The 57,671-nt window shown below is 33.8% G+C and carries 50 protein-coding genes and 3 pseudogenes (2 of these 53 running past the window's edge); 29 read left to right on the forward strand and 24 right to left on the reverse strand.

Annotated features, from left to right (window positions below; translation table 11 throughout):
• From AC00Y6_RS05560 to AC00Y6_RS05580, 5 genes are all read right to left on the reverse strand, one after another.
• On the reverse strand, positions 1 to 105 hold the 5' portion of the coding sequence (locus AC00Y6_RS05560; RefSeq protein WP_474489626.1) for a hypothetical protein. 573 nt of this gene lie to the left of the window's left edge; only the first 105 of its 678 coding nucleotides appear in the window; the start codon lies at positions 103 to 105; the stop codon falls past the left edge of the window.
• Between the two features lies 1 nt (position 106).
• Complete coding sequence (locus AC00Y6_RS05565; RefSeq protein ID WP_474489627.1) at positions 107 to 4,852, reverse strand: fibronectin type III domain-containing protein; 4,746 nt, start codon at positions 4,850 to 4,852, stop codon at positions 107 to 109.
• 13 nt (positions 4,853 to 4,865) lie between these two features.
• Entirely contained in the window at positions 4,866 to 8,099 is a 3,234-nt protein-coding gene (locus AC00Y6_RS05570) for a T9SS type A sorting domain-containing protein (RefSeq protein ID WP_474489628.1), read from the reverse strand.
• 11 nt (positions 8,100 to 8,110) lie between these two features.
• Complete coding sequence (locus AC00Y6_RS05575; RefSeq protein ID WP_474489629.1) at positions 8,111 to 10,168, reverse strand: fibronectin type III; 2,058 nt, start codon at positions 10,166 to 10,168, stop codon at positions 8,111 to 8,113.
• Between the two features lie 103 nt (positions 10,169 to 10,271).
• On the reverse strand, positions 10,272 to 10,721 hold the full coding sequence (locus AC00Y6_RS05580) for a lipocalin-like domain-containing protein (RefSeq protein ID WP_474489630.1): 450 nt from the start codon (positions 10,719 to 10,721) through the stop codon (positions 10,272 to 10,274).
• A gap of 1,228 nt (positions 10,722 to 11,949) precedes the next feature.
• On the opposite strand from AC00Y6_RS05580, the gene AC00Y6_RS05585 reads away from it, so the two are divergent.
• The 8 genes and pseudogenes from AC00Y6_RS05585 to AC00Y6_RS05620 form a co-directional block, all read left to right on the forward strand.
• Positions 11,950 to 13,188, forward strand: a complete 1,239-nt coding sequence (locus tag AC00Y6_RS05585; RefSeq protein WP_474489631.1) for a hypothetical protein — start codon at positions 11,950 to 11,952, stop codon at positions 13,186 to 13,188.
• A gap of 4 nt (positions 13,189 to 13,192) precedes the next feature.
• Positions 13,193 to 13,552 carry a hypothetical protein gene (locus AC00Y6_RS05590; RefSeq protein WP_474489632.1) on the forward strand — a complete coding sequence of 120 codons (360 nt, stop codon included), beginning with the start codon at positions 13,193 to 13,195 and terminating at the stop codon, positions 13,550 to 13,552.
• The gene (locus AC00Y6_RS05595; RefSeq protein ID WP_474489633.1) at positions 13,542 to 15,032 is read left to right on the forward strand and encodes a relaxase/mobilization nuclease domain-containing protein; all 1,491 of its coding nucleotides are present in this window, start codon (positions 13,542 to 13,544) and stop codon (positions 15,030 to 15,032) included. Before AC00Y6_RS05590 ends, AC00Y6_RS05595 begins: the two co-directional genes overlap by 11 nt.
• A 58-nt stretch (positions 15,033 to 15,090) precedes the next feature.
• Positions 15,091 to 15,741 (forward strand): ParA family protein, encoded by a 651-nt coding sequence (locus AC00Y6_RS05600; protein ID WP_474489634.1) that lies wholly within the window; start codon positions 15,091 to 15,093, stop codon positions 15,739 to 15,741.
• 46 nt (positions 15,742 to 15,787) lie between these two features.
• A complete protein-coding gene (locus tag AC00Y6_RS05605; RefSeq protein WP_474489635.1) occupies positions 15,788 to 16,321 on the forward strand; it encodes a hypothetical protein in 534 nt (177 codons plus the stop codon).
• A gap of 122 nt (positions 16,322 to 16,443) precedes the next feature.
• Positions 16,444 to 16,764 (forward strand): DUF4134 domain-containing protein, encoded by a 321-nt coding sequence (locus AC00Y6_RS05610; protein WP_474489636.1) that lies wholly within the window; start codon positions 16,444 to 16,446, stop codon positions 16,762 to 16,764.
• Between the two features lies 1 nt (position 16,765).
• Entirely contained in the window at positions 16,766 to 17,080 is a 315-nt protein-coding gene (locus AC00Y6_RS05615; RefSeq protein ID WP_474489637.1) for a DUF4133 domain-containing protein, read from the forward strand.
• Positions 17,052 to 18,860: pseudogene (locus tag AC00Y6_RS05620) on the forward strand (VirB4 family type IV secretion system protein); the annotation flags it as partial. The gene AC00Y6_RS05615 and the pseudogene AC00Y6_RS05620, both read left to right, overlap by 29 nt.
• Positions 18,861 to 18,912: 52 nt before the next feature.
• Here AC00Y6_RS05620 and AC00Y6_RS05625 read toward each other — a convergent pair.
• The 16 genes from AC00Y6_RS05625 to AC00Y6_RS05700 all read right to left on the reverse strand — a co-directional run bounded on the left by AC00Y6_RS05625 (position 18,913) and on the right by AC00Y6_RS05700 (position 30,039).
• A complete protein-coding gene (locus tag AC00Y6_RS05625) occupies positions 18,913 to 19,158 on the reverse strand; it encodes a hypothetical protein (RefSeq protein WP_474489638.1) in 246 nt (81 codons plus the stop codon).
• A gap of 305 nt (positions 19,159 to 19,463) precedes the next feature.
• Positions 19,464 to 20,096, reverse strand: coding sequence for a hypothetical protein (locus AC00Y6_RS05630; protein ID WP_474489639.1), 633 nt, complete (start codon positions 20,094 to 20,096; stop codon positions 19,464 to 19,466).
• 2 nt (positions 20,097 to 20,098) lie between these two features.
• Positions 20,099 to 20,875, reverse strand: coding sequence for a hypothetical protein (locus AC00Y6_RS05635; protein ID WP_474489640.1), 777 nt, complete (start codon positions 20,873 to 20,875; stop codon positions 20,099 to 20,101).
• Between the two features lie 2 nt (positions 20,876 to 20,877).
• Positions 20,878 to 21,876, reverse strand: coding sequence for a hypothetical protein (locus AC00Y6_RS05640; protein ID WP_474489641.1), 999 nt, complete (start codon positions 21,874 to 21,876; stop codon positions 20,878 to 20,880).
• A 9-nt stretch (positions 21,877 to 21,885) separates the two neighbouring features.
• A complete protein-coding gene (locus AC00Y6_RS05645; RefSeq protein ID WP_474489642.1) occupies positions 21,886 to 23,556 on the reverse strand; it encodes a tape measure protein in 1,671 nt (556 codons plus the stop codon).
• 107 nt (positions 23,557 to 23,663) lie between these two features.
• Positions 23,664 to 23,939 carry a hypothetical protein gene (locus AC00Y6_RS05650; protein WP_474489643.1) on the reverse strand — a complete coding sequence of 92 codons (276 nt, stop codon included), beginning with the start codon at positions 23,937 to 23,939 and terminating at the stop codon, positions 23,664 to 23,666.
• A gap of 142 nt (positions 23,940 to 24,081) precedes the next feature.
• Positions 24,082 to 24,297 (reverse strand): hypothetical protein, encoded by a 216-nt coding sequence (locus AC00Y6_RS05655; RefSeq protein WP_474489644.1) that lies wholly within the window; start codon positions 24,295 to 24,297, stop codon positions 24,082 to 24,084.
• A 19-nt stretch (positions 24,298 to 24,316) separates the two neighbouring features.
• Entirely contained in the window at positions 24,317 to 24,583 is a 267-nt protein-coding gene (locus AC00Y6_RS05660; RefSeq protein ID WP_474489645.1) for a hypothetical protein, read from the reverse strand.
• Positions 24,584 to 24,928 carry a hypothetical protein gene (locus AC00Y6_RS05665; RefSeq protein ID WP_474489646.1) on the reverse strand — a complete coding sequence of 115 codons (345 nt, stop codon included), beginning with the start codon at positions 24,926 to 24,928 and terminating at the stop codon, positions 24,584 to 24,586.
• 17 nt (positions 24,929 to 24,945) lie between these two features.
• On the reverse strand, positions 24,946 to 25,371 hold the full coding sequence (locus tag AC00Y6_RS05670) for a hypothetical protein (RefSeq protein WP_474489647.1): 426 nt from the start codon (positions 25,369 to 25,371) through the stop codon (positions 24,946 to 24,948).
• Complete coding sequence (locus AC00Y6_RS05675; RefSeq protein WP_474489648.1) at positions 25,346 to 25,672, reverse strand: hypothetical protein; 327 nt, start codon at positions 25,670 to 25,672, stop codon at positions 25,346 to 25,348. Before AC00Y6_RS05675 ends, AC00Y6_RS05670 begins: the two co-directional genes overlap by 26 nt.
• An 18-nt stretch (positions 25,673 to 25,690) precedes the next feature.
• A complete protein-coding gene (locus tag AC00Y6_RS05680) occupies positions 25,691 to 25,987 on the reverse strand; it encodes a hypothetical protein (RefSeq protein ID WP_474489649.1) in 297 nt (98 codons plus the stop codon).
• 1 nt (position 25,988) lies between these two features.
• A complete protein-coding gene (locus AC00Y6_RS05685) occupies positions 25,989 to 26,345 on the reverse strand; it encodes a hypothetical protein (RefSeq protein ID WP_474489650.1) in 357 nt (118 codons plus the stop codon).
• Entirely contained in the window at positions 26,342 to 26,989 is a 648-nt protein-coding gene (locus AC00Y6_RS05690) for a hypothetical protein (protein ID WP_474489651.1), read from the reverse strand. The genes AC00Y6_RS05685 and AC00Y6_RS05690 overlap by 4 nt, the downstream gene beginning before the upstream one ends.
• Before the next feature lie 2 nt (positions 26,990 to 26,991).
• On the reverse strand, positions 26,992 to 27,927 hold the full coding sequence (locus tag AC00Y6_RS05695; RefSeq protein ID WP_474489652.1) for an AAA family ATPase: 936 nt from the start codon (positions 27,925 to 27,927) through the stop codon (positions 26,992 to 26,994).
• Positions 27,928 to 27,972: 45 nt separating this feature from the next.
• A complete protein-coding gene (locus AC00Y6_RS05700) occupies positions 27,973 to 30,039 on the reverse strand; it encodes a hypothetical protein (RefSeq protein ID WP_474489653.1) in 2,067 nt (688 codons plus the stop codon).
• A gap of 105 nt (positions 30,040 to 30,144) precedes the next feature.
• On the opposite strand from AC00Y6_RS05700, the gene AC00Y6_RS05705 reads away from it, so the two are divergent.
• Complete coding sequence (locus tag AC00Y6_RS05705; protein ID WP_474489654.1) at positions 30,145 to 30,492, forward strand: hypothetical protein; 348 nt, start codon at positions 30,145 to 30,147, stop codon at positions 30,490 to 30,492.
• A gap of 36 nt (positions 30,493 to 30,528) precedes the next feature.
• Here the strand turns inward: AC00Y6_RS05705 and AC00Y6_RS05710 are convergent, their stop codons facing one another.
• Together AC00Y6_RS05710 and AC00Y6_RS05715 are read right to left on the reverse strand one after the other, a co-directional pair.
• Positions 30,529 to 30,828: a hypothetical protein gene (locus tag AC00Y6_RS05710; protein ID WP_474489655.1), complete on the reverse strand. Its 300-nt coding sequence runs from the start codon at positions 30,826 to 30,828 to the stop codon at positions 30,529 to 30,531.
• A 194-nt stretch (positions 30,829 to 31,022) separates the two neighbouring features.
• Entirely contained in the window at positions 31,023 to 31,259 is a 237-nt protein-coding gene (locus tag AC00Y6_RS05715; protein WP_474489656.1) for a hypothetical protein, read from the reverse strand.
• A gap of 77 nt (positions 31,260 to 31,336) precedes the next feature.
• Between AC00Y6_RS05715 and AC00Y6_RS05720 the strand changes: the two genes are divergently transcribed.
• From AC00Y6_RS05720 to AC00Y6_RS05800, 17 genes and pseudogenes are all read left to right on the forward strand, one after another.
• On the forward strand, positions 31,337 to 31,909 hold the full coding sequence (locus tag AC00Y6_RS05720) for a helix-turn-helix domain-containing protein (RefSeq protein WP_474489657.1): 573 nt from the start codon (positions 31,337 to 31,339) through the stop codon (positions 31,907 to 31,909).
• A 607-nt stretch (positions 31,910 to 32,516) separates the two neighbouring features.
• A pseudogene (locus AC00Y6_RS05725) lies at positions 32,517 to 33,779 on the forward strand (TraG family conjugative transposon ATPase); the annotation flags it as partial.
• Positions 33,766 to 34,419, forward strand: coding sequence for a hypothetical protein (locus tag AC00Y6_RS05730; protein ID WP_474489658.1), 654 nt, complete (start codon positions 33,766 to 33,768; stop codon positions 34,417 to 34,419). The pseudogene AC00Y6_RS05725 and the gene AC00Y6_RS05730, both read left to right, overlap by 14 nt.
• A gap of 11 nt (positions 34,420 to 34,430) precedes the next feature.
• A complete protein-coding gene (locus AC00Y6_RS05735) occupies positions 34,431 to 35,114 on the forward strand; it encodes a hypothetical protein (RefSeq protein WP_474489659.1) in 684 nt (227 codons plus the stop codon).
• 2 nt (positions 35,115 to 35,116) lie between these two features.
• Positions 35,117 to 35,782 (forward strand): hypothetical protein, encoded by a 666-nt coding sequence (locus AC00Y6_RS05740; RefSeq protein WP_474489660.1) that lies wholly within the window; start codon positions 35,117 to 35,119, stop codon positions 35,780 to 35,782.
• A gap of 1 nt (position 35,783) precedes the next feature.
• Positions 35,784 to 36,614 (forward strand): hypothetical protein, encoded by an 831-nt coding sequence (locus tag AC00Y6_RS05745; RefSeq protein ID WP_474489661.1) that lies wholly within the window; start codon positions 35,784 to 35,786, stop codon positions 36,612 to 36,614.
• Positions 36,615 to 36,616: 2 nt separating this feature from the next.
• Entirely contained in the window at positions 36,617 to 37,864 is a 1,248-nt protein-coding gene (locus AC00Y6_RS05750; protein WP_474489662.1) for a TraJ family protein, read from the forward strand.
• Between the two features lie 67 nt (positions 37,865 to 37,931).
• Entirely contained in the window at positions 37,932 to 38,546 is a 615-nt protein-coding gene (traK, locus tag AC00Y6_RS05755; protein WP_474489663.1) for a conjugative transposon protein TraK, read from the forward strand.
• A 1-nt stretch (position 38,547) separates the two neighbouring features.
• Positions 38,548 to 38,901 (forward strand): hypothetical protein, encoded by a 354-nt coding sequence (locus AC00Y6_RS05760; protein WP_474489664.1) that lies wholly within the window; start codon positions 38,548 to 38,550, stop codon positions 38,899 to 38,901.
• On the forward strand, positions 38,897 to 40,096 hold the full coding sequence (gene traM / locus AC00Y6_RS05765) for a conjugative transposon protein TraM (protein ID WP_474489675.1): 1,200 nt from the start codon (positions 38,897 to 38,899) through the stop codon (positions 40,094 to 40,096). The genes AC00Y6_RS05760 and traM overlap by 5 nt, the downstream gene beginning before the upstream one ends.
• Positions 40,097 to 40,098: 2 nt before the next feature.
• Positions 40,099 to 40,980 (forward strand): DUF4138 domain-containing protein, encoded by an 882-nt coding sequence (locus AC00Y6_RS05770; protein ID WP_474489665.1) that lies wholly within the window; start codon positions 40,099 to 40,101, stop codon positions 40,978 to 40,980.
• A gap of 34 nt (positions 40,981 to 41,014) precedes the next feature.
• Positions 41,015 to 43,003 (forward strand): type IV secretory system conjugative DNA transfer family protein, encoded by a 1,989-nt coding sequence (locus AC00Y6_RS05775; protein ID WP_474489666.1) that lies wholly within the window; start codon positions 41,015 to 41,017, stop codon positions 43,001 to 43,003.
• 4 nt (positions 43,004 to 43,007) lie between these two features.
• Positions 43,008 to 43,898: a M23 family metallopeptidase gene (locus AC00Y6_RS05780; protein WP_474489667.1), complete on the forward strand. Its 891-nt coding sequence runs from the start codon at positions 43,008 to 43,010 to the stop codon at positions 43,896 to 43,898.
• On the forward strand, positions 43,888 to 44,604 hold the full coding sequence (locus tag AC00Y6_RS05785; protein ID WP_474489668.1) for a hypothetical protein: 717 nt from the start codon (positions 43,888 to 43,890) through the stop codon (positions 44,602 to 44,604). The genes AC00Y6_RS05780 and AC00Y6_RS05785 overlap by 11 nt, the downstream gene beginning before the upstream one ends.
• Before the next feature lie 58 nt (positions 44,605 to 44,662).
• Positions 44,663 to 45,415, forward strand: coding sequence for a hypothetical protein (locus AC00Y6_RS05790; RefSeq protein ID WP_474489669.1), 753 nt, complete (start codon positions 44,663 to 44,665; stop codon positions 45,413 to 45,415).
• Positions 45,416 to 45,483: 68 nt separating this feature from the next.
• Complete coding sequence (locus AC00Y6_RS05795) at positions 45,484 to 46,164, forward strand: hypothetical protein (RefSeq protein WP_474489670.1); 681 nt, start codon at positions 45,484 to 45,486, stop codon at positions 46,162 to 46,164.
• A 13-nt stretch (positions 46,165 to 46,177) separates the two neighbouring features.
• Complete coding sequence (locus AC00Y6_RS05800) at positions 46,178 to 51,331, forward strand: Eco57I restriction-modification methylase domain-containing protein (protein ID WP_474489671.1); 5,154 nt, start codon at positions 46,178 to 46,180, stop codon at positions 51,329 to 51,331.
• 14 nt (positions 51,332 to 51,345) lie between these two features.
• On the opposite strand, the gene AC00Y6_RS05805 is transcribed toward AC00Y6_RS05800, so the two are convergent.
• The gene (locus AC00Y6_RS05805; RefSeq protein ID WP_474489676.1) at positions 51,346 to 52,290 is read right to left on the reverse strand and encodes a Wadjet anti-phage system protein JetD domain-containing protein; all 945 of its coding nucleotides are present in this window, start codon (positions 52,288 to 52,290) and stop codon (positions 51,346 to 51,348) included.
• A gap of 364 nt (positions 52,291 to 52,654) precedes the next feature.
• Between AC00Y6_RS05805 and AC00Y6_RS05810 the strand changes: the two are divergent.
• The 3 genes and pseudogenes from AC00Y6_RS05810 to AC00Y6_RS05820 all read left to right on the forward strand — a co-directional run.
• Positions 52,655 to 53,492 (forward strand): annotated as a pseudogene (locus AC00Y6_RS05810) (IS982 family transposase).
• A 160-nt stretch (positions 53,493 to 53,652) separates the two neighbouring features.
• Entirely contained in the window at positions 53,653 to 57,210 is a 3,558-nt protein-coding gene (locus tag AC00Y6_RS05815; RefSeq protein WP_474489672.1) for a hypothetical protein, read from the forward strand.
• Positions 57,188 to 57,671, forward strand: partial view of a hypothetical protein gene (locus AC00Y6_RS05820; protein ID WP_474489673.1) — the 5' portion only. Its footprint extends 191 nt past the window's final position; 484 of the gene's 675 nt are visible here — the first part of the coding sequence; it begins with the start codon at positions 57,188 to 57,190; its stop codon lies beyond the right edge, outside the window. Before AC00Y6_RS05815 ends, AC00Y6_RS05820 begins: the two co-directional genes overlap by 23 nt.

Consider the following 57,671-nt stretch of genomic DNA (forward strand, 5'->3'; position numbering starts at 1 on the left):
CACATATGAAGGATCTGGACCTGATTTAAATAGTATATAGCCTTGTGGTAATAAAATTTCATTTAATTTTTTAAATACAAATTCCTTTTTATCTGATTTTTTCATATTAGTTTATTTTCGTTATTTTTTCTACTGTAACTTTTGTAATATCATCGGTTCCACCATCTGCTATTTTAAAAATCTTCTCTTTCGATACATTTAATAAATTATCAGTCTCTTTTAATCCTGGTACTGTATATTTAATCTTCATTTGCGTTTGTCCATTAATAATCGCTCCAAAACCTTCTTTTTGTCTTTTTGTAAACGCTGTGGTTTGGCTTAGTTTGTTTTCGATGATGATAACATCTTCTATTTTTCCTAAAGCATTTCTTTTTATTAAAACAGCATCTGCCCTCATAAAACCACCAGAAGTTTCCAACGGTACCTCGGTAAGAACATCATATTGTGCTAATACATTTTCTTCTATATCTTCTAGTTTATCAGCTAATTTTTTTAATAGCTCACCCTTATTTTTTAGAGAATTTACAATGTTCTCACTTAATCTGTTCCCTGTTTTTATTCTCTCTAACCATTCTGGCAATTTTTTCTGCTTTTCTGCGTCTGGTAATTTACTAATAGTATTACGATACTCGTCTAATAATTCAGGTAAATCGTCTAATTGTGCTAAATCAGCATCTGTAAAGTTCTTTAAATCGTCTAGAAGCTTTTTCTTCGTAACATCATCTAGTTTTGAAAAAACATCTTTGATATTTTCTAACTGTAGATCATCCAATTTTTTCGTAAATAAAACTGCTAATTCGTCTAAACTTTTTACAGATCTCTTAATAGCATCTTCTAGTTTATCAGCAATCTCCGGTAAGTCTTTTAAGAAAGCGGCACCCGACATTGCTGTTATAATGGTATTACCAATCCCTCGTGTTCCTAAGTGGTTACGTTCGCCTAAATCAGGACTACTCACCGACTTTTTCCATTCATCTAAAGTATTTCCTGACAGAACGGTAACTGCCACCTCTCCAAGTATTGGGAAAAACTTTTGAGGATCTTCTCCTATTTGGGTTTTAATTTCCTTAAACTGAGTTTTAATACCAGTACGCACTTCTTCATCTACAGCAACGTCATACACCAACGCTCCTAAGCTGGTAATATCGGTTACTTTCTGGGCAATCACCTCAAAACTTCCTGTTACAAGTCCTGGTGCTTTTATAGTGGCTGTTGAAGAATCTGAATAAGTAGGTTTTTCTATTTGTCCTGTTTTTAACAGAGAAGTTGTAAGACCAATTCCTTCAGAGATAATTTTTACAAGTTTACCTTTAATTTCAATCTTTTTACCATCGGCAAATTCTTCATTGCTTGCAAAATTGACTGATTTAGCATAATCTGTGGCATTATTATCAACCAAAAACTTATTGGTTTGAGTTTTTATATGTTGTCCTAAATCTTTTAATTTTACCTCTTTTCCTTTTAGTATTTCTATATTGCTTCTAAAGCCAATAGCACTAATCTGTATGATACCATTCCCATTAACAGTATATCTAACTTTTGAGTCTATATTTTTATCATCCCAGTTCCCATTTTCTATTTGCTCATTGGTTAATGGCTTGTCTATCTCTATTAATTTTGAGTTTTTATCAAGCGTAAAATATCTGTTCTTCTTTAAGTTATTATCATAATGATGTAATTCAAATCCTTGATTGCTTCTGCTGTTTTCTTTAATAGCTTTCAAATTATTGAATATTTCTCTATATTTTTCATTTGACAGCCCCAATGTATCGTCAGAATTGTCAGAAGATCCTAGACCGCATTGTTTAAATTCATTGTATATCTGATTTAGCCTTGCATTTTCGTTACCATAAGCGCAAGATTCACCAACAAGAAAAGAATCAATTGTTCGGTCACATAAAATCCATTTACCTTCTTTCTTATAAATCAAGAAATGGCTACTTTCTTTAATATCACTTCTTCCTGTTATTCTAGCTACATCATCATTTGTCTTTAATAACTCTACTTTTATATCCGATTTTTCAATTTTTCCATACTGTCTAGTATTTATTAATCCATCAAATCTACATTGTGTACTGTATATAAATTCGGAAATCTTATTGTCTAATAAATATTTTACAAAATCAACTTTTGTAATAAGCTCTCCATCACTTTGGCTCTGGAATGCATACAATTTAAACCCTGGATCATTAATCTGTTGCCAATCTGTAAAGAGAAGTTCTATACCCTTAGCATAATCCATTAAGCCTTGGGTATTGCCTTTGCTAAGTCCTTTGTTTTTGTATTGTTTAAAAGGATGCTCTAATCTAAATGCACCATGCCCCAATTCGTGGGCAATGGCTAAAGATGTCGCCGTTACCTTTGTCTTCTCGTCAGGTTTTTCATTAGCTTCATAATTAAATACAAAACCAAACTGGTTGTTCAGTCTCATAAAACCACCTTGTCCGTTGCTTGCTTCTTTGTCGGTTACAAATAAGTAATAAGCTTCCTCAATGGTTCTATCTGGTGCTTTTGTAAATGCATCAATGATGGCATTTTGTGCTGTGCTGTAAGTAGAAAGATCGCCAAACTTGTCCTCGGTTGGTAATTGTCCGTTCGCATTTAAATAATTATTAATATCAAACGATGGTTCTACTTCAATATCAACATCAATCGCCAGTTGTTTATAAATGGCTTTTATCTCATTAATCTTATCAGAAACATTAACCGTAGAAGAGGTTGGTACTAATTTTAGTTTCACCGTCTTCGGGGAAACATGTACCAAATTAAAGACTCCCGCTATTTTGTATTTCTCACCTTGTTTAATGGTTGCTTGTACTTCTTCCAATGCAAACTTCTGGGCACCTTTTAGCGTCAGAGTATAATCATCACTAGTTCCTATACGTTTAGCATCTATCTTTACACCGTTTTGGGTTTTGAAGAATAAACTGTCTGCTTTTACATTGCTATCCGTAATGTTTACTTTGGCTAAAATTTTATCTTCCTTACCGTTTGGTACAGCTTTAAACGGAACAAACGTTCCACTTACTTCTTTGTATTCTTTGGTAAGCGCTTTTTTGTAAGCTACCTGATCAAAGGCATATTGGGTTTCATTGTTTATTTTCTCAAACGTTACCTTAACGCCTTCGGCAGTAAGAGTGGTTACTTCACCGTTTTTATCTACACCATCTGTATTTTCAGGGCTTGGTTTTCCACCTGCCGCCTGCTCAAAAGGTCCAGTTACATTTCCGTTCGCATCTACATAATAACTTTTCCCATCACTGCCCGTAATCACGGTATCTTTACCGCCTGGGAACGTCTCGGTTTGTCCGTTTGGTCCTGTAACAGTAATTTCACCGTTATTTACTGTTATGGTATCAATTGGGAAATTTACCGTTTCAGATTGTTGGTTGACATCAAATAAATCATCTACATAATCTACATTACTCCAATCTGGATCGTAGGTAGTCTCTACCATTCCGTCAATGAGTTGATAATCGCTGTTGATACGAACATTATCGAAAATCACCCCAATTCGGGTATCAAACAGATAAGGTACTTGTATATAACCACTTCCAGAGAAAACGCCATTGGCTCCCGATATCTCCAATACTTTTACAGGGAAATCACCCGCCATAAAGGTTTCGTTCACTACCATCGCTCCCAAAGGCTGTTGGTTGGCTACTTCTATATTAGGAACAATACCACAGTTATAAGCGGTAGAATTTTCATCTTTATCTATACTAAAGGTTTGGATTCCTGAATACACATAGCTTTGCGCCGTACTGTATTGTGCAGGTTCGCAAGTAGCACCCACACGGAATTCATAAGTAAAGCCCGCTTCTAAATCTTGAAGAATCGTTTGAGTATTCACAGTATAGACCTCAAACCATTCCGCATTTTCAACGCCAGTTTTTCGATATTGTATGTGGTATTTCTGATGGCTGCTCTCGCCCTGCCACATCACCTTAACTCGCGATTGGCTTTGTTGCTCGCTGAGTAAATATTTCGGAGCCGAACAGTTACTGGTATAGGTAAAGCTATAAATCTGGCTATAGCCATTGTTTTTGAAAACACTGTTTTCTGCCAACCCATTGGTAGAAATTGCTTTTACTCGCCATGCGTATCGTTTACCAGGAATAAGCGTTGGCTTATTGATATCATACAATAATGTTGTGGTTCTGATACCTTCTTCTTTATACAATAGCGGACTTACTTCAAAAGCAAAAGCGGGGTCCAAATTAGGATTCAGAATTTCCTTTAACTCAAAATCATACGAAACATTGGTCGCATTAAGGTGTCTTGGTGTCCATGAAAAAATGATATTCGGAAAATCACTGCTCGGAATTTGTTCATAATTGGATGGCAGATTAAGCTGTGGTGGATCGTTCAGCACCAGATAAATCGTAGCACAACTGTTTTGTGATAGCCACTTCTTCGTTACCAAATCATACACCTGAAAACAGATGGTATACACTCCATCGGGAAGTGCTTCACTGTATTGTGTCGTGCTTAAGCCCTGCAAATTCTGATAACGAAAATATCCTGCTAAATCGGCATTGGTTAAACTTAAAATTTCTCCACCATTGAGATAAATTGGTTGTATCCCCGATAATACCGCAGCACTTTGTGCTGTAATGCCATTTCCTTGAATCTTCAGATGCAGTTGTGCTGGACGGTTCTGTACCAACAAATCCGTAGTAATCAACTGCAAATTGATACGATTTGCCATCGCATTGGAGTAATCCGAAAGCTTACTGCTATAAGGACTCACCACCGTAGAAACCACCTGAACAGGGTACGTTTGGGCATTAGAAAACGGACTTAAAAAAGTCAATAACAGTAAAAAGAAGAATTGGATATATCGGGTCATAAGGATATTCGGTTTAGTAAATAATCAATTTTTTGGTTAATACTTGATACGGTGTTTCCAATACCAAAACATAAGTTCCGGAACTGATCTGGATGTTGTAATTAACATTATGAACTTTGGAAGAAGGAGAGCTTTTTTCCGGTTGTGCAATTTGCCCTGCCATGGTAAACAATCTTAATTTAATTGAGCTTTCATCCTCCAATTTCACGATTACATTAAAATTCCCGTTATTGGGATTCGGTGTAACGGTAAATTCTTTGATGAAGCCTGCATTTGTATTCACCGGATTGTATTGTCCTTTATTTTTTTCTACAATAATTTTCTTATCATACAACATAAAACAATCTCCCTGTGTTTGTTTAAGTTGGATATTATACGTGCCTTCTTGTGGAAAGCGTAAAGTCACATAATCTGTCCCTTCGTTCACAACAACTACATTCCTATCTTCTACAATCCATTCGGTAGTTTGTCCTTTCGGATCGCTTACATTAACTAAAACTACTTCTTCATTAGCATAGGCCTGCGTTGTTAATAGAAATTCAGCATCAATATCAACGTTTGAGCGGGTAATTGTAATTTCATCAGAAATCACGCATCCTTTCGGTGTAACCGCTGTTATGGTATATGTGCCGGCTTCAGCCAAAGTTACTTTCGCAGTAGAAGCTGTAAACCCATTGGTGGAAGACCATGTATATTTGGTTCCCGGTTCTGTTGGGATAGTTGCGTCCAAATCCAACGTCTGACCATTGCATAATGTTCGATCTTCTCTCAAATCAATAATAATTTCTTGAGGATTATCAATAGTATATGATTTCACATAAGAACATCCTTGTCCATCAGTAATGGTTACATTATATGTTCCTGTAGTGAGATTATGAATAGAACTAGTGGTGGCTCCAGTATTCCAAACATAAGAATAAGGTTTCGTTCCTCCTGTTACCAAGACTTCAATAGATGCATCCGATGCGTTATAACATAACAAAGGTGTAATATTCTCTGTAATATTAACGGTGTCGGGTTGGCTAACTACAACTGTACCTTGTGTAAGACAACCTCTTGCATCGGTAACGGTTACAAAATAGCTCATAGCAGGAAGTCCTGTAATTTCAGAAGTAGTTTCACCATTAGACCAAGAATAAGTGTATGGAGCGGTTCCTCCAGAAACAATCGCTTTAACTCGACCGTCACTTCCTGCACATGTAGCTGGATTGCTTTCAAAACTTATTTCCAACTTTGTCGGTTGTTGTAAATAGTAAGTAACGTCAGTAGCTTCAACCAGTACATTGTTTTGATAAATCCCAATGATAATACCGTTAGAATCTTCTACATTAACTGCATAATTTCCATCAGATAGCTGTGTAATTGTATCTGTTGTAGCAGATAAAATTTCCCAAACTCCGGCTGAATTTTGTTTCTTCCATGTATACTTATACGGTTGTCCTCCATTTTGACTTCCGGTAAAAGGCTTACCTCCAGAAGCGATTACTTTTAAGATTCCGTCTTGCGATTCATCCCATTGTCCATCCTGTGGATTGGCATCTGTCGCATCTCCAAAATCATTTCCATTATAACAAGAAATTGGTTTTATCAGCTCTATTATGGCTGTTAAAGGTTCTGGTTGTGTGAGTTCTATTTCGGATTCAATAATGGTACAGTTGTTATTATCCGTAGCATTTGAATAATTTTTATCACGAATGGTTAAATAATATTTTCCAGCAGGAATATTATCCAAAGTGATATAAAACGATCCTGAGGTAAATTGTGTTGTCGCAGAAACGATTTGTCCTTGTTCGTTTTTCCATTCGAACCAATACTTATTATTATCGGAAATTGTTCCGCCATCAATTTTAGCTACTAATTTTCCATTAGAGGAGCCATTATATGTTGGTTCCTGAATCAATGTATATTCAATTGATAATGGCTCTTGTGGTGCTGTAATCGTAGTGGATAATTCTTTTTCTGCTCCCAAAACAATTTCACCATCCTGATTAGTAGATTGAACTTTTGCAACACAACTATTCCCATCTCGAACTTTTAATGTATAAGTACCTTCTGTTAACCCATTTATAGTATGCATCAAAGAAGATGGATTGGAAAAAGGAATCCAATTCCCACCATTCAGTTGATATTCATATCCGTTTCCAGTTCCCCCAGAAGCAGTAATTTGTATTTGACCGTCAGTTCCTTGATAGCACCAGACATCAGTTTTTGTTATCGAGAAATTTACCGGAGGATTTTTTGCTACCGTAAAAATAATTGGATTGGCTGTTGTTTCTGAGTAAGTATCCACTCCATTATATTTCCCAATAATCTTTAATTGATAGTTACCAGCGGGTAAATCAGTAAGATTAAATGAATTGTCCGATTCTAACTGGGTAATGTTTACATAGTTAATCGGAATTCCAGTTTCTACATTTATTAAACCTATACTGATGTACTCATTGGCACTGTTATCTAAAGGACGATCAAAATACAAACGATACTGTCCATCATTAGAATCATAACAGGTTGTTTTTACAGAAGGACCGTGATTAATAATCTTCGGTGCAGATTTCAGGACTCGATACTGCACAATATTAGAGTAATTTCCACAAGCTGAAACTTGACGAATTTGGATGAATTGCCCAATATATGAATTTATATTACTACCCAGTATGTCCACAGCATTTACTTCTATTGAAGATTGCCCGTTATATTGAGGTAATGCTATGTAATTGACTCCATCTGTACTGTACTCCCAGTTATAATTATTAGTATCAAAACCTGCTTGCGATTTTATTGAAGTTTTTGTTGAAGTTGCCAAAAAATTATTTGAAGAATCGACATCTTCAATAATTAAAAGGGGGGAAACATTATAATTAAAACTTATTGTCATCCCATCATACTCTTTTTGAAATGAAGATTTTGGTAATGGACATTTACTTACATCAAAATTTAATACTTCCTCAATGTCAGAAGTATGTGAAAAATTTACAAAAACATCATACCATATCCGTACGGGTTTTTTATTGGTAGTTATTGTCCAACTTACATTGCTTTGAGTTGCATCATCATATAAGGGACTGTGATACATCTGGTTGTAAGTTCCATCAGCATAATAAACTCTTAATTCAATATGAGAGCTAGTTTGATTTTTAACATTTCTGGTAATTTTATAAGTGAGATTTTGTAAATCAATTTTATAATTTCCTTGTGCTGTTAGAAACAAGCTTAGTAATAGAAACCAAAATAATAGATTTTTTTTCATCGTGTGTTTTTTTAATAAGCTACATTTAACTTTTCCCCTTTCACTGGTTTTTGAGGATTTGTAGATGGTAATAAATAATATTCATATTCGGTATTCATTTTTAAATCCTTATCTGTAACGGAATTAAATTTACCATCTAATACTTTCCAAAGAGAAGGTTTCTGCCCCTTTGTATTTTTATAAATCTGAATTTCACTTACTTCATATTTTGAATCATAACTCCAGTATAATGTTGCTGTTTTTTTATTACGATCAATTACAGTTTCAATATTTTTTAAAATGCTTACCGGAGAGTTATTCATAGTAGTTACTGTTAGTACAGAAGATTCTTCACTAGACCATAATCCAGATATATCTTTTGCTTGTATAAGATACTCATAGGTTTTATCCGCTTCAGCTTTCTCATCAATATATTGTGTTTCTCCCTTGGAAAAGGAAGCTAAATCATTCCATCTTGTTTCACCTCTCAATCTTCGTTTCAAATAATGTTTTTCTATATCATCACTCGAGCTATTAATCCACATCAATGTATTTTTACCGTCTTTCGTGTCATAATCTTTAAATACAGGAGCTGTAGGTGGAATTCTATCCGGTTTTTCAATGACCAAGATATCTGAAAATTCTGAACGGTTATAGCGCATATCTTCTGCCAAGATTCTGTAATAAACCTTCTTATTAGAAACAGCAAAACTCACCTTATCTGTTGCATTGATATCCGAAATCACTTTATTAAATACATCGACAAACTCTTCATTTTCAGCATTAGCACGCAAAACACGATAGCCTGCTAAATCTTTCTCTGTATTAGGTTTCCATTTTAAAACAACTTGACCTAAACTATCTATTTTCCCCTCCAATCCTTTAGGTATTGATGGAGGAATAGAATCAATCGGCTGAACAAATACACTTTGAGAAAGCAATCTTTTATCCTGTAAACTTACAGCTGAAATTTTAAAGTAATTAGAAGCAGACAAACCTTTATAGCGATGCTTGCGTTTTGTTTTGTCTATTTCCTTAGCGACAACTTTGTAATCTGTCAAATCCTTTTCTGCGAAATGCAGTTCAAAACCTTTGATGTTTTTTTCTTCTTCTTTTGGAAACTCCCATTCCAACTCTACTTCATCAGGATTTGATATAGAATAATTGATGATTCTTGGAGCAACTAATACAGAAGCAATTCCTTTTGTCTTGGTAATTTCTGAATTGGGTCCCTTTTCACCAAATGAATTGATGCCATATATTCTAAAATAATAATCTTTATCATTTTGCTCAAGTTTATTTCCATAAAACATTTGTTTCGAATTCTTTTCAGCATTGGAATTAATATCCACAATAGGAGTAGCAGAAATCGGTAGAAAATTCTTTCCATCCTCAGAACGTTCTATCATATACGAAGTATATACATTTTTCAAACGTTCTATACCCCAGGAAAGCATAACTTGTCCATCGTCTGGAAGTGTGGTAAAGTCAGATACTTTCGGTAATTCTTCAAAATCTGAAAGACCAATCATATAGGCTCCAGTATTGATGTTTGGCATTTGTAAAGCTTCTACTTGATAAGCATATACTTCACCTTTTTTTACCTGCGTATCAACATATCCCCATCCGGCTTTTAGAGCACCTTCAAATGATAAATCGGCTGCAAATAAAGCAAATGAATGCCGTTGATTTAACTCTTCAGACATATTCACTATTCTAGCTACTCCCTTTTCACTTTCCTGACCAACCTCAAAAGATTCTCCATATAATGCTTGAGCTATAATAGCCGCATATTGATCCTTTTGAATAAAATCCATCCATTGTTCCAATGGTTCTGCTTTCAATGTTTTAATTTCTTTTCTAACAGGATTCTCTAATAGTTTCCCATCTTTCTTGATGAGCATTTTATACAAAACAAATCCATTTTTATTTGCATTTTGCCATTCAATGGAGGAATCAACCGCCCAACGTACTATTATTTTATCTTGTTGCGCACGAGCATTAACAAAAACCGAAGCATTTCCACTTTGAGCATGAACTATTGAAAAACAAAAAAGTAAAAAATAGAAATAGTAGAATTTCTTTTTCATAAAAAAGTTGACTTAGTGTTGGTAAAGAAAATTTCGCATAAACATATGCACAAAAAGCCGCATTGTATAATACGACTTTTAACCTATAGATTTCTTAACGGAATCACAGTTTTTTGAAGACAATTCTGTACTTTGCAATGGAACCCGAACCGCTAGAAGGCTGTTCTAATTCAAAAGTATCAGATGTCAATGTTTTAACTGTATACGTCTCGTTCTCTCCATCAATTTTTAAAGTGAAATTACTACCATCCAGTGACCAAGTCCCACCATCTATTTCAGGTTGACAATTAGTTGATGATGAGTTGTATGTATAATCTGTTTCTGCAAATGACTTATCAGATTTAAATTCATAGATATCTAATGGACAAGAACCATTATCTTCATTATAAGTTGATATAATGTTACCATTAACATCTAGAGTTACCTCCTGAGTAAAATTCCATTTACCAATTAAATTATCATTCTGTGAAGGAGTTTCATCATCATTGGAACATGAGAAAAAAGAAAGACATAACATAGCTGTGCCCAAAATAGGTAATAAAGATTTTTTCATTTTATAAATTTGTGTTTAATTTTACTGTTGCTAAATTAACATTTTTATTAAATTTAACAACTGATATTTGACATCTTTTTAATCAAAACACTAATTTTTAATGAAATAAAATAATTTACGATGTTAATTTTATGAAGATAATACAAAATAAACCATGACATCTAGCATAACAAATTACATATGCCAAATCTATTCATCCCAGTAAATTGTCAGCACGAAGTGGACACTATTGATTAAAAACTTATGGTGTGTTTTCATAAAAAAACCTTTAAATACGGCGTACATTTTAAACTATACTGACTTTTAAGTTATTGATATTTCAATTGAAATATGTTTTGTTGATAAATTATACAAAGTATTATCCATTTATTCTTACAAAATATTCAATTTCAGAAAATCATACTTCCAATTTTTATTGTACGCAAAATATAAGTTCGCATTCCGATTCTTGTTCACATTATTGCCAAAATAAAGTTATCTGGATAACAAAGATACAAGTTTTGAATAAATCTAAATAATACATGCACAACTAAACTCTAAGTAAACATAATAAGCCAGCATCAAATAAAGCCAATTTTCTCTATTACCTGCGTAATTCAGTCTGTGGTTTCCAACCTACGTGATTAAAAAAGGTGCACCTAATATTAATATAAATCATAACCATTTTGAATATTCTGTAAGTTTTTTGAAATCATCTTCCTTCCAAAACCTGCCCCAAATAAACTCATCTTTTTCAATAACGTGAGTAATTTAGTCACAGGTTATTTTCTAACCTGCGTAAGCTAGCATCACCTCAATTACGAACATGCATAAAAAAATTCACCACATTAAAACCATTTTCCTTATTTTTCCTTTCCAAAGCAAACTTATATCAAAAAAGTTCAAAACATACACAAAATAGCCTTTAGAAATGCCTTTTAAGACCTCTTAAAAATCAGAATAATTTTATAGCAAGATGTGTCTTTGTTCCCACAAATTTTTTCAAAATTTTAGAGAACAAAGACCCTCTTGCTTTTTTGCAAAAAGGGAAAAAACAGCGGAACTTGTTTTTTTGTTTTCACTGAAAATAAGGTTTAAGATTCTAAAATAATCCGATTTATTCTTTTTTAATCTTTTAAAATTTCAGAATAATCTAAAGGTTTAGTATTTAACCCAAGTTTCTTGAACACTATTGTTTTCCCCATTTTGATATTTCAATTTTGCAGTAGAAATTTTACTCAAAAAAAGAATGAAAACATTGATTTATTTTTTTCTACCGCTTATAACCATAGTTGTTCAGGGGCAGGTAGGAATCAACAACACCGAACCAAAAGCCACACTCGATGTAACGGTCAATCCTGCATTGCCATTAAAACCTGAAGGCATTATCGCTCCGAGATTAAAAGGCAGTGAGCTGAAAAGCAGAGATACCTTATATACAGACGATCAGAAAGGAGCTTTTGTGCATGTAATACAAGGATTGGCAATGACAGATACAACAGCGAAAACCGTTGAAGTAACCAAAGAGGGATACTATTATTTCGATGGTGAAAAATGGAAACCATTCGATTGGAACACATTAGAAACCGTAACTAACAGAGGAAATTATAGTTCTCGGTACATCACTTTTTCAGGAAGCACCGCCAACCCCACCAGAGACGGAGCATTAGGTATGAATTTACAGACCTATTCGATGTTTTTCGGAAATATGAATCCCATACATACTGGGGTATACAATCTTTCTTACGGATACGGAGCATTGCAGAATATTACCACTGCTACGGGAAATGTCGCTATGGGAAGCTATAGCCTGAACGGAGTAACCACCGGAGCATACAACACTTTTATAGGTCATTATTCGGGATACGATTATTCCGATACCGATAAAATTATTACCGGAAACGTAAACATAGGACTTGGAAATTCAATCTTTTCAAAGCTGACTTCCGGATATAAAAATATTGCCATTGGTCAGTCGGCTTTGCACAGTTTGAACACAGGGAGTTATAATACGATTATCGGGCAATCTTCAGGGCAATCCATTACTTCAGAGAGCAAAAACGTGATGCTAGGTGCTCAAACCGGAGTTTATGTCAAAGGTGAAAACAACGTGTTCATCGGAACAGGGGCAGGACACAGCAATACGGGAACTACCATAGAAACAGTAAATAATAGATTGGTCATACACAGCAATGCAAGTCTTGTTCCTTCCGAATCGATTGGAACAGAAAATACTGTTGATTTAAGTGCTTCTTGGACCAACGGACTGATTATCGGGGATTTCGTTCAGAGATGGTTGAAAATCAACGGGCGATTTATGGTCAATCCTTCTTATCTGACTTCTGATGTAACCTACACCAAAAATGTAATTGCAAAACCAGACGGTACATTCGGATTTGAGGATAAGTTTTCCATTCCAAAACCGCCGGAAAACGGGACTTATATTTTAAAAAGCATTGACGGAAATCTGCAATGGTCAAATCCATAATGACGTGAAGATTAAGGAGGAAGAGATAAAAATCAGAATCGAAAAAAGCAGAAAGGAAAACTGGAAAAAAATCTGCACCACCAAGAACATTTCCCTTACCAGTCTAATCATCAATTCGGTTGAAAACAGAATGATGGATGATGAGAGAAAAAAAGTAATAGCGTTCATTGAAAAACAAGACAACCTCTTTGCAAAGATTGAAAACAACATCAACCAAGTAGCAAAAATAGCAAACGGACAAAAATTTATCAGAGGGAAAGAATTAATCCATTTCGAAGAGCAACTGAAAACCGTCATTGAACTGAAAAAGCAACAGAATGAAATTTTCATAAAAATCTACTCTCTGATTGCTGATGATCGTTAAGATGTTAGGTTCTGCAAGCGCAAGCTTTCACGGGGTTCAATACAACGATAAGAAAGTGGAGAAAGGAACCGGAGAACTGATGCTGATGAAAAACTTCCCTTCCTTTATCAATGAAGAAAGTAGCCAAGAACAGGTTCGGAATTATTTTAAATCGGTTTCTAAAAGCGAAAAAGTAAAAAAGCCACAATTCCACGCTGTAATTTCCACAAAATTTCAAGAGTATTCCAAAGAAGAATTGACAAAAGTCGCGGAACATTTCATGCAGGAAATGGGCTATGAAAAACAACCTTTCATTGTGGTTTTTCATAACGATACGGAAAACAACCATGTTCACATCGTATCGACCAGAGTTAATAAATCAACCGGTAAGAAAATAAATGACAGTTATGAGAAACTGAAATCCCAAAAAGCTTTAGCCAACGTCATAGAAAAGCTCTACGGAATCAGTGAGGAAAAAAAATTAAACAATCTGCTAAACTTCAAGATAAGTTCGCTCCATCAATTAGAAACCCTGCTCAATAGGAATGGTTACAAACTCAGCAAAAACACAAGTGATGAAAACTCTTTTAACATTTTAAAAAACGGAGTTATTCAGCGAACTATATCAGGAAAGCAGATTGTTTTTGATAACATAAAAAGTGACAACAGAACCAAACAAATTAAAGCCATTGCGAGTAAATACAAAGAACTGTATTCCAATAAAGTTTTTAAAGTGGAAGACAGAAGAAATCGAAGATTCGACGAAGTGATAAACGAGTCAAAGCAAGAATCGATGCTTCCTACAGAAAAGCAAAATGAAGATTGGAAACCCAAAATTAAATTTGAAAGCGAACTACAGAAAAAGCTAAGAGATGTATTCGGGATTGATGTGATTTTTCACAGCAAAGAAGATCAAAATCCTTTCGGCTATACGGTAATCGACCACAAAACAGGGTGTGTTTACAAAGGAAGTGAGATCATGAAAATGAATGATTTATTTGAATTCACTTCCGAAAAATTGGATAAGAAACTTTTTGAAATCATAAAAGACTACAACATTCTCAACCAGGATTCAAAAAAGATACTGCTGGAATTTTTGAAAAGTAGATATCCCAAAGCAGAAATTAAAGATTTTATGCTTTTTGAGAACAAAGGAAAAAAAGATCTGGAAACCTACCGGAAAGTACAATTTGAAGTAAAGGATTTTATCAAACAAAATAAGGATAAAAATATTTCAATAACAAAAGCTGAAGATGGAAAAATATATGCGGTTCATACCCGATTCCATTACATCGGAGACCTTCGGTCATTAATCGGAGAAAAAGAATATCAAAAATTTCTAAATCCAATTCAAACCAATGAAAACCGATCTGAAAATGAAGAAAAAACCGAATTAAATAAAGCTGTAAACGAAATGCTATTTGAATTGATGAAGAGTTCAGGAACGGCAAAAGATCCTGCGGAAGACGAACTTAAAAAACGTAGAAAAAAGAGGAGATAAAGCTTGTAGTTGTTGGTTGAGCCGACAACTGACAACCATCAACCATCAACTAAAACCTATGATTATCACATTTGCAACCCAAAAAGGAGGAACCGGAAAAACGACATTAGCTATCGCTTTTGCGAACTACATCTCTTCCCTATCGGAAAGGAAAATCAATGTTTTCGATTTTGATTATCAAAAATCATTCTATCACAAATGGAAAGAAGACGAATTTTTGGACCTTCCTAAATTATACAACGTGGAGATCATTGGCGAAGAGGATGAACAACCTTTTGCAGATTTTGAAACACTCATTAATTTGAAAGAAAGTGATGAAATCAACCTCTTTGACTTGGCAGGAACATTAGATGCGAAATACAGCGATTTGTTGATTTATAGTGATGTTATCGTTATTCCGTTTGAATACTCCGATGTATCCGCAAAATCAACTTTAGTATTTGTTAATCTCTTAGGACTTTTAGAAAGTCAGTCAGAACGGATTTTTATCCGATCAAAATATGATAAAGGTTATAAATATCTGAATCAGGAAGGAATGGATATTGAAATCACCAAATATGGAAAACTGTTGAAGAATCCTGTTTTCAAAAGAAACTGCCTGCAAACCATCAACACCAGAAAACTGACGCTTGAACAGAAATATGCAGTGAAAAATCCATTTAATGAACTCTTAGAATATATCAATGAGATATTGGAAATCACATTATAAGCCCCGAAACAAAAACTAAAAAAAATTCACTAAAACCAAAATAGATATGTTAAAATACTCACTGATCCTATTAGGAGCTTACCTACTCTATTATATCGGAAATATCGTTTATGACCTTTTTCTGAAAAAAGAAAAGACGGTTCAGAACGATACAACAGAAGAATTTTCATTGGGCGAGTTTGCAGAAAGTAACAAAGATGAAGTACAGGAAATCGATATTGAAGATGTAGAAAATCTCAATACCCCAAAATCGTTCAGCAAAAGAGAACTCATCCCGACATCCCACGGAGATTCTGATGAAATACAGGACGTGGAATATTGGAGACAAAAATTTGAATCTGAACAAAACATGGATGATTTTGATAACAAAGAAGAATCAACTGAAAATACGCCTGAAAATGCAGAAGCTTCTCTTTCAAAAAATGAAGAAAAGAATCAGAACCAGCATCATGAGGAACCTATATCACCCATTCAGAAATTAAATACAAACAAATGGCATCAAATGCTCAATCTTGCGGAAACCAGTGTGCAGCTTATTGCCAATACAGACGGATTTAAAACGTATCAATCCATGATGTAACTCCGAAACACAAACAATACTTAACAATATTATTTACAACGATTTAAAATACCGTTGCGGGGAATTCTACGCCTAAAACTAAACATTCAATTCATTATTAACCTTCTAAAATTTCATTTTTTATGAATCAAAAATTCAAAAAACACATGATGATGAAAAAAGCCCTTACGGCTTTCGTCATGCTCTTAGCCGTTACTCCAGTTTTTGCACAAGGAGGTGCGACGGCAATTTCAAATGCAGCCAGTGATATTCGGGATTATTGGGATCCGATAAAACTAATCCTAAAAGCCGTTGGAGGATTGGTTGGTTTCATCGGTGGTCTTAGAGTATACAACAAATGGACGAATGGCGACCAGGATGTTAACAAGGAAATCCTAGGGTATGGAGGAGCAATGATCTTCCTCATTGTCGTTCCGGAATTTGTAACTGCATTCTTTGCCTAATATGGGATTCTATCTCTACAAGGGGCTTAAAAAACCCCTTGTATTCTTCGGACTCAAAGGAAAATACATTTTTTATGCAGTGGGAGTCATCGGAAGTGGTGTCATCGCAGCGCTTGTATTATCCAAATTCGGTCTATTAGGCTCTTTATTAGGACTTGCCGTAACCGGAGGTGGTATTTATTTAATCTTCAAAAGGCAGGACAAACATGGTCTGTATGATAAAACCAAAAATTTCGATCAGGTTTTAATCTTTCCAAAAAGAGTAAACAATAAAAGACTTTCAAAAAATGGCACTACAAAAAAAACAGGCATTTAATATTCCCTTTATCGGCTACGATTATGGAAAGGATTACGGTTGGGATTTTGACGTATTATTTGGGCAATATGGAAATCCAATTATAGGAATCAGAATAAAAAATGTTGTAGAGCAATATTCAGCAGATCCCGACAATTATCTGAATTTCCATACGGTTCTCAATCAGGTAGTATCCATTATTGGAGAAGGAAGAATTGTACAAAAACTCGATATTTTCAGCAAGAAAAAATATGCAGCAGAACCATCCAACCAATTTCTACAACAAAAATATTCAGAACATTTTGACGGAAGACTTTTTAAAACCATTGAAACGGTATTGCTGTTTACTGACATTGTGGATGACAAGCTAAAAAAGAAAAACAAGCATTATGGGTTCTCTGAAAAAAGCTATAAAGAGCTTCGGGACAAATGTCAAAAAGTATGGATGCTTTTAAAACAGGAAAATTGCGAACCTGAATTTTTATTCGAGAAAGATTTTGAATATTACATTTCCGGAGTTTTGTCCATGAAGTTTTCGGATGTACCATCATTTGATAATATTAAATCGACTAATGAATATCTCCAAATCGGAAACCGATTCGTTAAAAACATTTCTTACGTCGATGTAGAGAATATTGATCTTCCTTCTGAAATAGAACCCTATTCCCTATTGGGAGGAAATGGAGCCGCCGCAGAAACAGCCGTTGATAACTTTACCTTTATTAATGAACTGGAAGATTACGAAACGATTATCTATAATCAGGTCATTACCATTCCACCGCAGGCACAGCAGCAAAGGGAACTCGACAAAAAGAAAAAAAAGCATGAAGGCGCAGCCAACAATTCTCCTTCCAATGCAATTATAGCAGAAGAAATTGAAACCCTGCTTCATAACATAGCTGTTGACAGACAGTTGGTGGTTAATGCTCATTTTTCGCTACTATTTTCAACAAACACTCTGGAAAAAATGGAAGGGATACAGTCCCTGATTGAAAATAAGCTCTTCACAAAAGGAATCATTGTTTCAAAGAATGCTTATAACCAGCTGGAACTCTTTCGGGCAGCAATTCCGGGCAACGGAACCGAACTCAGGGAGTATGATTTATTTATGACGACAAGCGAAGCAGCCTTGTGTTTTTTTTTTAAAGAAAGTTACCCCGTGAACGAAGAATCTAATTTCTATCTGAGATTTACAGACCGACAAGGAATTCCATTAAAAGTAGATCCTTCAGATTTACCCATGAAAACAGGAAGAATCAACAACCGAAACAAGTTTGTTTTAGGTCCTTCAGGTTCGGGAAAATCATTCCTGATGAACAATATCATTGAGCAATATTTGACCTACAATTATGATGTCGTGATTGTTGACACAGGAGATTCTTATTCCGGAACGTGTAAATACAAAGGCGGAAGATACATTCAGTACACTGAAGAAAAACCGATTACCATGAATCCTTTCCTGATGGATAAAAAAGAATTCAATATTGAAAAAATAGAATTTTTAACCAATTTGATTTTTCTTATCTGGCAAGGTCCCGATGCTTCCATGTCATCAGCACAAAAATCCATATTGGACAATGTATTGATGTCTTACTATCACCAATACTTTAATTCGGGAACGCAGTGGTATGAAAATAAAAGCTCGGAAGAATTAATTCTGTATTTAGGTAAATATAACATTCATGAAGCAGACATTTATGCCGAATATGAGAATGAATCCAACGGAAAACGCACGTACTACGATATTCTGGGAATCACCTTTGATGCAAGTTCTGATGAAGTGAAAGATGCCGGAAGAAAGTATAATCGCCAAAACAAATAATCCTAAATCCTAAAACAAAAAATCAAAAATACTAAGAGAGCTTTTCTGTATAATCGGAAGGAAGCTCGGCGAAATGCATCAGTTTAAATAATTCAGAGTTTTTATACTCTCGTGCAGTTCCGTCTTTAACCAAAATAAAAAAAGGATAACCAATAATTAGTACTTTACCTTCAGACTGCGCAATATATACATCAAACCCATCCCATTGCTCCTGAAAATCAACTGAAGCAAATCCTTTTTCTTTTGCAAAATTTAAGGCAATATTTTTACTAGTCATTTTTTTTTAATAGTTTTTAAAGTTATTTTAAAACAGATTTAAACATTTGTTAGTTTTATTCCCACAATTAGCAAAAGGAGACTGTTATAAGTATTTAACAGTCTCTGTGAGGTATTGAATACATCTGTTTAGGAAGCTCAATCCTTGATCCTCTTTTGCAAATTTACTAATTTTCATTATTATGAAAACACCATTAAAATTCATATCTAAAGTGTTTTTTTAGCACCTTTTATTTTTAAAAAACATGAAAAAAGGAGATCAATATAATATTAATCTCCTTCCAAAACTAAAAATTAAAACTATGCCTACTCTAATGAATGAAGGTAATTATATTCAACATCTTGAATATTTCCATCATAACTCCAAATGAAATTTTCTTCTATAAACTTCATTTGACTTCTTTGATAAACTCCTTGCAATTTTTTCAATTCATCCCAAATTATCTGTAAAGAATCATGCGCATCTTTTTGGCGTTGTGTTTTCACAAAAATCGAATATCTATTTTCCAAATCTGCTTTAACATCACTTTCCAAGAAAACAACTAAGTCATTTTCGCCGATTCTATAATTTGCCGTATAAGAACCTAAATCACGTTCAGAATAATCTATTGTGTTAGGACTATTTCCTTTTAATTTTTGAATGTATTGTACTATCTCATTTAGGCTTTCAGACTCTGAGAGTAGTTCAAATACTTTCTCCTTACTAAGTTGAATTCCGGCGATAGTTGTAGGTCCTGTGATTAGTTTATTTACAAAATATTTCTTTGGATTACTAAACATTACACTCAAATCGTTTGTTCCAAATTGAAAATCTGGCTTTACATTTTTTACCATGTCTATGACTTTCTGGTAGTATTGAGTTCTGCCTTTGTAAATTGTTAATTTGTTTTCAACTTCTTGCAAGTTGGTTTTTACTTTTGTTTTTTGAAAATCTGCCATAATTATATTTTTAAGTTAGGGAATTTCGCTTTTCTTTTATCTTCGTAAATTTTAGGATATTTTTGTCTGACTGTCTCCAATTCATCAGAGCTATATAAATCATCCCAAGTCTTATTTTTATACTCGGAACCCTCTGTAAGGTCTTTTAATTGTTTTTCTAATTGAGAGGATTTGTAAGACATTGCCATTAAATTTTGAATCTTTGCAATAATTATTTCCTCATTACCATCAGTTAAATTCAATGCGTTCAATATTTTTGATTTGTCTAAAGTCTCAATATCTTTTTCAAGTAAATAACGCTCAATATCAATTAGATTAAGTTCACTATTTGATTTATCAAATAGATTTGCAAAAGCATTGTAGTTACCAGGAATATCAACCAACGAAATCTCACGAGGAAACCACTTTGTAACAGTTGGCTTTGTTTGCCCCTTCATTTTCAATTTGGGATCATTAGACGCTTCCAAAACGACAATTTTACCAACGGAAGCTGCATTTAAAAAACCGGATTCAATTTCATTAACTGTTTTTAATCCTCTGGGATGAGAAAGATTAATAACTGGTTTTGCGAAAACTTTATCTTTATCCAATCTAAAATCTTCCCATTTTACTAAAACCCCGGCATCTCTTGGAAATTCAGAAGTGCCATGATTAAAATATCCTATTGGATTTTTCTTAACTTCATCTAAATTTAATCCTTCAGTAAGACATCTATATTCATAGACGTTTACAGTATTATCTGTTATACAGAATTCTTTATTTATTTTTTTTGTATTCATAATTATTTGTTCATTAAAAATCCAAGCTGAACTGTCTGTCGTCCACCACTCATACCAAATTCGCCCTGAACGGATTGGATGAAATAGATTCCTGATTTTTCTTTGAAAATTCCTCCATTTATATTAGCGGTCATACCCTTTGTAGCGTATGGAATTAAAAAAAGTTCTATACTCCCTTCATAACCTTTATAATTCTCCTGGGTTTGAAGTCTATTAACTATTTCTTTCAAATAATTTGAAGGTATGTCAGATTTTATTTTTAATTGTTTCTGGTTACTGTACTTCTGTACATCGGATTTTGTTCTTTTGACTTCTCCTTTGTCATTTTTTTCTTTTACAACAATTTGTACATTCTTATCCAGGACACGTTGTTGGAAATCATCGTCTTTTATAGTATTCCAACCTAACTTTAGATTTATTTTGCCTTGAGGTTTTCCAAACATGGTTCCGACATACAACTCATCAAAATTGAAATAGACAGACAGTTGAATTTCTTTTTTTAAATATTCTAAAACTTGAATTCCAGTTGCATTTTTGAATCTTACATTTTTTAACGGGATTTCTGGAATAGATTCTGAAAGTTTTATATCAGTACCGGCTGTTAAGTCTTGTAATATTTTTTTTACCGTTACTACGGAATATGTTTTACTAAACATAGGTTCATACAATTGAAAAGCATATCCTTCGCATTCTAGCTCAACAGGTATACCGGTCTTAATCCTTTTAATAAAGCCAGAAAAACGCCTTTCATTTTTACCATTATAACCTAGAAAAACTTCAACTTTTTCGCCTTCTTTGAACTTGTAAAAAGTCTTTTTCTGATCTGATAATGATAAATCAAGATCTAATGTACTGTTTTCACCATTTTCCAAATATGTTTTTCTTGGTATACTGATTGTGCAGGTATCTACAAAATTGCCTACATCCGTTTTCCAAACCACTTTATTTGGCTTTATTGGAACCTTAGCTATCGTAATATTACTGGTTAGATGAAATGCCATAGAAAAGAATTAAGCTAACTTACCTCCATTATACAAAACCCTCCCTAGCATTTCCATTAATAACTTTTCAATTTCCTCACGGCTTTCGTTATTATTCATGGTGGTGAACTGGATGGTATCGAAAAATTTTCCTAGAGTTATGTTGATCGTCCTGGGACCACCACCCGAAATAGTATCTCCAGTTTTCTTAGATGCATCCCTATTCTTTTTCGATTTTTCTCCAGTATCGCCAATAATGCCTTTATCCTTGAATCTTGTTAAATCTGCCTGATAAGACGGAGTAGGAGAATTTGGATCATCTTTGTTGATGATTGTTTTTTTAGCTTCTATGGTTAATTGATTTTCATCACCAGAAACCAACTCTTTCACCCATTTATAAGCCGCTTCCAGACCTTCTAAAATCGGTTTCAAAACATTTTCCCAAACCCATAATAAACCGTCCCCAATTAAACCAATAACAGGAAGAATGACCTTTTCTAGCAGCCAACCAATACCTTTTAAAATATCTTTAACTATTTGAGATTTATAAAACCAATCGAGTATTCCAAAACTTATTTTGAAAACAGTTGATAAAGCACTCTTAAGTATATTCCAGACACTCCCCAGCACATCCATTAAAATATTAACATATTCCATCCATCCTCCTGTTCCAGAGATTAAATTTGTTACATATCCTAATGAAACACTAAGCCAATTTGAAATCTGCTGTATATAGGGCGTTATCTTTTGAATTGCAGGACTCACAAAACTCAAAGCCTTTTGACCAAGATCAAGAAACTGTATAATGATTGGGCTCATCGCATCACCGAGGTCAACCAATCCATTTTCTGCCATATCCTTTACGGCATTCCAACGCCCGGCCATTGTTTGCCCCTGAGCTTCTAATGCGCCTGCGTAGATTCCTCCCTGACTTCTTGCCATTGCAAGTGATTTCGCTAGTTCGTTATAGCTCACATCCATCTCCTTCACCTCGTTAATAGATTTGCCTGTACTTTTAGACAGCATTTCGTAGATATTAACGCCAGCCATTCCAAACTGTTTAATATCCATTGCCGTGGCTTTTCCGACCGTTTTTATTTGCTGCATATTGGCGGCCATACGGCTCAGCTCCGCATCACCGCCGCCAACTGCCGCAATAGCATTGGCAAGGTTCATTGTGTCCTCACGAGCATCCTTTGCATTAAGACCAGCAGAAATTAAAGCCCGATTTACGCCTAATAGAGATTCAGTACCATAAGGCGAAATTTCAGCATCTTTTCGGATGTTGGCGTATGTTGCAGATGCCTGTTCTTTCCCCAAAAAAGTAGAAAGCCCAGTAACTGCCTGTTCTTTGGCCATACTTCCGGCAATTGCAGCTCCTATACCATCTTTTACTACTCCAAGCAATGCTGTTCCTGCTTGAACCGCAAAACCTCCTAACATGGAACCTACTGCCATTCCCCCTATGGAAAAACTACCAGAAGAACTACCACTATTATTTTCGCTTCCGTTAATTTTCCCCGGATGTTTCCCAGACATTCTTTGAAGACTTGCAAGTTCACGCTTTGCAGCGGAAATCTGACTAGTGACAGTAGAAGTGCGGATTACGTTTTCTGTCTCTTTAATTCGCTTTTGCAACTCATCATAACTTTGTCCAAGAATTTTATTTCTGCGATTCATTTGGTCAGCGTGCTGAGCCATTTTTGAAAAAGAAGATTGCGAGGTGTTACTAAGTTTATCTAAGCCACCACTCATCATGTCTTTCATTTTTACAACAAACTCAACTATATTACTCACAGGTTTTGTATTTAATTAAAAGTAAACTTCAATTGTTTCTCAGATTTAGCCTTAAAATCATCTACAAGCCTTTCATAGGTTGTAACTATTTTCCCATCTGAGATAAGCTCTCTGGGAATTGTGATTCCTTTAATATTCATCCATTGCCTGTAACTAATAAAAATATTATGTTTCGGAAAATGAATAGAAACAATTTCTGTATCAGGTGTCATCCCATCATTATATAAATTATAAACAGATACTATAAAACCTGCTCTTTTTATGTAATTTCCAGTATGGTATGCCATATCACAAAATTAAACTACGTCAATAATAAAAACAACATTAAAGAACTGTAAATCAATAGATAATAGAGATAAAAAAAACGTTTTTACTACAAGTAAAAACGTTTTTTTAAAATTATTAAAACAGTATTTGAACTGTATGGATTTATTCTAGAAACAACGTGTCAAGGGTAAACTCCTCAGCATATGGGAATTTTGCTTTTATTTTTTTTCCTTGTTTTTCAGATTGCTTCAATATTTTAAAAAAATCATCTTTTGGCAATTTAAAGAAGAGCGTTTCCAACCATTGGGCATATTGATCTTGCTCGCTTCCTGAATAATCCCGGCGGGTTAGTTTTTCATATAATTCTAAATCAGTCATAATAATTAAGCTTTTTATTTTATAAATCTTTGTTAAAATAAGGATTAAGTATCTCACATATCTCAGTTAAAATAAAATTACCATGCGCTATCCAATCTTTATCCAATCTTTGGGAGTGTTTAACTTTATCGACATCCAAATACATTTTCATCGCCTCGTTTTGAAATCTTCTAATAATTAAAGCAATAACTTCAGGAGATTTTCCTACTAAAAAATATTCATGCAATTGTTCTAGAATTGCTTTCAAATCTTTATTTTCTGTGTTGGGAATTTTTGTATTATCCATTTATAAAAGGTCTTTTACTTGTTTAAAATTTTGATTTGATGATCCTGATTGAAATAAAAGATCGTCAATGAAACCCATGTCTGGTGTCATTTTATGTATCACCCTAGCAACTGTGCTAATCATATCCAAATTTTCTTGATCTGTAGCACAAGAGTGAAGTGATAATACTTCGATCACAGTTGCCAGCGTTTTAATTTCTGATAACAGTTCATCATAACCAGTAAATGAGGTGTATACAAATAATTTTCCGCCTTCTTGGTCAATACTATCATTTGTTATATGTTTATCTGGGCTTAGTGCATTAATATTTATTGCGGTGACTGTATTTTGTGTATTCTGTTTCATAAGATTTTAAATAGCGTTTAAAATGATTTTAGAAGACTGTTGACCACTTTTTCAAACTGGCTGGTCACTATTCCTAATTCGTAAGGCGAATGTTCATTTAAAGTCTTATGATATTTGCCATATTTTATAAGCCAATTATTTAATAATTCTACATTTACAACGAACTTATTTTTATTTGTGTCAAAATATTTCCAACCATAATCGTAACATAATGCAAATAACTTATTAATTGTTTTAGATGGTCTTTTTTGAGAAACCGTATTTCTTTGGTTGCCTTCATCTAAAGTATTAATTAAGCGGATTATTTCGTCTGTTGTAAGCTCTGAACTATTATCTGTTTTACCATTAGTGAAATTATACACAATTTCTCTTCTGTTTTCTGTTAAACCTCTCTCTTTGTAAAGGCTGTACAGTTTTTTATGTAGTAGAAGTGAGTGATTCATTATACATCTGATCTAAAGTTTGTGGATATGGTCTTATTTCATCAAAATGAACTTGTTGTAATTCTCCACGGATAATTGATTCTTCATTTATCAGTGCCGATTTTAGTTTCCACCAATTCCAAAATGTTTTGGAGTAGGTTATCTGATCAGGAAGACGATGATATTCTATCCACAAAAAAGCCTTTTTAAATTCCTTTTCGCTATAATATTCTTCCGTCCATCCGAATTTTTCGCAAAATTCTGACCTAATATTCTTAATAAAAATATCGGTCTCATCTGCTTTTGTTTTTTTCTTTTTCATTATATCTGATTTTTAATTCTAAAATTGATTCTGCAAATTTTCTTTCTTAGTGAAAAGATTTTCTAATTTATTGGTAAGGTTTATCAAATCACTTGTATTTATCTTGGGATCATCAGCCCTCTTTTTTAACCTTAAAATCAGATCATCTATTTCAGCCAGTTTTTTTATTTTTTTTTCTTTTCTAATTTTTTCATAACCTCCAACCGTTTTTTCGGTTAAACCTAATAATTTTGCACATTGTTTTTGATTAAGCCCAGATTGCCGATGCTTTTCAAATTCTGCTTGTCTGGTTTTTTTTACGCTTTCATTTTTCATATTAATATTTTGTTTTGCTGTACATTTTTTTGAATGAAAAATTTTTCAACTCAAATACTTTTCCATTACTAGGATGATTATAAACCTCAATAAAATGTGAGAAATATTTTTGAAATTCATTAATCTCTTCATTTGTAAGAGTTTTTGATATTACGCCATCAGGATTAAGCCAGCTAGGAGGACATTCAGAGGTGTTTTGATTGGTCTCAAATCCGTACTCTTCTAAATCATTAAAATCTTCCATTAGTGCAAGTAGCTCGTATTCTGAATATCTATGACTACTTGTTTTTTTTAATTTGCTGTAACTTTTCATTACAGAAAAACAGATTCCGGATTTTATAAGTTTTTTAATTATCATTTAAGTTTTAATTCTGTATTATTTGCTCCTTGCTCCCAAATTGTGTAAGGCTTTGAACCTCCATATCTCGTTGTCTCTACTGGAGAAGCTATAAATTGATGAACTCTGATTTTTACATCCGAGTTGTATCTGATCTCATCTGCCAGCTCTCCTTTTGGCTCTGAACCATTCGCGTGGCTTATAAAAATGAAAAGCTTTTTGGGAAAATCCTCTAAAAGACTATGATAGTCTGCAATACTGATTCTAAAGTGCTGTAAGCTGTCAATAATTACAATATTTGGGCTCCTATCTTTGTTTAGTCTAGCACGCATTTGTTCCAGCCTTTCTTTATGAAAACAAAATTTACTTCCAACTGCTTTGATATTACTTGCTTCTAGGGCTTTTTTAAAACTTAATTTCAAACCCTCTTCCAGTGTATTGTAATATACCTTTTGAAATCCTGCCAGATATTTTGCTAATTGTAGCGCAAATCTCGTTTTTCCATTGGCAGACTTTCCCCAAATTATCCAGCTTCCTGCGATCTCTGGTTCACCTATCAATTGTCTCCAAACACCTTCAAAAGGAAGGGTGTTAAATTTCATTTTTTCAATATCGGAATAAGAGTAGGCGGGTGGAACCTTTATCGAATTATCTTCCTTGTTCATTACTATGCTAAATTTTTCATCTTTAATAATTCTCTTTTCACTATTCTTTTAAGTCTTCTAAGGTCATCAGCAAAATAGACCTGCTTTTCTTTTTCTCCAGTTGCCGTTTTTACTTTTACTACTTTTTTAATGGGTTCTAATTCCATCCAGATTTGAGAATGTGTAAAGGCATCATTGACACCGTTGGCAGAACAAATCAGTCCGCATTCCTCTTCTGTAATTCCGTTGAGAGTTAAAAAATTTCGACCGAAACGACTGTCTATTTCATCATATCTTTTTTTTGCGAGCCTCACACCTGCTTTAATCTCTTTTTCAAGGTTTTCTGTTCCACAAGCCAACAATCCCAACCTATCCTCCGTTTTATTAAATAATGGAACTAATACACCTAAAGCATTTGGTTTAAGTTTGTCCGTTTCATCTATCATAAGAACCGGATTAGAAAACTGTTTTTCATTAAAAAAATCAGCTATGAGTTGTACCAGTAAAGTGTTTGGTTTATAAACTCCTTTCAAAACATTTTCTCCTACTGTCATTTTTATGAGTTGTAATAGAAATTGCCGTCCGCTCCATTCCTCTGCCTGTATAAAAAATACTGATCCGGTAACATCATTATTAAAAATATCCTGTAAGGTTCCTGTCTTTCCGCTTCCTGCTTTATTGGAAATCATAATCCACATACTCTCATTTTTTGCTCCTGTAAATGATGATTTTATTTTTTTGTAGTTGCTTATCTCCGGAACAATTACCCAGGACTGCTCTTTAAAATCCAAAGCGGATGCAATCTTTTGCAACAACTGTTGTTCATTAGCTCCATATTTCCCACTTTTTAACTGGCTAAGTGCTGTATCACTTATGCCGGCTTTTTCGGCTACTTTGGAATAACTGCCTAGTTTTTTTGCCCAAAGTTCTATGTGTTGAAGTATTGCGTTACGGTTCATTTTGAATAATTTTAAAAGATGTTTAAAGTTGTTTTAAATGGGTTTTTACAACTCGTCTAAATAATCGGTACTTATTGTATATGGCTCATCGTCATCTACATCAAAATTTTGCTGTGGGGCAATCTCTTTGACTGTTTTTGCTACAATAACTCTATCTTTATGCTGTCCTTGACTATCTGGGATAAGATGTTTTTTAAGAATATCTAATTCTTTATTATCACTACTTAGCAAAGTTTCTTTCACTATCTGGTTTCGTTCCGCCTGTCTGTCAATTATCATTTTTCTGTTTGATTTGTTGAAATCATTAATCCGGGTTCTTGCTTGTATGTCGGCTTCTGTCTGTTCAGCAATTGCCATTGCGCCAATATGCTTACTTTCCAAAATAAATTGTTGTGTGCCTATAATCTCTTTGAGCTTGCTGTTTTTATCGGATTTGGCATTAACTACTAAAACTTTTGTGAGGTCTTCCGGATCGTAGAAAACACACCAGTCATTATGTGCCTGCATTCTGAAATTAACATCAAAACTGTCATAAGTAACCGCCTTTCCTAAAAGTGTTGGCGTAAGTCCGGAACCTGTAAGTTTGTTTGTAAATCCGGTTGTTTCGCCATAGTATCTTAGATAGTCAACAATCTGCATTTCCAGTTTTTGTTCTTCCGGCATATTCTGCCAAGATTCAATATATTTTTCTCTTTTTTCTGCCCTGTCATTTGCAATAGCGTTTTCGATCTGGGCGATACATCCTTCTTTATCCGGGAACTGATGCCTTACTGCTGTCAGATATTCGCTGTTTGGTTGGTTTTCTTTTTCACTTGTGATGTTATGACCGCTCCAGTTTTGTAACAATTTATCTTGGAAATGCTTTTTATTAAACCATTTGAAAAAAGGTTCGATGGTCTTAGATTTTGCATTTCCGACCTTTGCAGGCGTGTAAATTTTTGTAGAAGCTTCGTAGATGTCAAACAATTTTTTACGCTGGTAATTATCCGTTTGTAGCTGGTGTGGCTTGTAAGTTTTTCCGAATAACTCTTCTGTATGATTTAAAGCGTTTTTCATCGCTTTTCTAATCAGATCCGGGCTTTCATTTTCTGCAATGGCATAACCTATAACATATTTTGTATGTGGATCAAGAACCATTACTGCATTAAGTCTGTTATGATATGTTGTAATGTTGTGTCCTTTATCATTAATGGCAGTTTTTTTATAAAGTAACTCAACATCCCAACCGTCAACCGTCCAAAATAACAAAGGCATGCTAGGCGCTTTTCTCTTATGCTGCATTGCTTTTTTATTATCGAACTCCTTACCGCCACGGCGACCACTATACGTAATGTAATCCAATTTTTCACGCCAAACACCTACTGATGACGATGATATATTTTCCCATTCCAAAGCGTTTGCCGTTGTGTTGTAGAGGTCTGCAATCGCTTGATTATCGAGGTTATTATGATGTGATAATAGATATTCTATCATTGCCTTTTGTTCCTTGCTATAGATTTTTGCAGTATGCTTGTTTCCTTCGTTAGCGTGGATGAAAGCAGAATAACCCTCTTCCAAATACCTGTTATATTTACGTTGTAGGCTCTGTGCGTTCCTTGGTAGATTATGGTCATACTTTACGAAATCCAACGTATTTACAGCATCAGAAATATTTTGCCATATTTTAACCCTGTTTTTTCCAAAAACTTTTACAGATTGCCTTCTGTCCAGCAATATTCTTTTGATAGCATTTAAAATTCTGCAAGAGTTGTATCTGATTATTTGGTCTGTAGGCTCTAGTTTTCCCCCATCTGGTCTGGTGTGAAAAGCAAAGAAATCTATTGCTTTGACGTCTGGCACTATTTCGGTCTCCAAATTATTTACTACCATCACATCTTTATAATATCCTAGTTTTTCCATACAAATCGCTTTGATACTTTCTGGTAAATCGTGATAGCTGATTAATGCTTCGTTACCTTTTCCCTTACCTTCTTTTGTTCTTACAATTTGCTTGTTTTGACACTTTTTCTTGTAGCTTTCATAGCTAAAAACTCCCCAATCCTCATAGAGTAGCTTTGCGGGGATCGAAAGCGTATGATTGTGATATTGATAAGATTTTACTTGATTGTGCATAGTTTTACAGTTTATCTGTAGTCTCCTAGTTTTTTAAAAGCAAATCCCGAGATTTTACTTTATCGTGTTTTTATTGACATTCATTACATTTGCTAAAAAATAGGTATGAAAGTCGATTTTTATTGTAATATTACCGCTCCAGGTGTGGAATTACATGAGCAGAAAGAATTTGTACAAGACTGGCTGTCTGATGTAAAAAGCACGATTCAAGAGATTCTGAACCGCTTTTTGATTGATGGCGGTGACCTTTTTCCTTCTCTGATAACATCTGACCCACCGTATCAAGCCACTTACACCTTTGATGAAGTATGGTCGCTAAACCTTTACTTTTACTTTGAGTTGAATAGTCTGGAACTTCTATACAACCGGATAGAGCTTCTAAAATCACTTTTTGTAAATCTTGCTTATGGAAATGGCATTCTTCCAAGTTTTGAGTACCATCTTGCAGATTGATATTAATTTCTATTTTCATTTTTTTGGGTTGTTTAATTATGATTCAGGATTTACCGCCATTTTATCCAACAATTCTAGTTCAGCTAGTGGAATTAATTTAGAAGCGATGTCTAAAACATTGCATATATCCAATTCAGCGTTGTAATTATTTATATCGTTGTTTTCTAAGGCAATACGGCAGACTGTTAATAAGGACGTTATTTTATTACCTAAGTCTGTATAGTTTAAGACCTCCAACTCAATATAATTTTTGCCGTATTTATTCCTTTTAATACTATCCATCCAGCTTTGGTGGTGGGAATTTTCACCGTCGATTTTTAGTTCAATTTTTTGCATAGTTATATTTGTTTTAGATTATTCCTAAGTATTCGCACTGCTCATCATTCGGTTCTACTGGTCTCGCAAACTGTGTGATCTTAATACACGAACCAAATAAACTATAGCAATGTAATTCTGTTGATCTACCATTATCTTCAAAAGGAATTACTTCTTTTTTCATTTGTCTCAGTAGAAATTTTTTGATTGTGATTCTAAGCTTTTTCATCTGTAGCAGATTTTAATGTTTCGATTCCCATTATCTCGTTATATTCTGCTAAAAGATTTTCAGCTTCCTTTACTACTTTCATCATACTAAAAAGATTACATTTTTTACCTTCCATTACATTGGTAACTGTTTTAGGAGATACTTTTGCCCTTTTTGAAATTTCTAAATATGAACCTCTAGGTAGTAGTTTGTTTAATTCATTGATTTTCTTGTTGCTTTCCATATATTTGTACTTTATTGTTATTTAAAAACACAATTGTATTGCAATATTACAAAAAGTATTTTAAAAATACACTATATATGAACGAAAAAATAAAAGACCTTAGACATCAACTAAAATTAACACAAACTGAATTTGCCAGTAAACTAGGTGTAAGTCGTGCAGTAATAGCACAGATAGAAACAAAAAAGAACAATCCAACATCTGAATTGTTACAAAAGATTTATAAAGAATTTAATGTTGATTTAATCGCAAAAAATGTAACTGATAATCACATTGTGACTAATGTGGAAAAAACGGATAACACTTTATTTTTGAATAAAAGCGATATTCTTTTAAAATTTAATGATTTAAGAATAATTTATGATGATAATATGAAAATGCTATATTTTATTTGCTCTATTCTTAAAAGCCGAAATTATAAGTTCAGCAAAGAGGAAAAACAAGAATTAAGAAAGTTCAAAGACATTAGGAGAATTCTAAATGGTATAACCACGGGGGAAACTAAAATTTCTTTAGAAAACTTTGAAACTTTGATGATGATTATAAAGATTAGTCTATTTAGATTCAATGGTACTCTTATGCGCAGAGCAGAAAAAATACTTGATATTGATATTAGTTATAATATGGATGAAATCCTTCGTGATAGTTAGATATTAATCAAAAAATATCTGCTCATTCAAGATCAAAAAGTACTTAGAAAGCATTCCAAATAACAATCTATAAAAAATATTATTATAAATAATTGATAATCAACAGTTTAAAATCGTTTAACTTGATAACAAATGTCATTACACTCCACTCACAAGCCTGTTTTAAGGCTTTTTTTAGTGGTTTTATGTTATTACGCCCAATTTTAAAGAGCTAAAAATCAAACAAAATTTCCCCCTAACAATCCCCCTAACATCCCCCTAATAATAATTTTCAATGTAATTGTATGTGAAAATAAGTTTTTGTAAATTCTGTTTAATCATTTTTTTTAGCCTTTTATTTCGCAGATAATATTGTTAACTATAATTCCCACAATTATTGATAAATACAGGCTTTTTAGGCATTAAAAAAGCCTTACCAGTAGTAAAGCTTCTTGCAATTGTACTTCTCAAAGTAAAAAATGTACAGATACTGTAGTAAACTGTACAAAAAAGACTTTTTGTTTTTTTTAAAATTTTCGCCTTTTTCTTCTAAAACCCTTTATTAATGGGGTTTTTTGGCTTTTTTTGTTTATCCTCTATTAAGTATGATGTGTATTACCCCCTATAAAAGCTTCTGAAATTTTATCATCCCGATAAAAATGTCAATAATCCTGACTATGACAGTGAGCAATTTTATAAGGTCTATGAAGCTTATGAAACGTTGAATGATGAAGAAAAAAGGAAAATTTATAATGAGACCCAATTGATCCTTATTAAATCCAGCGAAATCATCAAACAGCCAAAAACAGCTGAAGAATGGTATGGATCATTTAGAAAAGCCATCATCAAGAAAATTAAGGAGCTTGAAGAAAAGTTAGAAGCAAAAGAGCTTTCCTTTAATGGATTCTATGATTATTGCGACAAATTTCTCCCGCTTTACTTAAATAATAGAAAGCATAGAATTACCGAAAAAGAATTCAATCTCAGAACGTTTTTATTTGTTCTGAAAGATTTCTACAAAGGCGGAAGATACGGAACCACCCTCAACGAATCTGCTGACAATACGCTATTTGACGAATCATTTATTGTTTTTGAAATCGACAATGTAAAGGATAATCCCAAGCTGTTTCCGATTGTAACGCTGATTATTATGGACACTTTTATCCAGAAAATGCGCCTTAGAAAAGACCGCAGAAAAGCCCTTATCATCGAAGAAGCGTGGAAAGCGATTGCAAGTAAACTGATGGGAGGATATATCCTTTATCTCTACAAAACGGTAAGAAAATTCTGGGGTGAAGCCGTTGTAGTAACTCAGGAACTGGACGATATCATCGGTAATGCAGTTGTAAAAGATTCAATCATCAACAATTCCGATACCTTCATTTTGCTTGACCAGACCAAATTCAAAGACAATTTTGACAAAATTGCCTCTCTGCTTTCCCTGAATAAAGTGGAGCAAAATAAGATATTCACGATCAATAATCTCAACAACAAATTTGGAAGGAGCCGATTTAAGGAATTTTATCTGAAGAGAGGTTCCAAAGGAGAAGTGTACGGTAACGAGGTTTCCCTTGAGCAGTATTTGACCTACACCACAGAGAAACCCGAGAAATCCGCTGTCGAATACTATGTACAAAAATGTGGAAGCTATGATGAAGCCCTTTTACAAATTGTATCGGATTTAAAAAACTTTGGAGACAGCCTTGAAAACTTAGTTTCACTGGTCAATCTGTATCAAAATCCTTTGGATCAGAAAGTAAATTCCTATTACAAAAAGATGAAGAAAACGCATAAAGGAAAGAATGTATTTAAAGTCATCTCACAGGAATTGGAACATCATAAAATCAGTTTTTCGGAATTAATCAATAAGCAACAATATGAAACCGTTTAGCCTATTATTTTTAGGATTGGGCAGCTTTTTATATGCTCAAAACACCTACATCGACCCTACCGTAACGGCAGCAATGATTCTGTATTCAGAAAATCTGAAAGCAAAACAGAATGATGTCATTGAGGAAACCTCTAAATTAAAAGATGCCCAGGCATGGGTAGGAACCCAGATGATTGTAGCCAACGACATTCAGAATAAAATACTGAAAGGGTTGAAAGAAGTATCCGGGACTTTACAAAACGGAATTCAGGTACAGCAGATTTACAGTGAGCTTAATAAATGCTACAATTATTCTTCAGAAGTGGTCGCGTTGGCTTCTCAGCACCCACAGTATGCCATTTTTGGAACTAAAGCTTCTCAAAAAACCTATGAGCAAAGCCTGAAGATCGTTACGGATGTTTCAGACATTCTTGCTTCCGGAGAGCTGAACCTTGCTACAGCAGGTGACCGTTACAAGATCCTTCATAATATTTCCGAAAATGTAAAAAACCTGAAGCTATGGCTTTTAGCCATAAAGCTAAGACTGGAAAAAGCAAACCGATTGGGATTCTGGAATTCCATCAATCCATTTGCCGGATATATCAATACCGATAAAGGAATTGTGGAAAATATAATGAACCGGTATAAACGAAATTTTTAAAAATCATTAAGATGAAGAAGATTTTTCAAATCCTGTTGATTCCCATAGTGTATGTCGTTATCACATCTTCGAGCGGTGGTTCCACTCCTGCATGGCAAAAAGAAAATGTTTCTTTCCCGATGATGAATTTAGAGATCAATGCCACGATGAAGGAGCATAACAGGCAAAAAGAAATGAGGCAGAAACAGACCCTTAATGCCAGTACAGAAGCCATAAACAGAGCACAATGGAATGACTTCAAAGACAAAGTGACCAAGATTCAGGACAGATTACGCATTGTGTCATTTGCTATCCAGGCGATCCCTACCGGAATTGCCATGAGCAGGGAAATCACCAAAATAATCAATAATCAAACGGCTATCATTGATGAAATCAATACAGCTCCGTACTCCATTATAGCGGTATTGCCTTCTCAGGTACAGTTTGTGGATGACCTGCAAATGGTAACCCGGTTAATAGCCGGAATCATTCTGTCTTACGGAGCCATCAACCAGATGGAAAAATCAGAACGTAAGATTTTACTGGATTATGCTTTGGGAGAAGTAAAAACATTAAGCAGGAACTCCACCCATATGCTTTTAAAGATAAGAGATATCAAAGCCAAAGTTTTACGTAACAAAAGGGCGTTTCAATATTACGTCAACAGAGATAGGCAGGTTGTGGAAAATATAATGAACAATATTAAAAATTTTTAAAGATGAAAAGAATCGTAATCATATCAGCTCTATTCTTCTTTTGGGGTTCTGTAAATAGTCAGCAAATTGTTATCAATGAAAAGCTATTAACTCAACTTACAAAAGACCATGCAGTACGATTGGCAAGTGAACAGACGTTTTTGGATTCTTATGAAAAGCAGAAAGAGCTTTATGACGAAATCAATAATAAAACCACCCAGATCATTGCGATTCAGGAATACATCTACCAGCAACTGAAAAATGTCAATTCAGCATTGACACAAAGTAAAAAGCTGGTTTATCTCTATCAGTACCTGGGAAAGATCGTAACCAATTCAAACAAGATGCTAGATTTATCAGCACAGCATCCGGAGTATGCCATCTTGGTTTCAAAATATTATGTCGAAATCGGTAAACAAGTCCTAAAGCTTCAGCAGGAAGTTTCGCAGGATATTCTGAATGAAGACAAAGACTTTTTGATGGATGCAATGGACAGGGAAATGCTCATTGAAAAGATCTTTACAAGAGTAAGAAACATCAACGGGAATATTCTCTATATCATTTTACGATTGCAAAATGCTAAGAAAATTCCTTACCTGTATCAGATTCCGGTGCTCCGTAATTACATCAATATAGACAAAGCCATTGTCGGAGGCATCATCACTAAATACAAATACATATTCAATTAAAATGATGAAAAATACATTCATAAAAGGAAATTTTTTACTCATTCTATTTATTGTAACACATGTTTTTGGACAAAGTGTGAAGAAATTGAATGATCCTTCAATTGTTGCACAACATAAGCGGATGACCTTTGAAAGCTGGGGAGACTGGCGACCTTATCCCAAATATTTCTTGGGTATTCAAACCAATTTTGCTTACGCTACGGTTTGGGGAATGTGGGCTCCCTCTATCAATAGGGATTATAAAAATGGTGAAGATATTCGACCATTAAAACCAACCGGAGAACAAAACCAAAGATTTGCACAACTAAAAATTCAGGAAGAAGAAGTTCAAAAGATAAAAGCGGTTTCCGACACTATTTATAAAAGAAGTATTCAAGATTTAGCGCATTGGACTTCCGCTACTGTTGATGCCGATCCCCTTTGGCTACTGTATTACAAACGGATGCTGAAACCCATCACCGAATTTCCCGATACTCCTCAAAATTTCATCGATTGGAGATTGAAAGACCAGCAGACGCATGAAACGCTCAATACTACGGGAACATTAAAAAGACTTCAGGAAGAGCTGGATATGATTAAAGAAAAATATACCATGTCCCGGTCTATGGATATGCCGAGAGGAAAAAGATTCATCATGTACCACGAAACACTGATCAGATGGCGAAAGTTTGTTCAGGAATTAAGAAAGTACAATAACAAAACAACATTGCTCCTTGACTATAAAAACATTTTAAATAACCATTTATCTACCGCTTTGCCCTCTGGGTGGACTCCTGCTTCGGATAAAGACATTGTTCAAAATGTGATGCAGCAATACAAATACAGATATTAAATATGAATAAATCACTCACTATTTTTTATTGCCTATTAGCAATACTATTGCCTGTCATGGGATTTGCTCAGACAGACAGCGATTACAGTAACCTGCTCCAATTTTTAAAAGGCGACGGTGCTTTTGAGAAATGGTTTATGGAGGTCTTTACGAAGCTGGATAACAGCGTACAGGATAATGCTGCCGGATCTGCATTGGTCGGGAGAGCTATCGGCGGTCTGGGAGCATTGATGTACCTCGGATATATGGGCTGGCAAATGGCAGCCGGTGACCGTGAATGGGAAATCACTCCAATGCTGAAACCTATTCTCATTGGATTTACACTCGTTTACTGGATGGGATTTGTCAATTTAATACAAGCTCCTTTTGAAGCCATTGCCCAACCCGGAATTGCCATTTTCAGCGACATCGAATCCGAAGTCAACGATTTAAGAATACAAAGGTTCAAAAAGCAACAGCAATTACTCGATGCCGTCATTAAACTGAAAGCCGAAGAAGATGCCAAACAAGATGTCATCAATAATACGACAGAGGATGCAGATGATTCCTGGTTTGACATCAGCGAAGGATTGGACAAGCTCATTCAACCCATCAAAGAATGGCAAATCAGAATGGAGTTCCAGATGCAGAAATTAGTCGCTGAACTCATAGAATTTGTCTGCCTTTCCATTCTTCGGGTGTGCGTCTATCTTATTTTCTTTATCCAGAAAATCTGGGCGTACATTCTTATCATTTTAGGTCCGATTGCTGTTGGAATGGCACTTATCCCCGGATTTGAAAACTCATTGTACAGCTGGGTTTCCAAATTCATCAATATCAATCTGTACACTTTTGTTGCGTACACCATCATCAATATCGGTCAGCAACTCATCGCTTCCGGATATGAAATGGAAATCGAAAGATATGATACCCTTTTAACCAACGGTACCATTACCAATTTGGATGCACTCATGGTTTATGTCAGTAATTCCGGAATGATCTACAATCAACTCTTTACCTGCGTAGCTTATATCGTGACAGGAATCGGAGTTCTCATGACACCGACCATTGCCGATACCATTGTTACTGCTGGAGGAGCCGGAGCGATGACCAAAATGAAAAGCGCCGCAGGAAAAATGGCAAGCAGTGCAAAAGCAGCCGTATTAGCAGTTAAAACAGGTGGAGTTTCTGCAGCCGCGGCGACAGCAAAATCCGCTGCGGCGGGTTCTGCATCAAGAAGAGTGCAGGATGCAATGAAAAACGGAAAATAAATGTTAATCATCAATTACCATCAACCGACAACCACCAACGATCAACCAAAACCCAACAACTAATAAAATGCTTATCAAAAACATAGAACAAAGAATTAAAATCAATAAGATTGTTTCAATATCAACCATTGCTTTTGCGGTTTTTATTGTTATCAGCGGTTTTTTCTTCTCTTACAAGATGATTCAGGATTCCCGAAAATCCATTTACATTTTGGATAATGGAGTTCCGGTTCTTGCAAAACAGACCGATGTCCTGTTGAACAGACCTGTTGAGTATAAAGCTCAAATCGATTTGTTTCACCGGTTGTTTTTTACACTCGCCCCCGATGATGCCTATATCAAGGACAATATTCAGAAATCACTGTATCTGATTGACGACAGCGGAAAAAAAGAATATACCAACCTAAAAGAAAAAGGATTTTATAATCAAATCGTTGCTTCCAGTTCAATGGTCAGCATCCATACGGATTCTATCTCTCTGGATATGGAGCATAAAAAATTCGCCTTTTTCGGCAAACAAATGATTACCCGGAAATCAGCCGTAATTACAAGAAAACTTATTACCGAAGGCTTCTTTGAAGACATCATCCGAAGTCCCAATAATCCACACGGTGTCCTGCTAAAAAACTGGAGGATCATCGGTAACGAAGAACTCTCTAACCAAACTAAAAACTCCTATTAAAATGAGCACTTTTTTTAAACAAACCGGACAAAGATGGTTGAATTGGGCTGTTAAAAATCCTAAAAAGTTTTTCACGTATTCAATGGTCTTTTTATCAGTTTCATTTGTGATTTCATTGATTCAGGGAATCTTCTTCCCTTCAGAAATTGCATTTAAAATAAAGTCTCCTATTCTTTATTCCAAAAGTAATACCGCCCAAAATACAACTCTAAACAACGAAAAAGAAATGGAAAAAATAGTGACCGAGCTCAAGACTTTAAAAGTAAAAAGAGACCAAAATGCTTTACAAAAAAAAGACAGTCTCAGAATTGAATATCTGTATAACCAATACCAACAATTGCAACATGAACATTAAAAAAATTGATTTCAAACAGAAGAAATATATTCTGCCTCTTTTGGCATTGCCATTTCTATTGCTCTTTGTATATGTAGGTGCTCAGTTTACCAAAGAAGATCCATCACAGAATGAGAAACCCAAAGAGCTTTCCCTTTCCTTAGGAGAAACTCAGGATTCCATCATGACGAAAAATGATGCCTATGATGCACTGTTCAAAAAAGAGGATAACAGAACAATGCTTGATGGATTGGACAAAGAAAATGACAGTTTGTTAAGCTATGATGACCAGTTATCATTAGACCAAAAAAGAAAAATTGATTCTTTGAAAGCTGTTTCTTCAAGACAATATCAAAGGAAAGGAAATCCGTCATCGTACTATAATCCGAATCAGCAAAATGATGATAAAGATTACAAAAGATCTTCTGAAATTATCAGAATGCTGAATGATAAATCCTACGGAAAACTGGAAAATAATTACACTGATACATCAAAAGAAAAGACACAAAGTGTCCAGCAAGACCCTGTAAAAATTCTGAAACAGCAAATGCTGGTCATGGATTCTTTGGAAAAAGCGAAAGATCCGGAATATCAAAACAAATTGGCAGCCGAGCAGAAACTTAAAGCCAATAAAGAAAAAATGGACGCGTTTCTTAATTCTACTTTTAATGTGAATAAATCGGGAATTAATAGCGAGTTCAATGCTTTTTACAAAGAAAGAGAAAACAGATTTATCAAAGCAGTTATTGACGAAAATAACAAAGGTTTTCTGGGAAGTAGAATCCGTTTCCGGTTGTTGGAAGACATATTTATTGGAAACAAAAAGCTTGTCAAAGGTTCCATTCTTTACGGTCAAATCTCAGGATTTTCAATGCAAAGAGTTGATCTTAAGATTGTATCCGTATTTACAAAAGGAGAAATTTTTCCTGTCAATCTCTCCATTTATGATGTGGACGGAATGAAAGGTTTGTACGTTCCGCAAAGTATTTTCAGAGAAATGGTTCGAGAAATGGGAAGCAATTCCGTTCAGGGAACTCAAATGGATATGGGTGGAGAAGGATTTTTTACCAGCATCGGTTCCAAACTATTTTCTTCCACCTCAAAATCCATTGCCAACCTTATCAAAACCAATAAAGCCAAACTGAAATACAACTCCTATGTCTTTCTCATTGAAGAAAGCCAGCTTAAAGATTCACAAAATCAACAAAAAAGATAAAAATGAAAACAATCTTATATACCCTGTTATTATTTACAGCTCAATTTTTAACCGCACAAACCGCAACGAAAGAACAAACTATTTCCGATTTGCCGGAATTGGAAATTACGGAAGGAATCAACTTGCACATTATTTCTGCGGAACCGATTCAATACGTGGATCTATCCACCCAAAAACTTACCGGAGATTTACCCTCTACCAATATTGCAAGAATTAAAATCACTGATTCTACATCTGATTCTGTAGAAAACAAAGAAAAAGCCACTAAAAATGTTGTACCAGCTTTTTCAATTGGAGATAACATCGGAATTATTACCGTTGTTGGACAATCCTTTATCGCCCAATTTAAAGCCGTTTACAGAAATTCAGAAAACCAAAATACCGTTACCAATTTTCATATCCAACCGGAAGATATGCAACCAATAGAGTTTGATAAAATGAGATTTTCAAATCTGGAGTTAAGAAAATTCGCAATGGATATTATTCAGAAAAAATCAGAAAAAAATCCAATCCGCGAAGAAAAAAATCTAAAACTCAATGTCCAACTCAATAATGTCTACGTCATCAGTGATTACATCTTTTTAGACATGACCTTTAAAAACAGTTCTAATCTCAGCTATGATATTGAGGATTTGAAATTTTCCATAGAAGATAAAAAAATCTATAAAGCAACGAACAACCAAAGTATTGAGCTTACTCCCCTTTTTCAGCTGAATCCTCAAAAACATTTCAGGAAAAACTTTAGGAATATCTATGTATTCAAAAAATTCACTTTTCCGAATTCTAAAGTCATGATGATTCGCTTAATAGAAGAACAACTCTCAGGAAGAACAATAGAAATGAAAGTGAACTATTCCGACATCCTTAAAGCAGACACATTCTAATTTCCTAATACTAGAATTTTTTAATTCTCATAAAATGCAAGAACAACAACATCAGATTAAAATTTACGGATTCCTACAAAAAGCCGTGTATGCTGTGGTGGCATTGGATTGTATCACCTTGTTTTTTCTGCATGCTAAAGTTCCTGTGGTGTCCAAATTATTGGAAGGGTTTGCGAAAATGCAGATTTTCTATCCTCCGATCAATGCCAAAATCTCAACGTTAATTCTTATTGCCTTGGTTGCAGTAGGAACAAGAGCCAAAAAGAAGCAGGATTTAAACATTGTAAAAGCAATTATACTTCCCATTATCGTTGGATTGACCATGATATTCGGTTCTCTCTATTTCGCCATTTTGGCGGATAATCCTTATTTCCCGAAGGTCATTCCAATGCTCAGCCTTTATCAGATTCTATACGCTGTGCTTTCTTTTTTAGGAGCTGTCATTCTTCAAATGGGTGCAGATTCTATTTCAAAGCTAATGCAACAGAAAATGGGAAAGGACCGATGGAACATAGAAGAAGAAAGTTTTGCCCAAAATCAGGAATTGGTCCAAACGGACACATCCATTAATATTCCGTATCTGTTCAGATTTAACAAAAGAACGAATAATGGCTGGATTAATCTTAATCCTTTTCGGGGAACAATGGTAATCGGAACACCAGGTTCCGGAAAGTCTTTTGGAATTATCAATCCGGCTATAAGACAGATGATTGCAAAAGGTTTTTGTCTTTGCATTTACGATTTCAAATTTCCTGATTTAGCACAAATCGCATACTATCATTATTTATTGAAAAAGAGCAAAGAGTCGGAATATAATTACAGCTTCCACGTGATCAATCTAAATGAAGTCGAAAAATCAAAAAGAGTCAATCCATTTCATAAAAAATATATTCAAACTTTGGCAGAAGCACAAGAAATGGCAGAATCAATGGTGTCTTCGTTACAGAAAGGTGGTGCAAGTTCCGGAGGCGGTTCTGAAGCATTTTTTACGCAATCTGCTATTAATTTTCTGTCTTCCTGCATTTATTTTTTTGCCACCCTCGAAAATGGAAAATATTCGGATCTGCCCCATATTCTTTCTTTTATGAATCGGAGCTACAAAGAAATTTTCGATACACTTTTTACCAATGAAGAAATTCTTTCCCTGCTTTCTCCCTTCAAAACAGCATATGATAACAAAGCATTTGACCAGTTGGAAGGACAAATCGGAACCTTAAAAATATTCCTTTCCCGATTGGCAACAAAAGAGAGCTTTTGGGTCTTTTCCGGTGATGAAGTAGAACTGAAAATTACTGACAAAGAAAATCCGTCCATTTTGATTTTGGCTTCTGATCCGGGAACACAGGATATTAATTCCGCTTTGTACTCTTCGGTTTTAAACCGGACTCTAAGATTAATCAATTCCAAACACAATTTACCGGGCGGAATTATCGCAGATGAATTCCCAACCATCTACATCCATAAAATTGACAATGTAGTGGCAACAGCAAGAAGCAACAAAGTATCTGTATTATTAGGATTACAAGAAATTCCGCAACTCCGACAATTTTATAAAAAGGAAGTGGCAGATACGATTTCAGCCATTGTCGGAAACATTATTTCGGGTTCGGCAAGAGATAAAAATACACTGGACTGGCTTGAAAAATTATTTGGAAAAATAAAACAAAAAACGTATTCCCAATCCATCTCACAGCAAGGAACCACCACCAGTATTAACGAGAAAATGGACAATATGATTCCTGCAGGAAAAATAGCAGCTCTTAAAACCGGAGAAATGGTGGGAATGATTGCGCAGGGCGAAGAGAACAATACTGAAGAATACAAAACTTCTGCAATCAACGGTAAAATCAATCTGGATCTGAAAGCCATTAAAAATGAAGAACAGAACTACGTTCCAATGCCAATCTATTATTCATTCGTGGATAAGAAAGGGAATAACCGAAAAGACGAAGTACTGATGACCAATTTCAGAAAAATAAATATGGAAGTGGAACTCATTGTCAATGAAAACAATAAAGCATAATCAAATGAATATAAGTAAAATGAAATATTACTACGCTTTAATAGCCTTTCTCTTTTATTCATCGGGATTTTCACAGTTCAACACCTTGACACCAATGCTACCAAAGAAAATGGAAAACCAAAAAATATTGGAGAATACTAAAGAGGTTGAAGAGAACAATCCAAAGCAAAAAAAGGATAAAAAATCGTGGAAGCAAATATTGAATTTGACTACAAAGTCTGATTTGAAAAATGAAACCGAAGGTTCCACGAAGTGGTTAATGAGTCAAATAGATTCTCTGAAAAACCAATTGCTCAGATTGAGTGTAACAAAAAACGAAGAAAAGAATTTCGATTTCAGAAAAATAGAAGATTCTCTTATCAAAATGCTAAAAGAAAATACTATAAATCCGGGTAATTCCGGAAAGTCTCTCCGACAATTAGAATTTATGGAAGACCCAGACATTGAAAATGACTTGGTTTCCAAAATCAATATGCCTCTTAAAAGCAGGATGACCGTTACATCACCTTTTGGAAACCGTATTCATCCCATTTTTGGTACAAGAAAATTGCACAACGGAACCGATTTTAAAGCCAATTATGAAAATGTATATGCTGTTTTAGACGGAACTGTTATTGAAGCTGGTTGGGATTCCAAAGGTGGAGGAAATTATATTAAAGTGAAACATTTCAATAGGTTTGAAACCGCCTATCTACACCTTTCAGAAATATATTACCAGGTTGGTGAAAATGTAAAAGCTGGATTTATAATTGGAAAATCTGGAAACTCCGGAAATTCTACAGGACCACATTTACATTTTATGGTAAAAGAATATGGAAAACTTATCAATCCTGCTCATTTCCTAAATGACCTCATAAAAGTGAATAATCTAATTGCAACATACCATGAACAATAACAATTTACCCACCGAAGATTTGAAAAAATTCGGAATTATCAACGAAGATTTATCATTCTCCAAAAAACTGAATGCAGATGATATTCAGAAATTTCTGCAAGGATATACCATCGTTGCAGATAACGACAAAAACAGAGCAACTTTCCAGCTCACGGAGAACAATACCAAGTTAAAAGTAATCTTTTTGGAAAGGGATAAGAATCTTTCCGAAATACTGAGCAACAGCAAAAACGAAATTCAATACGCTAATACTTTTTCAAAGTATGGTATTAATGAGGAAAAGAATGCGGCACAGCTCAACTGGACGAAAGCCGCCTTTATATTCGATGAAAAAAAAAAGAAAATAATCGAATATGATATGATTAAAGATGCTCCAATCATTACCCAACTGATTGCAGAAAGAGAAAAACCTGAAGAAGTGAATCGTTACAAAATCGAACTGAAAAAACTTCAATCTTTTCTTCAAGACAAAATAGACCAATATCCTGAAATCGCTAAAGAAATTACCGAAAACCTAAATATTGTTTCCAAAGAATTAAACAACGTAAACAGTATTTCACCCGATGAGAAACAAATTTCCAAAGAAGGTAATTCCGACATTCAACTAAATGTGAACGATAGAGATCTATATGAAGATGCCAACAGAATGAGAGAAGAACAGGAAGAAACTGAAGAAATACAGAAATCACGAGGTTTCAGAAGATAATCTGACAACCAACAACAGACAACGATCAATAAATATTAACAATCAAAATCCAAAAAGAATGGAAACACAAAAAGAATTCGACAAAGTGAAATTTTTAAAAGACCAATTGAAATACCTAGGTTTCGGAGAAGGAGAACAACTTCACAAAGATTTAGAAAAAGGTATTCATTCTAAAGAGCAGCAGTTTGAAATTAAAACCACTTCCGACAAAACACTTCCCGGAAACAAGGCTGATTTTACTTTAAAATTCAACAAAACGGAAAGTGGTGGCATTTTTCTCAATTCGTATCATGCGAAATTAACCAACGAAAAGAACGAAGAAATTTCTCACAACTTTCCGGTCAATAAAGAAAACTCATTTACCGCAAAAGAAGCCGTGAATCTTATGGAAGGACGTAGTGTAAAGATTGAATTTCACAATCCGAAAAGCGATCAGCAAGAAACCGCTTTTGTCCAATTCAACTTTGAAGAACCCAAAACTGAAAAAGGAAACTATCTGTTTCAGAATTTCTATCAAAAATATGGCGTGGATACTGACAAAATTGTAGAGAAATCCAATCTTATTTTCGACAAACCGGAGTACAAGGAAAATACTATAAAATCCCTTGAAAAAGGAAATATAGTCAAAGTGAAATTTCAGGAAAATGATCAGATTGTGGAAGGAAAAGCAATTCTGAATCCTGAAAACAGGAATCTCAAACTCTATGATAACGACATGAACAGGCTCAATACCAATAAACCTTTAGAAGGTCTGGAACAAGACAATAAGCACGAAAAAAACAATGTGCGAGAGCAAAGCATTAAACGATAAATAATACCTGACCATTTTCCGAAAGCGGTACGTCTGATGATTTACCGCTTTTTTTAAATCGAATTAAAATGAAAAGAAAATCAATATTTGTATGCTCCATGCTGGGGTTAGTTCTCCTATCCTGTCACAAAGAAATTAAATCTGAAAAAGGGGGAATCGACATGATTTCCAATGTGTATTTCGATGCTTCCAAAGGTTTGGACAGAATGCAGAATTTCCATTTGTCAAAAATGAATTATTCGGGAGATACGCTTATAGAATTGGTTCCCGATCTTACGTTCCCCGAAATCAATAAAGAGATGTATTACATCAAAGATTCATTGTGTTATTCCTTGGGTACGGAAAGCGGTAATATCATACTTTCAGATGTTTCTGACAAGCAAAAAGCTTCATTGGTATGGAACAAAAAAGAAGGAGCTATTTTTTCAAAAGAAGAAATTCCGAATTATAAAAACAGAAGAAATTTATCGGATACACTCCTATTCAATAAAAAATACAAACGTTTTGAAATCAATTCTCCTTGGACTTACACTCGGTTTTATATCTATCCAACAGATACCATTCTACCCTACTCAATTTACAAACATGCAGAACATGATTACAACGGAAGATTGGAGCGTATTGATTCCTACAACAAAAAAAGTGATGTTTTTGTAAGCCTTCAATTACTGCCTAGAAAAAATTGGGATGATTCAGCGAAAGAACTATTTGAATTCAACCATTTTATAAAGAACAGAAAAAGTAAATAAAACAACAGATTTTATGAACGTTAATGATGATATTTCCGTACTTAAAGGAAGCAAAAATGAACTAATTGTATTTGAAAATGAATTGGATACCCTTTCATTTCTACAACTTTTGAAATTAAATAGCCAGGAAAATAACAGAACTCTTATAACCTTGAATTCTACCATCAACACAAAGAAATTTCTTAACAGGTATCAGAATTTTGATGGTAAAATATTCCTATGCCTAAGCGGAAACAAAACAGGAGATACAGCAACCGGAAAAATTCTTGGTGAACTTCAAAACAAAAATAGTAAAGACATCCGTTTGTTGTACGGAATTTCTGAAAACGGCCATCAAAACCTTAGCGAATATTTACAAAACAAACTCCAACTTCAAAAGAAAAATACTACTTTAGTTGAACCAAAAATTTCAAAACATGCAAATGATAGAACTCAATCCAACCGAATTTCCGACACTCAGCACTTGGGATCCGAATTTTCTGAACGAAATTCTGGAAAACCTCTCCCAAACAGCCAATCCGAGCAAAACAGAAATAACACAAGCGGACAAAATGTGGACAGCAACAATGCTGGAAATGGACTTAAAGACACAATCTGGAAGCATTTGGTCGGAGACAGAAATGGAAGATCCAATGACGGAGCACAACCGCAAAATGCTGAAGAAAATGAAGGAAAAGAACATTCCTTGGACAGAATCATATCCGGGAGAATTATATCCGATAGCAAAGAACTAAAGTTAGATTCTTCAGAAAAAAACAATGAGGAATTAGAGGGTCTCATTTCAAAATACAAAGGTCAAAAACTGACCAACGAGCAAGTTGCAGAAGTCGTTTCCGCAGCTTGTTTTGTTTCCCGCGACAACAAAATTGTTCTCAAAGAAAATTCCAACATCACCGATGATTTAAAAGACATTTGTAATCAGTACAAATCCGGTGGAACAGCAAAAGAAGGAAGAGGAATCTTAGATGAATACTACACCGATTCCAAAATTGTAGATGCCGTTCGTAATTTAATCAAAGACCAATTTAAAAACGGACAAGAAGTTTCAGTTTTAGAACCGAGTGTTGGAACCGGAAATTTTCTTTATGCTGCGAAAGATTTGGGAATAAAAGCAAGCATTACCGCTTTTGAAATCAACGAAACGACAGCAAAAATCGCCAAAATTCTTCATCCTGAAGCCAATATCAATATCCGTTCTTTTGAAACCGAATTTATTGATGAAAAAGGTAGTAAAAAAGAAGTTTTGGAAAAATACGATCTGATCATCGGAAATCCACCTTATGGCGAACATCGAGGATATTACAAAGGTTTAGGAGAAGAACCTAAAATTTCAAAATATGAAGATTATTTTGTAAAACGAAGTTTGGACGTTCTCAAAGATGGTGGAACTTTGGCGATGGTGCTTCCTTCAGGTTGGTTGAACCGACAAAACAATTTGAAAAAGGCAGAAATCGTAGAAGGATTCCGTTTGCCGGTAGGAGCTTTTGCCGGAACACAAATCGGTACGGATATTATCATTTTAAATAAAAACAGCCTACTACAAACTCAAAATATTTCTGATTATTTTGAGCAAAATCCCGAAAAAATTCTTGGAGAAACGCGTGAAAAAACCAATCGTTTCGGGCGTTTGGAAAACTATGTTCATGGGAATTTAGAAGATGCTTTATCGAGAATAGAGCAACTCAAAAATACACAACAAGCCGAAAGAATCGGAAATCTTTTTGAAGATTTGTTTTTAGAAATTGAAGAACCTAAAACTGAAAATAAAGTTTCTGATAAAGCAAAGCCCCTTTTGGAAACCGAAGATTCTACGAAGACTTCGAGTCAAAAGAACATTCCAGAGACATCCGAAACTCTTGAAAAAATCGAGCAGGTTATTTCAACACTCAATGCTGTAAAATTCAAATCTCCGGCAATTCTAAAAGAGATTGAGAAATACTCCAAACTACAATCCCAAATTACTAGCGAACCCAATAAATTTGACCAAACACAAATTGATGACATTCATCAAAAAGCAGATAAAGTCATCCAATCCCAAAATGAAAAGAACAGGGAGTATAGAATCCAGACGAAACCCGAAATTAAAAAAGGAATTCTAAAATATCAATTTTCGAAAGCAGATGAAATTGTCGATACTTCGCTACAAAACAGCTCCGACATTACCAAAGAACAGATTGAAGCCTTCAGAGATACTGAATATGACGGAACACTGAATAATCATGGAGAGCACTACCAATTTGCCAATTATATTGATGGAAAATGGGTACACGATTTTTATTATGCTGAAGGAAATATTTATGCAAAATTAGAACAGCTTGAAAAAGATTTCAAAGATAAATATTCGGTTGGAGGAACAGAGAACCAATATGAAAAACAAAAGAAATTGCTTCTTAGTGTTCTTCCAAAATCAAAAGCTTTAGATGAAATTTTCATCAGCCCAAACCACGAATTTATACATCAGTTCGGATTAGGACAAATAGAAAAAGAATACTATAATTATACTACAAAGCGTCCTGAAACAGCAGTTGTAGATTATAATCTTGCTGAAAAATTCAAAGATTTTGTCGGCACTTTATCTAGTGATGCTTTTGCTGGATCCTCATCTTGGGAAGTTAAAGGTTTTGTTGATAATGAAACCGTTACAGGAAGCGACAAAGAACGAAATGCTTTAATCCGGGAAAGAAGAAAATCCGCCGCCAACGATTTGTTTTACAAATTTATTCGGGAAGAATTATCCGATGATTTGAGAGAACGATTCGTAAAGGATTTCAACAGAAATTACAACAATATTCATGTTCCGGACTATTCCAAATTTCCTTTGTTTTCAAAAATTCATTTGAATTTTAAAGGTCGAGAATTGCGGTTAACAGAAGTTCAGAAAGCAGGAATTGGTAGACAAACCACCAAAGGAGTTGGACTTTTGGCTCATGAAGTGGGATTCGGGAAAACTTTATCGGGAATCCTTTCAATGCATGAAGCAATGGAACGTGGAAATGCTAAAAAACCGATTATTGTCGTTCCGAATGATAGTATTTTAAAGCAATGGGTAGAAACCATTTTTGAAACGATTCCCAATGCAAAAGTCAATGTTTTAGGAAATCTCGGAAAAGATTATGATTTATCTAAATTCGATAATAAAGACGGAGAAATTACCATCGTTACCTACGAAGGTTTTAATAACATTGGCTTTTCGGAAAATGTCACTGAAAATTTGGCTTCCAAATTTTCATACATCTCAGAGAATGAATTAAAAAGTGTCAATTCAATCAGCGAAAGAGATTTCCAGAAAGAATTGGAAAAGGAAAAGGAAATCCAAGGAAAAATGAAGCGTGGGAAAATCTACGATTGGGAAGATTTTGGATTTGACCATCTCACTTTTGATGAAGTTCACAACGCCAATCACATCGTAGGAAAAGTAAGAATTGAAGACCGCAGGTTTGCTTCAGATTTTAGAAGTCAAAACCAACAAACTTCAAAACTCGGAATCAATACATGGATGGCAGCACAATACATTCAGGATAAATATGATGGCAGAAATGTTACTCTTCTTTCTGCAACGCCTTTTACCAACAAACCTTTGGAGTATTATTCTATCCTATCGCTTATTGCCAACAAACGTTTGGAAGAATCGGGATATTTTAATGTCAATACATTCTTTGAAACTTTTATGGAAGCGGATAATGATATGGAGATTGATGCAAAAGGTGATGTGAAGTTTAAAGCCAATGTCCGAAGATTCAAGAATAATTCTCTTTTTCAGCAGCTGCTCTCGGAATTTATTGACATTAAGGGCGAAGAAGACAATCCTGAACTGATTCGTCCTACTAAAATCAATAAAGAGTATAAAATTGAGCAAAATGATTTGACAAAAGAGCAATACGATTTATTGAATGAAAACTTTTCCGAAAGTGAAAAAGGAGCGATTCTCACACACATTCTTAATGCACGTTTGATTGCTATTTCACCCTATCTGTCCCCCTATTATGATGGAGAAGAACCTTCTTTAAAAGAATTCATTGAGAATTCAGCTAAACTGAATCAGGCAATGGGTTTAATCCGGCAAAATAAAATGGATATTCCCGATTCCGGACAGATTATTTATTCTGAATTAGCCGTTGCAGAATTTCCAAAACTGAAAGAATATCTTGTACAGGAAGTCGGCTACAAACCCACAGAAATTGGTGTAATTACAGGAGCAACAAGCAAACCTAACCGATTAAAAATTCAGGATGAATTCAATTCCGGAAAAATAAAAGTTGTTATTGGAAGTGAAGCGATTCAGGAAGGAATGAATTTGCAAGAGAATACAACGGATGTGTACTTGCTTTCGTTGCCTTATAATTTTACATCACTTCGACAAGTGGAAGGACGAGCGTGGAGACAAGGAAATAAAAATGAAAACGTGCGGATCAATTTCATGCTGACCAATGACAGTATTGATGTTTTTATGCTTCAAAAACTACAATCCAAACAAGCAAGATATTTGGAAGCCATGAAAAAAGGAGCTGACGTTTTGGATATTTCCGACATCAGTACTCAGGAACTGAAAACCGCCATTATCACCAATCCGGAAACCAGAGCCAATATCGAAATCGAACTGATAAAAAAACGGATTGAAAACGAGAAAAATAAATTCTTTGCCGACAATGCTTTTGTCTTGAGAAAGTATAAGGATTTTATCAAAGTTCAGGAAGATGTGATCAAAGCTCAGCACAATTACAACAGAATTTTAGGATACTCTAAAGAGGAAAATGAAAATGGAGAGTATTGGAAGAACCAACTCCCCTTTTATCAAAAATCAATTGATTCTGCGAAAATATTAGTTTCTGAAGCCATTGAAAATTTATCTCAAAAAGGAGTAAATGTAACCGAGATCGAAAACCAGACTAAAACAACTGAGGATAAAATTGCTGAACTTGACAAAAAATTGGAAGAGCTTCCTGAAAGGAAAATTGAATTAATTTCACGATATAGATTAGAAAAACAGGAACAGCTAAAAACCAATGCTAATAAGGATTATGTGAAAGAAAGGGAAACGGAAAATAGTGTTCTCTTCAAAAAAACCAATTATAATTATGATGTGAAAAACATTAACTTTATATCCCTGAAGGAAAAACTACCAGTAATAATACCAGAACAGACGGCTTCTTTTAAGAGGAGAAGGTGATTGTTGCTTTCAGATTAAGTAATTACTAATTCATTTATCCAATACAATGGAATTTTCTCTTGCTCCAACCTCCAATTATTTGCTTTCAAAAGTTCATAAAGTTGTTGTTCCCCGTCTGTCAAATTGAGCTTTGTTGAAACATTTGTCGGAGTATCGCTATCATTTTCAAAGAATTTCTCAAAAGTTGTTTTATCCATCAGCATACTTTGAGTCTGCGGAAAGTAAGACCTAAATTGCGATAAAATTTCAAATCCCTGGACATCAATATCGCCCCAATAGAACAATTCAACATTGATAAGCCATTGAGCACCTTTTAAATTATAAACACTAAATCCACTCCCAAATATTGCAATGGTCTCATCCATTTTGAGCAAAGTTAAAGTGGTATAAAGTGTGGTTTTATTTTCAACTACTAAAACCCTTTTAATTGGTAAATTCAATGTTTCAAATTCACTTACAGGAATAGCAATATCATCAATTCCTGAAAAGTATTTTTGGCTTATTTCTTTGTCTAATATTTTAAATCGGATAAGTGGTTCACTAAACTTAAGATGAAATCTTTTTTCAAATTCTTTGCTATCACTAGTGATATGTCCAGTAAGCAGAATGTCATGTAGTTCCCTAATTACACTTTTATTTCTTTCGATAAATTTTGTATGTACATTTATCGGCAATTCTCTTATATACAAATTCGGTTTGGGATTTTGTTTGAAATATTGACATACTTTCAAAATATTATTCCATTCTGTTTGATTTGCAATTACTCGCAACGGATTTTTGATTGTCCACTCTTTTAATTCAGGAAATGCATTGATAATTTTTTCAACATCTGATTTGAATAATCTACTTCCAACTCTTTGTCCAAAAACTTCAAAAAATCTGTTTCTGTATCGAAGTAAATGGAAATAGGTAAGTTTTGTGAGGCTAAAAACTTGATCTTTACTAATTGAAATTCCAATGTGTAGCCAAAACCTTTTTTCTCTTTCGACTGACTGACGATTTGATGGATTTCTTTTTCAAATTCAGGTAATGATGATTTGGTATATGATTTATCCCCACGAATTATCAACTTTTCAAAAGATCTCTGTTCTACTAATAATTGAAGAAAAGAAATGTACTTTTTATCGGTTTTGTTTCTTATTTCCTGTGTTGTAATCATTGGTTCATCCAACTATGAAAACAATTAATGAATTCACAAAAGATTTTAACAATTTAATAATTTTTAATAATATTTCCGACTCGCCATACTCAACTTTCTTTAATTCAATGGAGAAAAGGTTTGAAACATTTATTGAAATAGAAAATAAAAATAAAACACTTACAATCAATAATTTATATGTGAATTACGAAAAAATTTTGGAAGTTTTGAGAAAAATATCAGATGAAAATATTCTGTTTTATCAAAGACAAGTTTCCAAATTGAAAGATTTAGAATTGATAAGTCTGGTATTTGCAGCTGAGTACATGGGCATTGATAGCGAAAATCTTCTCTTTCGTCAAATTCCAAAATCAGTAAAATCTAACATAGAGCGAAGCGTTTACAATCGTTAAAAACATATATTAGCTAACATTATCAATGATTTATGAATGAAAATAGCTAGAAGTTTTCATTCGTAAATTATTAACAATATGTCTATAGAGGTTTGTAACCTTTCCAGAAGTAACACTTCGAAAATCTGTAAAGATGCCAAATATTATTATCTAAACAGGGGCTTTTGTACTTCTCAACAGATGTCTTTTTATGGATACAAACTTCATGTTGTGTGTACTGTAAGCGGCGTTTTCCAAAGTATCAATTTGAGTCCAGCTTCTATCCATGACATCCATTAATTAAATAAAGGATAGCAGAGAGCAATTGTCCAATTGTACATTGCTTGGAGACAAAAAGGCTATTGTCGTCTGAAATACAAATAGATTTGTTCAATTATGCTAACATAGAACTGGAGACTCCCAAAAGAATCAATCAAAAGGAGTATAAACCAAAGTTTTATTTGTATAAAAAGCAAAGAAAAAGGATTGAGACACTGTTTTCGCAACTGTGCTACCAATTGATGATTAGATGTAATTATGCTAAAACTTTTGCAGGACTTAAAACTAGATTATTGCTAAAGTAACGGCTTTAACTGTTGTGCAATATATAAACAAGATCTATACAACTTAAAAGTCAGCACTTTTTAAAGTATATCAATATTTATTTGACAAACTAAATATGTAAAAATAAAAACTATTGAAATACCATATGTGTTAATCATTTGTATAATTAGAATCATTTGCATATATTAGACTATATATGAACAATAATATTAATAAAACGGATAATAATGATTCAATTACTGAACAATTACTGTAATAAAGAAAATGGTCTGTTATTATTCGACCCTCCAACAGGTTCTGGCAAAACACATAATGTATTAAGCTGGATCTACATTAATTACAAAGATTATTGTAAAGAAAACAGGAAAATATTTTTTGTTACTAACCTAAAGAAAAATTTACCTGACCAAAAACTTAAAAATGATTTCTTCTTACCCAACAAAGGATTAGAAGATTTTGAAAAGTATGTTACATTCTTGGATTCCAACGCAGAATGTTTAGTAAAACGATTTGAACAAGTAGAAACTTCCATTAATGACTATTTCAAAAGCTCTAAAATATTTTATTCAATAAAAAGTAATGTTTCTGAAATAAATAAACATCAAACTAAGTCAGAATTAAAAACTTACGTTACTAAACTAAACGAAGAACTAAGAAACGACCTTGAACCAAAATTCAGGCGATCAATAGAAAAATTTCTAAAAGAACATTATCCAAATAAACAAGAACGCATCAAAGCTATCCAAACGGATAAAAATCTAAAATGGATTGGAGAATTATATCCTGCCGTTTTTTCGTCTAAGAAAAAGATATTCTTTTTAAGCATTGATAAGTTCTATCATAAAAATAGCACGCTTGTTGAACCTTCATATTCGTTTTTAGAAAATGACATAACAAAAAATGCAATTATTTTTATTGACGAATTTGACGCAACAAAGGACAATATCCTAAACAATATTATTGAAAAAGGGAAAAAGCAAAGGATTGACTTCATTCATCTTTTTACTGAAATATATTGGGCTCTTTCTAAAAATGTACTTCCACAAAAGTTTATAACACATTCTGAAAGACGAGAAGAATTAATAGAGAAAAACTACGGACTTTCATTAGAGCACATTCAAAAAACTTTACTTGAAAAGGCAGAAGAAATTGTTGAAAAGTATCATTTGAATTACAGTTTCAAAACACTCAGTAATAATGAAGATAATGCTAATCAAAGAAACTTGCTTTTTCACGATTTTCAATATCACTCTGTTTACAGAAATGATAAAAAATTCATTCGTTTAAATCCTAACAAATTTGACAAAATAAATGAAATAATATTCGAGAGTGAAAGACCACAAACAGGAGAAAACATTGTATCGTTACTCAATCAAATAAAAGGGTTTATTAATTATTTCAGTGGTGTAATAAAAAGTATAGCTGAAAACTACCAACAATTAGAAGAGCAGGAAAGAATATCCAATCCTAAAAGAACGGAATTCACGTTTGACCTTGCAATAAGTACAACAATAGAAGAATTTGGATTAGAAACTAAACACAAAAACTATCTTGTTGATAATATTTTAAGTGCAAGAGAACGACCAAGAAACAAAAAAGATGGTACTTATGAGCTCAACTATGATTTGAGTATTTATGAAAATGGCTTTAGATATTATGATTTTGTTGATGATGATTCTCATCAGTCAAAAACCAAGGCTTTTATTTATAATTTTCAGAATACACCTGAAAAATTCATTTTGAAATTAGCAGAAAAAGCTAAGGTAATTGGCATTTCTGCGACAGCTCTAATAGAAACCGTTACTGGAAATTATGATATAAAATATTTCAAAAGACAACTTGGCAATAAGTTTATAGAACTAAATGAAAAGGAGAAACAACAGTTAAAAGATACTTTCAAGAAGCAAAATAAGAATTATAATAAAGTAAATATCCAAACAGAATGGATTAATTTTACGAACAGCAATGAAGCTGAAAAAATCAATATAGAATTTGAAAAACTATTTGAAAACAAGGAGTTAGCACAAGACATCATTGGAGAACTAAAATCTATAAATCCAAATTCAACTGATTATCATTTTAACCGATACTTAAAAATTGGTCATTGCTTCAAGCAATTTCTATTGAAAGAAGATATTAAAGGCTTTCTATGTCTATTAAACAAAGAACCTAAATGGAATGACAAAGACCTTAACTTGAAAATACTTCATAAAATATTTGAATATTTAATTGAAGATACAACAAAAACCCAAGACCATTTTCTAAATGATGAAAGTAATTTTGATGTAAAAAAATCATACACAATTATCAATAGTAATGATTTCGACAACAAAAAACAATCTTTCATTACGCAATTAGAAAACGGCAAAAAGGTTTTTATCATTTCTATGTATCAGACAATGGGTGCAGGGCAGAATTTACAATTTATTTCTCCTAATCCTGACAAACTGATAAATGTAAAAGATGAAAATTCGGAAAATTGGAATATTCAAAATGAAACAGATATAAATGCTATTTATTTAGATAAACCAACACATATCATTCAAAAAATCGATTTAAATCTAAATGAAGAAGGATTTATCAAATACTTATTTCAATTAGAATTTCTAGCTCAAGTCGGATTGATTTCAATAAGACAGCTAAATCATCAAATTACTATTGCGTTTAAACACTTGTTGGCATCTTTCAACACAACTATTAAACCCGAAAGTCCAAATAATGGATTTTTGTACAAGGATTATAATATAAAACAGCATTTTGCAAAATACATCATTCAAGCTATTGGACGGATTTGTAGAACAAACTTAAAGTCGCCGAATATTTATATTTATGCAGACAGTGAATTGGACAATCTGATTTGTGATTTTGACGTGAATCACAACCTTGTTCTAAATGAATTTAAAGCACTAGTAGAATCAAGTAGAGAGAAAATACAGCAAGAAAATAACAAGGATTCAAAACTGAAAAACATTGCTAATGCTACCAATCGAAAAGTGCATTCAAAAATTAGGAAATTCATTTCTCCTGATTGGAATTGGAAAGAAAAGCAAAAAGAAGAATGGGAAAATTTAAGAGAAATGTGTTTACGTTTTCCTACCATTTCTGAAAACGAAATTGACAAATACAATTTGAACAGAATTTTGGATTTATACATCGAATTACCAAAAGAGAATGACAAATATTATTTTTCTTTGAATAATGATAATGAATACAATGATTATCAAAATGTAGAAATAGATTTTGACAAAAATATCGAAAGTGAGATTTCTTCCTTATCAGCTCGTTTAAATGAATTACTTAAAATAAGTGGAGTTGATTCATTTTTCAAATCCAAAAATTGGGCAACTGAGTTTGCGTTAAATAAATATATTCTTCCACCTGTTCTATTCAATAATATCTACAAAGGTGCTTTGGGGGAGCAAATTGGGAAGTTTATTTTTGAAACACATTTTAAAATAGAACTTGAAGAATTGCCCTTAGAAAAGTATGAGCTTTTTGATTACAAAATCAAAAACTCTAACACATATATCGACTTTAAGCATTGGAAAGAAAATACTCAGATTAGCTTTGACGAACAAGAACGAAAAATTCGAGAAAAGTTAGAGAAAGTTAATGGAGAAAATGTTTTTATCATCAATATTCTTTCATCGGAAAGTAGAAAGCCTATCAAATCATCAGACGGGAAAATCATTGAAATTCCTTGTCTTTGGAATACCGAAAAACAAGAGTTAAATTTCAATTTACTTGAAATATTTAAAGACAATGAAGCACTGCAAAATCAATAAATTAAACATCACAATCAATTCTGAAAGGATATTCCAAGATTTCTCTATTGTAAAATTTTCTACTACTGAAAACTATATTAAATATGGTGCTTTGATTTTAGATGTGATAAGTTCAGTGTTAAAAGCAAAAAGCATTGTATTTGAAAGAGGAAAATCTTTTTATGCCTTGTTTGAGAAGAGTACGATTGACAATACAGATTTATCAAAAGAATTAGGAAAAATAGAAAATGGAGAAACGCTTACTTTCAAAATTCTAAACAAAAATGAAATTGAGGAAATAGCTGAACACACAATTTCGCAATTACTCATCAATTCAATTTCGACACCCAAACATAAAAAACTCACATTTAATAATCTAACGGGGAAATTATATCTGTTCTCTCCTACTTTTTTTAAGATAAGTAAAAGCAAGGAAAAAGAACAAATTTTTAAAATAGTTGCTTTGGAGTTATACATTTCTC

The sequence above is a fragment of the Epilithonimonas sp. genome (assembly GCF_056329745.1).

Coding starts and splice junctions, on each gene's coding strand:
- AC00Y6_RS05790 (WP_474489669.1), top strand. CDS start 44,663: ATGGAAACACAAAAAGAATTCGACAAAGTGAAATTTTTAAAAGACCAA.
- AC00Y6_RS05610 (WP_474489636.1), top strand. CDS start 16,444: ATGAATCAAAAATTCAAAAAACACATGATGATGAAAAAAGCCCTTACG.
- traK (WP_474489663.1), top strand. CDS start 37,932: ATGCTTATCAAAAACATAGAACAAAGAATTAAAATCAATAAGATTGTT.
- AC00Y6_RS05680 (WP_474489649.1), bottom strand. CDS start 25,987: ATGAAAAATGAAAGCGTAAAAAAAACCAGACAAGCAGAATTTGAAAAG.
- AC00Y6_RS05700 (WP_474489653.1), bottom strand. CDS start 30,039: ATGCACAATCAAGTAAAATCTTATCAATATCACAATCATACGCTTTCG.
- AC00Y6_RS05630 (WP_474489639.1), bottom strand. CDS start 20,096: ATGGCAGATTTTCAAAAAACAAAAGTAAAAACCAACTTGCAAGAAGTT.
- AC00Y6_RS05625 (WP_474489638.1), bottom strand. CDS start 19,158: ATGACTAGTAAAAATATTGCCTTAAATTTTGCAAAAGAAAAAGGATTT.
- AC00Y6_RS05685 (WP_474489650.1), bottom strand. CDS start 26,345: ATGATAATTAAAAAACTTATAAAATCCGGAATCTGTTTTTCTGTAATG.
- AC00Y6_RS05750 (WP_474489662.1), top strand. CDS start 36,617: ATGAATAAATCACTCACTATTTTTTATTGCCTATTAGCAATACTATTG.
- AC00Y6_RS05780 (WP_474489667.1), top strand. CDS start 43,008: ATGAATATAAGTAAAATGAAATATTACTACGCTTTAATAGCCTTTCTC.
- AC00Y6_RS05795 (WP_474489670.1), top strand. CDS start 45,484: ATGAAAAGAAAATCAATATTTGTATGCTCCATGCTGGGGTTAGTTCTC.
- AC00Y6_RS05695 (WP_474489652.1), bottom strand. CDS start 27,927: ATGAACCGTAACGCAATACTTCAACACATAGAACTTTGGGCAAAAAAA.
- AC00Y6_RS05575 (WP_474489629.1), bottom strand. CDS start 10,168: ATGAAAAAGAAATTCTACTATTTCTATTTTTTACTTTTTTGTTTTTCA.
- AC00Y6_RS05785 (WP_474489668.1), top strand. CDS start 43,888: ATGAACAATAACAATTTACCCACCGAAGATTTGAAAAAATTCGGAATT.
- AC00Y6_RS05585 (WP_474489631.1), top strand. CDS start 11,950: ATGAAAACATTGATTTATTTTTTTCTACCGCTTATAACCATAGTTGTT.
- AC00Y6_RS05640 (WP_474489641.1), bottom strand. CDS start 21,876: ATGGCATTTCATCTAACCAGTAATATTACGATAGCTAAGGTTCCAATA.
- AC00Y6_RS05775 (WP_474489666.1), top strand. CDS start 41,015: ATGCAAGAACAACAACATCAGATTAAAATTTACGGATTCCTACAAAAA.
- AC00Y6_RS05570 (WP_474489628.1), bottom strand. CDS start 8,099: ATGAAAAAAAATCTATTATTTTGGTTTCTATTACTAAGCTTGTTTCTA.
- AC00Y6_RS05760 (WP_474489664.1), top strand. CDS start 38,548: ATGAGCACTTTTTTTAAACAAACCGGACAAAGATGGTTGAATTGGGCT.
- AC00Y6_RS05645 (WP_474489642.1), bottom strand. CDS start 23,556: ATGGCTCAGCACGCTGACCAAATGAATCGCAGAAATAAAATTCTTGGA.
- AC00Y6_RS05635 (WP_474489640.1), bottom strand. CDS start 20,875: ATGAATACAAAAAAAATAAATAAAGAATTCTGTATAACAGATAATACT.
- AC00Y6_RS05740 (WP_474489660.1), top strand. CDS start 35,117: ATGAAAAGAATCGTAATCATATCAGCTCTATTCTTCTTTTGGGGTTCT.
- AC00Y6_RS05665 (WP_474489646.1), bottom strand. CDS start 24,928: ATGAAACAGAATACACAAAATACAGTCACCGCAATAAATATTAATGCA.
- AC00Y6_RS05710 (WP_474489655.1), bottom strand. CDS start 30,828: ATGCAAAAAATTGAACTAAAAATCGACGGTGAAAATTCCCACCACCAA.
- AC00Y6_RS05745 (WP_474489661.1), top strand. CDS start 35,784: ATGATGAAAAATACATTCATAAAAGGAAATTTTTTACTCATTCTATTT.
- AC00Y6_RS05690 (WP_474489651.1), bottom strand. CDS start 26,989: ATGAACAAGGAAGATAATTCGATAAAGGTTCCACCCGCCTACTCTTAT.
- AC00Y6_RS05675 (WP_474489648.1), bottom strand. CDS start 25,672: ATGAAAAAGAAAAAAACAAAAGCAGATGAGACCGATATTTTTATTAAG.
- AC00Y6_RS05730 (WP_474489658.1), top strand. CDS start 33,766: ATGAAACCGTTTAGCCTATTATTTTTAGGATTGGGCAGCTTTTTATAT.
- AC00Y6_RS05705 (WP_474489654.1), top strand. CDS start 30,145: ATGAAAGTCGATTTTTATTGTAATATTACCGCTCCAGGTGTGGAATTA.
- AC00Y6_RS05800 (WP_474489671.1), top strand. CDS start 46,178: ATGAACGTTAATGATGATATTTCCGTACTTAAAGGAAGCAAAAATGAA.
- AC00Y6_RS05720 (WP_474489657.1), top strand. CDS start 31,337: ATGAACGAAAAAATAAAAGACCTTAGACATCAACTAAAATTAACACAA.
- AC00Y6_RS05580 (WP_474489630.1), bottom strand. CDS start 10,721: ATGAAAAAATCTTTATTACCTATTTTGGGCACAGCTATGTTATGTCTT.
- AC00Y6_RS05595 (WP_474489633.1), top strand. CDS start 13,542: ATGATCGTTAAGATGTTAGGTTCTGCAAGCGCAAGCTTTCACGGGGTT.
- AC00Y6_RS05735 (WP_474489659.1), top strand. CDS start 34,431: ATGAAGAAGATTTTTCAAATCCTGTTGATTCCCATAGTGTATGTCGTT.
- AC00Y6_RS05655 (WP_474489644.1), bottom strand. CDS start 24,297: ATGACTGATTTAGAATTATATGAAAAACTAACCCGCCGGGATTATTCA.
- AC00Y6_RS05650 (WP_474489643.1), bottom strand. CDS start 23,939: ATGGCATACCATACTGGAAATTACATAAAAAGAGCAGGTTTTATAGTA.
- AC00Y6_RS05715 (WP_474489656.1), bottom strand. CDS start 31,259: ATGGAAAGCAACAAGAAAATCAATGAATTAAACAAACTACTACCTAGA.
- AC00Y6_RS05565 (WP_474489627.1), bottom strand. CDS start 4,852: ATGACCCGATATATCCAATTCTTCTTTTTACTGTTATTGACTTTTTTA.
- AC00Y6_RS05615 (WP_474489637.1), top strand. CDS start 16,766: ATGGGATTCTATCTCTACAAGGGGCTTAAAAAACCCCTTGTATTCTTC.
- AC00Y6_RS05605 (WP_474489635.1), top strand. CDS start 15,788: ATGTTAAAATACTCACTGATCCTATTAGGAGCTTACCTACTCTATTAT.
- AC00Y6_RS05600 (WP_474489634.1), top strand. CDS start 15,091: ATGATTATCACATTTGCAACCCAAAAAGGAGGAACCGGAAAAACGACA.
- AC00Y6_RS05660 (WP_474489645.1), bottom strand. CDS start 24,583: ATGGATAATACAAAAATTCCCAACACAGAAAATAAAGATTTGAAAGCA.
- AC00Y6_RS05815 (WP_474489672.1), top strand. CDS start 53,653: ATGATTCAATTACTGAACAATTACTGTAATAAAGAAAATGGTCTGTTA.
- AC00Y6_RS05770 (WP_474489665.1), top strand. CDS start 40,099: ATGAAAACAATCTTATATACCCTGTTATTATTTACAGCTCAATTTTTA.
- AC00Y6_RS05670 (WP_474489647.1), bottom strand. CDS start 25,371: ATGAATCACTCACTTCTACTACATAAAAAACTGTACAGCCTTTACAAA.